We start from the raw sequence: 47291 nt of genomic DNA on the forward strand, positions 1-47291 counted from the left end.
AACGGGAGGTCAGGTAGTCGACCACGACCACGGTGCCGCCGTTGGCCAGCGCGCACCACAACTCCCACACCGAGAAGTCGAACGCGAAGGAGTGGAACAGCGTCCACACGTCGGTTTCGTCGAACTCGAACAGCGACTGGGTGTTGGCGAACAACTCCACCACGTTGCGGTGCGCCACTCCGACACCCTTGGGCACACCGGTGGAACCGGAGGTGTAGATGACATACGCCAGGTGGTCCGGACGTAGCGGCGTCAGGCGCTCGCGGTTGCGGACCCGTGCGTCGTCGTAGCCGGTGGTCTCCTCCAGCAGAAGCACCGGGACATTGCCCACGGGTAGGGACTCCCGCTCGGTGGCGGTGGTCAGGATGGCGACCGGGGCGGCGTCTTCGAGCATGAACTCCAGCCGCTGCACCGGATAAGTAGTGTCGATCGGCAGATACGCCGCACCCGCGGTCAACACACCCAACAACGCGACCGGTAGTTCCTCGGTGCGCGGCACCGCCACGGCCACCAGCGATTCCGGACCCGCGCCGTGGGCGATCAACGCCCGCGCCACTTGGTTGGCGCGCCGATGCAACTCACCGAAGCTCAGGCTGGTGTCGGCGTAGCGGATCGCGATCGCGTCCGGACGGGAACGAGCTTGGGCGGCGATGACCTCGACCAACGTCACTTCCGGCACGATCGCACCCGGAGTGGACCACTCGTGCAACACCAACTCGCGCTCACCCGCGGCCAGCACATCGATATCACCGACCACCACCGACGCATCCGCCGCCACCGTGGCCAGGATCCGCCCGAACCGATCCGCGAAATCCTGCACCGTCGCCGGATCGAACAAATCCGTGGCATAAGTGAACGCCGCCGACAACCCTTGCGGCTGTCCGTGCCGATCGATGTCCTCGGCCACCGCCACCTGCAGATCGAACTTCGCCAACGGCACCGCCAGATCCACCGCCGACACCGACAGTCCCGGCAACTCCAGTTCGGTACGCGCCAGGTTCTGGAAGGTCAACATCACCTGGAACAACGGATGCCGCGCCGGCGACCGCACCGGATCCAGCAACTCCACCAACCGCTCGAACGGCACATCGGCATGCCCGAACGCCTCCACATCCACCGACCGCACCCGGCCCAGCAACCGGTCGAACCCCACCCCGGGATCGATCTCGGTCCGCAACACCAGCGTGTTGACGAACATGCCGACCAGATCGTCCAGTTCTGCCTCACCCCGCCCGGCTACCGGCGTTCCCACCGCGATATCCCGGCTCCCGGACAACCGCGCCAGCAACACCGCCAACGCCGTGTGCACCACCATGAACAACGTCGCATTGTGCTCGTGCGCTACCCGCACCAACCCCGCGTGCACCCGCGCGTCCACCTCGAACGCCAACGTCGCACCCCGATGCGACGCCACCGCCGGACGCGCCCGATCCGCAGGCAACTCCAACTGCTCGGGCAACCCCGCCAATCCGCTACGCCAGAACGCGATCTGCTGCGCGAGCACGGACTCCGGGTCATCCTCGTCGCCCAGGACCTCACGCTGCCACAACGCGAAATCCGCGTACTGCACCTCCAACGGCGCCCACCCCGGCGCGCCACCGCGCGTGCGCTCCACATACGCACTCATCAAATCCCGCGTCAACGGACCCATCGAAAAACCATCCCCCGCGATGTGATGCACCACACACACCAGCACATGCTCCGACTCGCTCAACGCGATCAACCGCACCCGCACCGGCGGCGCCACCGTCACATCGAAACCCTCCCCCACCGCGGCGGCCACCAACGCCGGCACCTCCGACTCCCCCGCGCGGCGCACCATCACATCCGGCACCGCCCGCGCATCCCCCACCGGCAACACCACCTGGTAACCCACACCATCCACATCCGGATAAACCGTGCGCAGCACCTCGTGCCGCTCGGCCAGATCCCCCACCGCCGCCCGCAATGCCGCCACATCCAACCGCCCCGACAACCGGACCGCGACCGGAATATTGTTCACCGCGCTACCCGGATCGAACCGGTTCAAAAACCACATCCGCTGCTGCGCGTACGACAACGGCACCCGCTCCGGCCGCGGCTGCGCCACCAACACCCGGCCCGCCGCCGACCCCGCATGCGCCTCTACCCGCGCCGCCAGCCCCGCCACCGACGACACCTCGAACAACAACTGCACCGGCACCCGTACACCCAACGCCGCACCCACCCGCGCCGCCGCCTGCGCCGCCAACAACGAATTCCCGCCGAGCTCGAAGAAATCGTCGTCCGCACCCACGCGCCCGTCCTCCTCGGGCACCAGCAACGTCGCGAACACGTCCGCGACGATCTCCTCCACCGGCGTCGACGGCGCACGAAACGCCCGCGCGGCGAACACCGGCTCGGGCAACGCCGCACGATCCAGCTTGCCCACCGGCGTCAACGGGATCGACTCCAACGTCATGATCGACGCCGGGATCATGTACGCGGGCAACGATTCGCCGAGGTACTCGGCGAGCACGCCGGTGTCCACGTCGGCTCCCGGCCGCGGCAGCACGTAGGCCACCAGTGCGGTCGCACCCGATGGCAGCGTCTTGCCGAGGGTGGCCGCGAAGTCGACGTCCGGGTGGCTGGTGAGCGCGTTGTCGATCTCGCCCAGTTCGATGCGGAAACCGCGGATCTTCACCTGGAAGTCCGAGCGACCCAGATATTCGATGACACCGCCGTCCTGGCCCGCGGACTCGGTGCGGCGCACCAGGTCGCCGGTGCGGTACAGCCGGGCGCCCGGGTTGCCGGTGTCGGCGCCGAACGGGCTGGCGACGAACCGCTCGGCGGTCAGGCCCGGCCGGTTCAGATAGCCCTGCGCCAGCGCGGGACCGGATAGATAGAGTTCGCCGACCACCCCGGCAGGCACCGGTCGCAGCCGCGAGTCCAGCACGAACGCGCCGACTCCCGGGATGGCCGTGCCGATCGTGATGGGCTCGTCCGGCGTCATCGGCGGCGTGCTGGTGGCGAGGATCGTCGCTTCGGTGGGCCCGTAGCCGTTGTAGAACTCGTGCTCGTCTGCCCAGCGGCCGAGGAGTTCCGGACCGAATTTGTCACCGGCCACCACGACGGCCTGCAGGTCCTCCAGACCCGCCGGGTCCACCGATTCCAGCGCGCCCGGCGTGATGAGCATGTGCGTGACGCGCTCGCGCCGCAGCAGATCCGCCAGCTCGAAACCGCCGAATACGGTCGGCGGCGCGATCACCAGCGTCGCTCCGGAGGAGAAGGCCAGCAGCAGTTCGAGCACCGAGACATCGAAGTTCGGCGAGCAGACGTGCAGCACGCGCGACTCTTCGGTCACCCCGTAGTGCTCACGCTCCGCGGCCACCAGCCCGGCCAGGCCGCTGTGCGTGACGACGACGCCCTTGGGCTTGCCGGTCGAGCCGGAGGTGTAGATGACGTAGGCCGGGTGCCGCTCGTCCAACGGGCGGACCCGGTCGGTGTAGGAGATGGGATGCTCCGGGCGCGCGGCGATGCGAGCGGACTGCACCGGGTCGTCCAGCTCGATCCAGTACACGCCGGTGCCGAGCACCGCGCGGTGCGCCGAGGTGGTCAGGCCGACCGTGGCGCCGGAGTCGGCGACGATGTGATTGATGCGGTCGGTGGGATAGGTCGGGTCCACCGGCACGTAGGCCGCGCCCGTCTTGGCGATGGCCCAGACCGCGAGCACCGACTCCACGCTGCGCGAGATTCCGATGGCTACCACGTCGCCGGGGCCCACACCGCGTTCGATCAGTTCCCTGGCCAGCCGGGAGGACGCCGCGTCCAGCTCGGCGTAGGTGAGCTCCCGGTCGTCGGCCGGGTCTCCCGTCGGGTTGAACCGGATCGCGACCTCGGTGGCGGCGGACTCGACGGCGGCGGTGAGCAGCTGCGCGAAGAGCGGACTGCCCGACCTGCGGCGACGGCTACCGCGAGCGGAACGACGGGCGGTTTCCATTCGAGTGCATTCACCTCTCGCATCGAGCCAGGACCCGGGCCCTACCCTGCTCAGGGCTTGATATCCGGGGCCAGCGCGGACCGGGCAATCATATAAGGGACTGACCACTGAACCCGCGCGCTGTATTGGATTGCCGCGGCTGCCGCCACTGCGGTCCGCGCCCCCTACTTCCGTGCTGTCCTCTCGTCGGACACCGCCCACTCCCCCTGAAATCGGTGTCTTGCCTGATCGCCTGCCGTTATATCGGCGCGGGGCCGGTCATGTTGCAGGGTTACCCGGATCGGTGAACATGTTCACAACCATCCGCGCCGGGTGGCTTGCACCCCCGCCTGGAATCTCGTGCTCGCGCCGAGACGCTCCAGCAGCCGGGCGGTCCGGCGGACCACGGTGCGCCGCGACATCCCCAGCCGGCGCGCGATGGTGTCGTCGGTCGCGCCGAGTCCCATCAGGGTCAGGATCGCGCGGTCGCGTTCGTCCAGCGCCTCCGCGGCCGGATTCACCGAGATGGGCGCGGCCATCGCCCACAAGACGTCGAAGGTCTTGATCAACAGCTCGAGCGTGGGCGAGCCGGTGATGCGCAGACCCATCGGGTCGGGCCTGCGCTCGTCGGCGTGCAGCACCAGGCTGGCCCGCTCGTCGTCGCTGATGATCAATTTGAACGGCGGCTCCGGCAGCGTTCTGGCCTGCGCACCGCTGGCGTTGGTGGACAGGGCGTGGCGCAAGCGCTCGGGATCCTGGTAGACGGTGTCCTGGTACAGGGTCTGATAGCGGATGCCTTCGCCGAGCCTGGCCCGTTTGAGCTCGAACAACTGGCGCTCGCGTTCCGGATCGCTGAGATAGGGGCCGCGCTCGACCAGCTTGACGCAGCTGCGCGCGGCCGTCTGCATCTCCTCGAAATCCGCGAGCATCTCCAACCGCTCGTACACCGGCACCACGGCGCCGTTACCGCGTGGCGAGCGCCGCACCGAGCGGAACGTCTCGCTCAGCCGCGCGGCGGCAGCGTGCATCTGGTTGATCTCCTGTTGTCTGCGCCGCGCCTCGGCTTCGGACAACGATTCCGGTGCGTGCGCGTCCCACAGCGATTCGCCGTCGGGCGACTCGATGCGGACCGCGGCACGCAATTCACACAACACATCCAACGAGTCCGCCGCGAGGTCTTCCGAAACGCCCAGGTACTGCGCGATATCGGCGAGACTCGACCGGGGATGGTGCACCAGCACGGCGTAGACGCGGCCGTGCGGTGACCCAGGCTCGAAGATGTCGCCCAGCTCGATCACGGCCCGAGCCTAGCGACCGACCGGTGTCCGTGTGGCCGCTCTACGAGACGCGCGCACGATCCGCTTCCTCCGCGATCGGGACGCGGGAAGCTCCACTGTGCGCAACCGAGCGCTCGTCGGAATATCAAGCCGGACAGGAAAAGTCAGTGTGTGGACGGGCCCCAGCCCAAAGGCACGCCCTTGGCGGCCAGATACGGCATCGGGTCGATCTTGGTGCCTGCCTGATCCCAGATCTCCAGGTGCAGGTGCGGACCGGTGGACTGCCCGCGGTTGCCGACGGTGGCGATCACGTCGCCCGCGTTCACCCGCTGACCCGCGTGCACGAACATCTCGTTCACGTGTCCGTAGACCGCGGTGGTGCCGTCGTCCTGCAGCACGCGCACCCACAGGCCGAAACCGGAGGCGGGGCCCGCCTCGATCACCGTGCCGTTGCTGACCGAGTGGATCGGCGCACCGAGCGCGTCGGCGAAGTCGATGCCGTAGTGCATGGCACCCCAGCGGCTGCCGAAGCCGGAGCTGACCGCACCGGCCACCGGGCGGACCGCGGACGCCGGGGGCGCCGGCGCGACCTGCTGCTGCACACCCTTGAGGACCTCCTCGGCATGGGCCAAGGGTCCGGCGATCTCCGGAGGAAGATTGGGAATGCCGAACGGGGCGGCGACCGGGGCCGCGATCTGGCCCGCGACCGCGGCGGGCTCGGGCGCGACCTCGGCGACCGGCTCGGCGGCGGCCTTCGCCTCGGCGACCGGCAGGATGCTCGAGCCCTTCACGACGGTGGGCGCGGCCTGCTCGTCCTCGTCGCTGCCGTGCGAACCGGGCAGCAGCGGCGACGCGTAGGCGAGCGCCGGAGCGGCCTGGCTGGCGGCGCCGATGAGGGCGCCCGCGGCGACGGCGGCGGTGGCGGCGGCTTTCACCCGCTCGGTGGCGGACGGCTCGGCGCGGTGCCGCTTCGGACGGCCCGCTTCGCCGCCCTCGCCGAGGAGGCTCTGGACGGTAATGGAACTGGGGCCTACACGGTGCTGCGACAAAGCTGAGTCCTCGGTCGTAGAACAGGGTCCGGGATGCCTGCCCGTCCCACCGGTTCGATAACGATCCGATTAAGCCGGGCGATAACGGTTTGGCATCCGTCGTGACGGGAACTCTACCTCGTCGTGACCATTCCGCAACCTTCCAGCGGAAAAACGCTGGTGAGGCCCGGGTCACATGTCCAGATGGGCGAGACTTGTTCCGTGATCCTCGACCACTTGGACGTTCCGATCGTGCTGGCCCCGATGGCGGGCGGCCCATCCACTCCCGAACTGACCGCCGCGGTGGCCGAGGCGGGCGGTTTCGGACAGCTGGCCGCCGGTTATCTGAGCGCCGCCGACACCGCGGCGCGCATCGCCGCGACCCGCGCCGCCACCGGCAAACCGTTCGGCGTGAACCTTTTCGTACCCGGCCCCGCGACGCCCGCCGCCGACCTGGCGGACTATCTCGCCGAACTCGGCGCCGATCACGAACTCGGGGAGCCGCGATTCGACACCGACGACTGGGACGCCAAGCTCGATCTCCTCGTCGCCGACCCGGTCGCGGCCGTGTCGTTCACCTTCGGCTGCCCCAGCGCCACCGAAGTCGCGCGGCTGCGCGCCGCGGGCTCGGAAGTGTGGGTGACCGTCACGTCGGTCGCCGAGGCTCGCATCGCGGTCGACGCGGGCGCCGACGCGCTCATCGCCCAGGGCGCCGAGGCGGGCGGGCACCGCGCGACGTTCGTGGACCGCCCGGACGACGACGCGACCGACCCGCTCGGCCTGTTGGCGCTGCTGCAACTGCTCACCGCCGCCACCGACCTGCCCTTGGTGGCCACCGGCGGCCTGGCGACGGGCGCGGGCATCGCCGCGGCGCTCGCGGCGGGCGCCACCGCGGCGCAACTGGGCACCGTGTTCCTGCGCTGCCCCGAGGCGGGCACCAACCAGGTGCACCGCGCCGCCCTGGCCGCGGACACCCCCACCATGCTCACGCGCGCGTTCACCGGACGCCGGGCGCGCGGGCTGCGCAACCGATTCCTGGTGGAGCACACCGCGACCGCGCCGACGGGATACCCGGAGATCCACTACGCCACCGCCCCGCTGCGGGCCGCCGCACGAGCGGCGGGCAACTCCGATGAGGTCAACCTCTGGGCGGGTCAGACACACGCGCTGACACCGGAGCTACCCGCGGGCGAACTGGTCGCGACGCTGGCCGCGGCCGCGAAAACCGCTCTGGAGACAGCTCTTTCGCGCCGGATCCAGCATTGTTGACAACGAGTTTCGTTTAGACTCGAATGGCATCGCACGACGTCCAGCACTGGAGGAGAGCGCCATGTCCCTTGATGTCCCCACCGCACTACTCGAACGCGCCGAGCGCGGCGAGGTCGACGACGCCGACTTCGTCGAGGTCGTCCGCACCTCGCTGCCCTACGCGTGGGAAGTCGTGAGTCGGGTCGCCGGTGAACTGCGTTCCGGCACCGAGGAATACGCCGACAACACCATCGCACCGCCGGACGAGGTGGCCCGCGGACAACTGCTGCGCGCCATGGCCTCCGACGCCATTCGCGGTGGCCTGGAGCGGCACTTCGGCGTAAAGCTCGCCTTCCAGAACTGCCACCGGGTCGCCGCCTTCCCGCTCTCCGCGGTCGGCGGCGAGACCTACACCACCTTCATCGGCACCCGGGCCCAGCTGCTGAACCAGAACCCGGAACTGCGCAACTGCTGAGTAGCACGAGCTGAACACCCGGCGCGGCAAACCGTTTCGGCCCGCGCCGGGTTTTTCGTGTATGCGGCCGGGTGCGGCCGCGCGTCGCCACCGGCCACCGCGCTGCTGTTCGCGTAGGGTGAACCGCCATGAGCAGCAACGATCTTCGCGATGAGGTCGAAGTCCGGCTCGCACCGTGGCAGCAGCAGCTCGGGCCCGACCGCGCCGCCTACACCAATCACGTGCTGCGCGTCCTGACGCTGTGCGACCTGCTGGCCGCCGACCAGCAACCCCGGCCGAGCGCCCGCGAGGAGTTCCTGACCGCGGCCACCCTGCACGACATCGGCATCTGGTCGGCGGGCAGCTTCGACTATCTCGCCCCCTCCTGCGACCAGGCGCGCGCCTGGCTGGCGAGCATCGACCGCGACGACCTGAGCGAGCTGGTGGTGTCGATGATCGACCAGCACCACCGAGTCCGCCCGGCGGGCCCGCCGCACGATCCGGTCGAGATCTTCCGGCGCGCCGACGCGATCGACGTCGAGCTCGGCTTGCTCGGCCGGTTCGGCATCTCCCGCGGAACCTACCGCGAGCTGGCCAAGCGGTATCCGAACCGCGGCTTCCACCGCAGGCTCGTGCAGCTGGCCGCGCGGCGGTTGCGGACCCACCCCGCGTCACCACTGCCGATGCTGAAGTGGTGACGCGGGCGACCGGGTTCAGCCGAGTGTGGTGACCTCCAGGTCGCCGTCGGCGTACTGGCTGCGCAGCCGCTTCTTGTCGAACTTGCCCACGCTGGTCTTGGGGACCTCGGCGATGAATGTCCAGCGTTCGGGCAGCTGCCATTTCGCGAACTTGTCGGCCAGGAACTCGCGCAGTTCCTCGGGTTTCACCTCGGCGCCCTCGGCGAGCACGATCGCCACCAGCGGGCGCTCGTCCCACTTCTCGTCCGGCACGCCGATCACGGCGGCCTCGGCGACCGCGGGGTGCCCGATCACGGCGTTCTCCAGATCCACCGACGAGATCCACTCGCCGCCGGACTTGATCACGTCCTTGGAACGGTCCACCAGAGTGAGGTAGCCGTCCTGGCTGATCTTGCCCACGTCGCCGGTACGCAGCCAGCCGTCGTCGAACTTCTCCGGATCGACCGCCGTGCCGTCCGGCGAGTAATAGGAGCCGGTGATCCACGGACCGCGTACTTCCAGCTCACCCAGCGACACTCCGTCGTTGGCGACGACGCTGCCGTCGTCGGCGACCAGGCGCGCCTGGACACCGGCCGGGAAGCGGCCCTGGGTCACCCGGTAGGCCCACTTGTCCTCGTCGGTGAGCGCGGTGGCGGGCGGATGCGCGACGCTGCCCAGCGGCGAGGTCTCGGTCATGCCCCACGCGTGCAGTACCCGCACGCCGTGCTTGTCCTCGAAGGTGCGCATCATCGAGGGCGGCACGGCCGAGCCGCCCACCACGACCGCACGCAGGTGCGTGATGTCCTGCGGGTTGGCCGCCAGCCCGGCCAGCACGCCGCCCCAGATGGTGGGCACCGCGGCGGCGAAGCTGGGCTTCTGCGCGGCCATGCACTCCAGCAGCGGGCCCGGCTGCAAGAACCGGTCCGGCATCAGCAGATTCGACCCGGACATCAGCGCCGCGTACGGCAGGCCCCACGCGTTCGCGTGGAACAGCGGGACGATGGCCAGGATGGTGTCGGTGCCCAGTAGTCCCATCCCGTTGTTCGCGCCGACCTGCATGGCGTGCAGCCAGTTCGAGCGGTGCGAGTACACCACGCCCTTCGGATCGCCGGTGGTGCCGGAGGTGTAGCACATCGCGGCGGCGGAGCGCTCGTCGATCACCGGGAAGTCGTAGGTGTCCGGTTGCGCGCCGAGCAACTCGGTGTAGGAGTGCACCTGGATACCCTCGGGCGCGGTGAGCGTCGCCGCGTCGCCATTGACCACGATGACGTGGCGCACGGTCGTCAGGTGCGGCAGGATCTGCCCGAACAGCGGCACCAGTGTGCCGTCCACCAGCACCACCTGGTCCTCGGCATGATTCGCCACGTAGACGACCTGCTCGGGGAACAACCGGATGTTCAGCGCGTGCAGCACCGCGCCCATCGCGGGCACCGCGATGTAGGCGACCAGGTGCTCGTTGTTGTTCCACATGAACGTGCCGACCCGGTCGCCGACCCCGATGCCCAACGAGCGCAGCGCGTTCGCCAACCGCGCCGATTCGGCGCCGACCTCGCGGTAGGTCATGGTGCGCACGCCGGTCCCGGTCCAGGTGGACACGGTCGAATCGCCGGCGAACGTCGATGCGTAGCGCAGCAACGTCGCCAACGACAACGGCTCGTCCTGCATAGTGCTCAACATCGGAACTCCTTTTTCTTCGGTGACTTCCCGTCAGAAAGCCAAGTCGGTTTCGGCCACCTTCGGGGTCTCCGATGTGATCCCGTGCAGCAACCCGAGCCAGCGGGTCACTTGGGGGTACGGAATCGGTTTGCCACTGGTGAGCACGGCGCACGACAGCGCGCGTTCGGGATGGGCCCACGCCACGTTTTCGGTGAAGCCGAGATGGACGAAGGCGCGGCGGGTTTCGGGACTGGACAGGCTGAGCGCCCGGCCGCCGGGCATCGGACCGTACCCGGAGCGGAGGTTCGTGCCGCGTATCAGGTCGGATGCGTGGATGGTCCGATGCACAGCGCTGCGGTATAGCGGTCGCATTCGCTGCGGGATGCGCTCGGCATAACCGCGAGCGAGGCCTACCTCGGCCGGGTCCACTTCCGCGCCGATCGACGCGACGTCGCCCAGATTTTCCGGGATGTGACTACGTCGGGCCAGGTGGAGCAGCTTCGGAAGGGTCGGTACACGCACCAGCATGGTTCAGCACGCACCGACCATGAGCCACATCACACCGGCGATGCTACCCAACGGTAGGCCGCCCCGGGCAAGGCCGACCGGGGAATCCACACGCATCGATCCGAAGGCGGGCGCCCTCAGTTCCCGCTGGTCAGCTCGGTGCCGCCCCCTCGGTGGCGGACGCCGCGGGCTCTATCCGCCCCCGGCACCACGACTTTAGGTGGCGGACGCCCCGGAGTTCCCGCCATCCCCATCACCACGACTCTCGGTGGCGCACGCCCGAGGTTCCAACTGCCCCCGGCACCGCGACTCTCGATGGCAGACGCCCCGGGGTTCCCGCCAGCCCCGACTTTCGGCAGCGGACGCCCTAGGTTTCCCCTGTCCCTGGCACTGCGACTCTCGCAGGCAGATGCCCCGGGTCCAGCCAGTCCAGCATCGCGACTCGCGGCGGCGGGCGCGCTAGGTTCCAACCGCCCCGGCACCGCGACTCTCGGCGGCAGATGCCCCGGGCCCCAGCCATCCCAGAACCACGACTCCCGGCAGCGGAAGCCCTAGGTTCCCACTGCCCCCGGCACCGCTGCCTCGGTATGCGCCGGATAAGCGTGCACCACAGCCGTGTCCAGCTTGGGCATTACGTGGGTGAGGGTGTGCTGGGCCTCGTGCGCGACGCGATGCGCGTCCGCGAGCGTGATCGTCGGGGCGACATCCAGTTCGACGTCGGCGTGCAGGCGATGGCCGATCCATCGCATCCGCAGGCTGCGCACGCCCTGCACACCCGGCTCGGCGGCCAGCGCCCGCTCGGCCGCGGTGACCAGATCCGGCTCGACGGCGTCCATCAACCGGCGCAGCACGTCGCGGGCCGCGGTCCGCAGCACCGCGAGAATCGCGACGGTGATCAGCAGTCCGACGATCGGGTCGGCGAGCGGGAACCCCAGCGCCACCCCACCGGCACCGAGCAGGACGGCCAGCGAGGTGAACCCGTCGGTGCGCGCATGCAGGCCGTCGGCGACCAGTGCCGCCGAGCCGATCCGCCGTCCCACCCGGATCCGGTACAGCGCGACCGTCTCGTTGCCCAGGAACCCGACCAAGCCGGCCGCGGCAACCCAGCCCAGATGCTCGATCGGCACCGGATCGAGCAATCTGCGCACCGCCTCGTACCCGGCGATCAGCGCCGACAGGGCGATCATCGCGACGACGAAAAGGCCGGCCAGGTCCTCCGCCCGGCCGAATCCGTAGGTGTAGCGCCGGGTCGCGGCCTTGCGTCCGAGGGCGAACGCGATCCACAGCGGCACGGCGGTCAGCGCGTCGGAGAAGTTGTGCACGGTGTCCGCGGCCAGGGCGACCGAACCCGACGCGGCGACGATCACCAGTTGCAGCACCGCGGTGCACCCGAGCACGACCAGGCTGATCTTGACCGCCCGGATGCCGACCGCGCTCGCCTCCAGCGCGTCGTCCATGCTGTCGGCGGCGTCGTGGCTGTGCGGGACGAAGACCTCCCGCAGTGCACCGACCAACCCCGACCGATGCGGGTGATGGTGCCCGGCTTGGTGCTGATGATGGGGGTGATGGTGATGATGCCGGTGGGTCATGACGCACTCGCCCCGTCCCGGCTGGTGAGTTCACGCACCGCGCCCACGCCGCGGTGATGCGCCGGCACACCGGGCCCCGCGTGTTCGGCGTTGTGCACCGCGTCCACGACCAACTGCCGGATGTGCTCGTTCTCCAGGCGATAGAAGATCGTCGTCCCCGATCGGCGGGTGTTCACCAACCGTGCCATCCGCAGTTTGGCCAGATGCTGCGACACCGAAGGCGCGGGCTTGCCGACCTGCCCGGCCAGGTCGTTGACCGAAAGCTCGCGGTCGACGAGGGCCCAGAGCACTTGCACCCGGGTCGGGTCGGCGAGCATGCGGAACACCTCGACAACCAGTCCGACTTGATCCTCCGCGAGCGGCGGTCGCAATTCCTGGCTATCTGCATTCATACGCAGATATTAGAACAGGCGAAGGCCCCGCACCAGCGCTCCGGGCCGATGTGCCGGCGGCACCCCCTGCGTTGCCGCCGACACACCGGTCGACCCCGAATTCGAACATTCTTTGTCTTAGTCGAGTGTGGCGTCGGTGCGCCAGGCCGGCGGACCGATATCACCCGAATGAGACAAACCAATTCCGCAGGTACCGGCACGATTTCGGTTCATCTCCGAGAGAACTGCCGTGACCAGCATGAATGCTGGGGCACCGCAGGGAAGTTCACGCACAACTGTGCACACAGCTGCACGTGCACCACGCCGGATCCGGCGTCCTCGCGACTCCAGCACGCACTCGCGGCCGGGCGCCACGCCGCCACCGTCGGGACATTGTGCACCGAGCGGCCCGCATGCGCGGGAATCCTGTCCAGACCGTGACCTTCGACCGTCTCCACCGGTCGGTCATCGCGACGTCGCCGCGCGCCGGCCACCGCGTTCGCGTGACCGCCCACCGGCACGGACGAGCCGGTGGCGGCACCCGGTTAGGGTGAATCACGAGAACGTACGAGCGACCCGCGGAGTAGACGACATGCCAGTGGATCGAATGCTGCCCACCCCCGAGGCCCGGGATCTGCTGGAGCTGACCCGCGACATCGCCGACAAGCTACTCGAACCGCGCGTGGCCGAGTGCGAGAAGACCGGAATCTTTCCCGACGGCGTCTTCCCCGCTCTGGGCGCCGCAGGACTGCTCAGCCTGCCGTATCCGGAGGAATACGGCGGCGGCGCGCAGCCATACGAGGTGTACCTGCAGGTGCTCGAGGAGATCGCCGCCCGCTGGGCGGCCGTGGCCGTCGCCGTCAGCGTGCACAGCCTGTCCTGTCATCCGCTGTTCGCCTTCGGCACCGAGGAGCAGAAGCAGCGCTGGCTGTCCGGCATGCTCTCCGGCGAGACCATCGGCGCCTACAGCCTGTCCGAGCCGCACGCCGGTTCCGACGCGGCCGCACTGCGCTGCCGCGCCACCCCGGTGGAGGGCGGCTACCGGATCACCGGCGCCAAAGCCTGGATCACCAACGGTGGCCGCGCCGACTTCTACACCCTGTTCGCCCGCACCGGTGAAGGCTCCCGCGGCATCTCCTGCTTCCTGGTCCCCCGTGACACCGAGGGCCTCGGCTTCGGCAAACCCGAGGAGAAGATGGGCCTGCGCGCCGTGCCCACCACCACCGCCACCTACGACGACGCGTTCCTGCCCGCCGAACGCCGTGTCGGCGCCGAGGGACAGGGCCTCTCGATCGCCTTCAGCGCTTTGGACTCGGGCCGCCTCGGCATCGCCGCGGTCGCCACCGGCCTGGCGCAGCGCGCCCTCGACGAGGCGGTCGCCTACGCCAAGGAGCGCGAGGCGTTCGGCCGCCACATCATCGACCACCAGGGTCTCGGTTTCGTCCTCGCCGACATGGCCGCCGCCGTCGACTCCGCGCGCGCCACCTACCTCGACGCCGCCCGCCGCCGCGACGCGGGGCTGCCGTACTCGCGCCAGGCCAGCGTGGCCAAACTCGTCGCCACCGACGCCGCCATGAAGGTCACCACCGACGCGGTCCAGGTCTTCGGCGGCTACGGCTATACCCAGGATTTCCCAGTCGAGCGCTACATGCGCGAGGCCAAGGTGATGCAGATCTTCGAGGGCACCAACCAGATCCAGCGCTTGGTCATCGCGCGTCAGCTCGCGGACAGCTGACGCCTCCTGGCGTGGCCGAAAATACCGATTGAATGACCGCGGATGTCTTCGGACCTGCGGATACTCTTCCGTACCCTCAAAGCATGACAACGCCGTCCATCATCATCATCGGAGCCGGATTCGGCGGGCTCGGCATGGCGCTGGAGCTGCGGCGGGCCGGGTTGGACAACTTCACCATCCTGGAGCGGGCCACCGACCTCGGCGGCGTCTGGCGGGAGAACACCTACCCCGGCGCGGCCTGTGACGTACCCTCCCCGCTGTACTCCTGGTCCTACGAGCCGAAATCCGATTGGCCCCGGCGTTTCTCCGAACAGCGCGACATCCACGGGTACATGCAGGGCGTCGCCGACAAGCACGGCCTGCGGCGCTTCATCCGATTCGGCACCGAGGTGCTCGACGCCGAGTTCGACGAGCAAACCGGCCAGTGGATCGTGCGCACGGCCGACGGTGCGCAACTGACCGCGGACATCCTCATCCCGGCGGTCGGCCAGCTCTCGCGCCCCGCGTTGCCCAACATTCCCGGCATCGACACCTTCGCCGGTCCCGCGTTCCACTCCGCCGAGTGGAACCACGACGTCGACCTGGCCGGCAAGCGCATCGCCTGCATCGGCACCGGAGCCAGCGCGATCCAATACATCCCGCGTATACAGCCGGCCGCCGCCCATCTCACGCTGTTCCAGCGCTCCGCGGCCTGGGTGCTACCGAAGGCCGACGTCCAGTACAGCCCCCTGCACCACGCGCTGTTCAAGTACTTCCCGCCCAGCCGCCTCGCCGAGCGCTTCGCCATCTGGTCGTTCTTCGAGGTGCTCGCCCTGGCGCTGACCGACATCCCGGGAATCAAGGCGCCGGTGATCGCGCTGGCCGACCGGCACCGGGCCAAGCAGATCCCCGACGCCGAATTGCGCGCGAAACTGACACCCGACTACGCGGCCGGATGCAAGCGCGGCCTGTTCTCCAACGAGTACTTCCCGGCGCTGGCGCAGCCGAACGTCACCGTGGAGACCACCGCCATCGAGGCGATCACCCCGACCGGGATCCGCACCGCCGACGGCGTCGAGCACGAGGTGGACGTCATCATCTACGGCACCGGCTTCAAGGGCACCGAGTTCCTCGCGCCGATGAACATCTACGGCCTCGGCGGGCGCAAGCTGGCCGACGTGTGGGCCGACGAAGGCGCCCGCGCCTACCTCGGCCTCTCCGTGCCCCAGTTCCCGAACCTGTTCATGATGTACGGCCCGAACACCAACGTCGGCTCCGGCTCGATCATCTACATGCTCGAATCCCAGGCCCGCTACATCCGCCAGGTCGTGCGGTACCTGACCGACCGCCCCGGCCGCTACCTCGCCGCCCGCGCCACCACCGAACAGCGCTGGGACGACTGGCTGCAGAACCGGTTGAAGGACACCCCCTGGAACTTCTGCTCCAGCTGGTACCGCAACGCCTCCGGCCGGATCACCAACAACTGGCCCGGCGCCACCGTCCTCTACCGCTGGAAGACAAGGAATTTCGACCCCGCCGACTACGACGAGGCGCAAGCGCCCGCCGCACACTGACCTCGCGCTCAGCCAGACCTCAGCTAGCCGCCAGTAAACTGGCGTTGTCCGAGGTCGAGCGGAAGAGGTACCCATGTCATGGCTGCTGATCGCCTTATTACTTGTAGCGCTGATCGCCGTACTGGTCTGGCAGATACGACTTAGCAAACAGCGCGGAGCCATCGAGTTGGCCGACGCTCTCGCCGACGCCCGGCAAGTGAACGAACGGCTGGGCGGTCAGGTCTACAGCCTCTCCGGTAGCAACGACGCCGCCGTCCAAGCGCTCGCCGACGCTTCCGAACGGCATCTCGCGGCCGGCTCCCAACTCGATCAGGCCCGCACGCCCACCCAGGCGCGGCTGGCAAAACAGACCGCGCTGGAAGGGCTCTACTACATCAGGGCCGCGCGGACCGCCATGAACATGGACCCCGGCCCCGCGATCGCGGCCCTCGACGGCCAGGACACCGCGGGGCAGGTCACCGAGAAGCGCGTCGTCGAATACGAGGGCAGGCAGATCGCGGCCGCACCCGGCCCTTCCTCGTCGACACCCAACTACTACCCCGGCGGCCGAGTGGCCGGGCGCCCCGTCCCCGCGGGCTGGTACTCCGAGCCCTGGTGGAAGCCCGCGATGGTCGCCGGCGCCTGGGGCATCGGCTCGGCCCTGCTCTTCACCTCCCTGTTCGCCGGGATGTCCGGAGTCGGCTACGACGCGCAAGGCTTCGAGAGCGGCTACGGCGAGGGTTTCCAGGACGGATCCGCCGCGGACGGCGGCGGCTACGACCCCGGATCCAACGAGGGTGGCGACTACTCCGGCGGCTTCGACGGCGGAGGCGGCTTCGACGGCGGAGGCGGCTTCGACGGCGGAGGCTTCTGATCCCTTCGTAACACCCTCAGGACAGCGATGCGGTCTCCGGACCCGTTACCCGGTAGACTGCGAACGTCCCGGGCGGGCCCGAGCCCACCCAAGCACGCCTTCGTAGCTCAGGGGATAGAGCACCGCTCTCCTAAAGCGGGTGTCGCAGGTTCGAATCCTGCCGAGGGCACTTGAAACATGGGCAACTTTTTGCGTTGTTGTCCCGCTTGCCCTGTTGTGCTGCGCATTGGTCTGGTCTAGGGCCGTATCCGACCCATGAAATAAGCGACGCGCTCGCCGAACTGAGCCGATACGCTCCATCCACCAACGGCAACAGTCACCAGCCGCAGGTCGCAGCCACCATGGTCGCGGCCGCCCTCCGGGCGATGAGTGAGGCGAATTCTTTCAGCTCTGTCGGAACACCTCCCTACCCGAGCATCGAGCCCGAGCTGAAAAGTTGGCGATCCCGAGCCCGGTGGATGCTCGAGGTCGGGAGAGAGCTGTCCAAGCTCGGAGTCATGGCACAGAAAGGTGCTCTCCACTATGACTTCTCCGCACGATGTTCACATTTCAGTTCTGGACACGGTCCCCATCACACAGGAGATGAACGCCGGGATGGCGCTGCGTAACGCTGTCGACTTGGCACAGTTCGTCGACGACCTCGGCTACAACCGATATTGGGTTCCTGAGCATCACGGAATGCCAGGCGTGGCCAGTGCAGCGCCGGCCGTCGTCAGCGAACGCGTCGCCTCGGTAACACGGCGGATCCGGGTTGGCGCTGGTGGAGTCATGCTACCCAACCACGCTCCTATCGTCGTAGCAGAACAATTCGGCACGTTGGAGGCTTTCCATCCAGGCCGTATCGACCTCGGACTTGGGCGCGCTTTGGGCGGGCCTCGTGAGATCACCGACCGCGTGCGCAGCGAGTCGGATCGCACAGCCAAACCGTTCCAAGATCAGGTCCGAGAACTGCTCGCGCTGTTCGACGCAGCTGACGGCGACGGCCGAATAGCTGCAGTGCCTGCTGAAGGCAGCAGACCTGAAATCTGGATGCTCGGTAGCAGCGACTACACCGCTCGAATCGCAGGCGGCCTCGGCCTGCCCTTCGCAGCTGCCCACCATCTGAAGCCGAGCAACACCATCGAAGCAGTCCGGGCCTACTTACGAACTTTCCAGCCTTCATCTCTATGTCCGAATCCACAGATCATGATCAGTGTCGCGGTTATCGTTGCCGACAGTGATGAGCAAGCCCAGTGGCTGGCCGGATCGCTGCGGATGAAGATCGCCCAACGACGGCAGGGGCACCCGATACGCCTACCCAGCCCGCAAACCGCTGAAACACACGGGCATTCGACAAACCGGCATACCGATGACAACTTGACCGGCGTCTTCGTCGGAGAGACCGCAACTGTACTCAAGGAATTACAGGCACTTATTCACGCGACTGGCGCTACCGAACTCTTGGTCAAGACCGACCTGTACGAGCCGGACGATCGACACCGCTCCTACGAACTGCTGATAAACAACAAGCACCAGCCTTTAACGATCAAGCCATCGACTTCACCGGGACGTCCCTGATTTCCATCCCAAGCCCGAACCGACGAGTGCGCGGGCCAGGGAACAAGAAATCTCGCGAAATCGCACTCCTGTTCGGCACACCAATGAATTAGCCCGGGACCTGCCGCAGATCGTGAGCGCAGTCAACTCGAGCGCGTGACGGGATACTAAGACGGTCTTGTCACGCGACAACCACTTCCGATATCTCGTAGGCACGCTCGGAGCCGTTCCCCATGAGGCAGGAACATCCGACATACCAGTTCATCGTGGCCGGGCCCGGCGTGCCGATTCTGGCAGCGATCACCAACCGGACCGACAACACTCCGGCCCTGGCAATTACGATGCACCCCGGAGGAGATGAACGGGGATCGAATGGCTTTGGACATCGTCGTACAGGACATCAACCATGCCGAGATCCACCGCTTCGGTGACGATGCGGACGAAACGCTGTTCAGGCTGTGCGCCGCGCAGCCCGAAACCACTTTGGTACGGGGCATCTACCGGTACGGCGACACCATGTTCAACCGGTACCAGCTCGGCTTGATCCTGGATCAGATCGAGGAGATCGAGGCACGGACCGATGCCGAGCGGCAGGCGGTCGACCTGCTGAAGCGGGCATTGTCGATCGCGCTCCGCGCCAACGGATATCTCCTGTTCGTCGGCGACTGACGGGGAGGACTGGTCAGGTAGCAGGCGAGCACGCAGCGTGAGCGACGGATCGCTGCCCGCTGAGCCGAGGTCGGGGCCAGCGATGCGTGCCGGTACCGTGCCGTTACACGATCTGTGGGCTGCTGGGGGAAGCGAATGACGAAAGAGGTTGGCGGGAAGCGGTTCCGGACGCCCGAGGACGCGCAGAAGCCGAGCAGGCAGTTGATTGCCGAGGCGATGGCGGCGTTCGCCGAGTTCGATAAACGTGCGGGGCGTCACCGCGATCGCTACCACGAGGAGGAGTCGGTTCCGCCTGGTGCGGGTGCGCTGGCGGTAATGCCACGCCGGGTGTATGGCGACCGCTCGGTGGACCAGTGGCCGGATAGTGCGGAGGAGCAGGCTGCACTGCAGGTTCGCGCCGAATCCGAGCGCCGCCTCCAGCACCGGATTCGAATCGCTCTGCAGTGGGCCGATATACCAGCGGCGATGCGCGCCGGATACGGCGAGGCCGGTGTATTGGAACTCGCTCGGCGGAACGCGTCTTTCGCCGAGGATGTCGACGACCTCGCCGACCACCTCAATGCGGCCGGGCTTCCGGCACGGCCGGGCGCGGTCTGGGACCGGCGCGCAGTGAGCGAAGCCATCGGGCTGCTGTGGCCGCAGGAGCGGGCCGGCGCGTGGCCGCGCGGAGAATTGGGCATGTACCCGGGCTACCTAGGCCCGTTACGCGACAGCCGGGTTTCATCACCCAGTCTCGGTGACCGCACCACCGGGCGGCCAATTCCGGTGCATGCGTTGTGGCGCGCGGTGGCCTGCCGGGTGGCCGGATAGCGGGGACGGCCTCAGAGGGTTGCAGTGCCCGGATTGCCTGACCGCCGGCGGGAGTACCGGCACCCGCGACACCGAGCACAGCATTATCGACTTGCATTGGATGATGGACCGATTCGCGCCCCGCCCGGTGGGCCCGTGTTACACGTGCGGCGCTGCGCGTGAGCTGATACCGCGCGGCTCCAGCGGCCCGGATCGGGTGCTGTACTGGACTTGCACGCTTGGGGACGCTCTGCGCCGCGACGAGCATTTCATGACGTCACTCGAACGCGCGGAGTGGGAATCGACGGCCGCCCACTATGCGTACTGGCTGGCCGTCGACATGCTCCGCCTGGCGTACTACAGCGGTGAGGTCACAGACCTTCCGTTCGGCGCCACCTATGTCGCCCGCGACGGTAGCGATGAACGGTGGGTCTACCGTCCGGGCGGCTGGGAACGGCGGGACGGCGACACCGCTACCGCCGCGGGTCGATAACGTCGCGATCGCTCGATCAGCGGAATTACCGTGAGTTCGCTGATGATCGGTGTCGATCCGTCGCCCATGCGGGCAGAGACTCGCGCGCCGCCAGCCACCCCTCCGGTATTCCGCGTGTCGCGCCTCGGCAGGCGATCCCGGTATGCGCTGCCACGATTCCACCGACAATCGCGGCCGTGGTGTCCACATCCCCTCCCGCTTCGACACACGCGGTGACGGCAGCCGGATAGTCGCCGAGGAAGCTCGCAGCCGCCCACAGCGTGAACGGCACCGTATCCTGCGCGCTGACTTGGGCGCCGTTGCCGAGTTCGTAGGCAGCTTCGGCCGCGGATCGACGGAGTAATTTTCGAGCGCGGCGGACACCTTCCGCAGTCCGACCATCGACCAGATACGGCTCCACCGCGTCCAGTAATTCATCGGGCGCACAATCTTTTCCACGTGCCGCTGCGGCGTAGCTGGCAGCGACGGCAACCGCCATGGCGCCAACGATCGCTTCCGGATGCCGATGGGTGACCTCGGCGGAAAGCGCAGCCTGCGCCGCTGCTCGATCCAGATCTCCGGCGAAATACGCCCCCAGGGGAGCGACTCGCATCGCAGCACCGTTTCCCCACGATCCGCGGCCGTTGAAAACAGCACCTGCTGCGTCGACCCAGGGACGGCCGTCGCGAATCTCGTGCAGCACAACGACTGTGCCCGCACCGTAGCCACGGTAGGGCTCACATCGATCAGCGAACACGGCCGCGAGCACGTCGCGGTCGATATGGCCACGGTCGCGGACTTCCGCATACACCGAACAGGCCATCTCGGTGTCGTCGGTCCATCGCCACGGGGGCGCTGGCGGTCGCCCGGCGCGAAGGTCGGGTACGGAGCGACCGGGAACAAAGAACTGTGCACCCAGCGCATCACCAACGGACAAACCCTCGAGGCTGTCATACGCGGTATCAGTGTTCGGCATGCTCAGACGATCCTGCCAACAAAAAGGCATCTACCGCAACACTCACGGAGGGCACATCGAAGAGGGGAACGAACACCGGGTAGTAGGACCGCCCACGCCGAACAACCCGTCCAGCCCAGGCAATGCCGTCGCCCCCGAGTCCTTCGATCCATGACGCCAGACTTCACCGGCCTCGCTGCAACACTATCCTTACTCCACCTGGCCTGTGTCTTGCCGATGATGTGGGCTTCGGGACTACCGCGGGCTTGGTTGACATCCGATCAGGGATGCCTCCGGTCCGCAGTGGACATCCGATATCACACCGCAGTCTGATTCCATCTCATACCAGGGGATTACGGGTAACGAGAATCCGGCCGATAGCTTCGGGGTATCGAAATCGGCGCCCGCTCCGACATCGACCGGCCGGCATCGTCGACGGACGGAGATGGCGTCTGGCGACTCAACTCTCAGGAAGATCTATGACGACATCTGCCTTGGTCCCCGAGTCATCTCCACGGTCACCGCAGCGCGGCGCCGACGGTGACTACGCCCGTCTGTTACGCCGGATCTCCGACGCGGGGCTGATGAACCGGCGTCCCGTCTACTACGCCGTCCGGCTCAGCCTCGTCGGGGCCGCGTTCGTAGCCGGCTGGGCGGCGTTCGTCCTCGTCGGCGATTCGTGGTGGACGCTGCTGGTCGCGGGGTTCATGGCCGTGTCGTTCGCGCAAATCGCACTCGTCATGCACGATGTCGCACACCGCCAAGTCTTCCGGTTACGGCGGCGGACGGAGCTCGTGGGACGACTCGTCGGCAACGCCGGCATCGGCCTGGGCTACGGCTGGTGGCAGGACAAGCACACCCGGCATCACGCCAACCCGAACCACGAGGAACTCGATCCCGATGTCGCGCCCGACATTCTGGTCTGGTCACAACAGCAGGCACGGTCCAGCCGCGGTCTGGCTCGTCTCATCGGGAGGGCGCAGGCGTTCCTGTTCTTCCCCCTCCTGTTGCTGGAGGGCCTGAACCTCCATGTGGCCGGCGTACGGGCGCTCAGGAATCGATCGGTCAAACACCGCGGGTTGGAGGGCGCACTGCTGTTCGGCCACTTCGCCGCCTACCTGGCCGCACTGTTCGCGGTTCTGCCCGCCGACAAAGCCTTCGCGTTCCTTGCTGTCCACCAGGGCCTCTTCGGCCTGTACATGGGCTGCATCTTCGCCCCGAACCACAAGGGCATGCCGACCTTGACCGGCGACGACCGCCCCGACTACCTCCGCCGCCAGGTGCTGACCTCCCGGAACGTGCGGGGTGGCGCGTTGACCGACTTCGCGCTCGGCGGGCTGAACTATCAGATCGAGCACCATTTGTTCCCGAGCATGCCGACACCGAACCTGCGTCACGCCCAGGTGATCGTCCGCGACTACTGCACCGAAATCGGCGTGCCCTACCACGAAACCGGGTTGATCTCCTCTTACCGCGAGGCGCTGAGACACCTGCACCACGTCGGCGCTCCCCTGCGCACTCCCGATCGAGACCCGGGTGCCGGAGTGCCACAACGCAATCGCTGAACACAAGCTGAGCATCACGACGCCCCGGACACACCGGGGCCGCTCCGCTCTGCGGCCCCGGTCATGTTCGTATGCTCGAAGGCGTACTCGTATCCCTCAACACGACGGACCGCGCTGGTCAGGTCGCCCGGGTACAGCCGCGGTGAGGCCGAGATCCAGCCGCACGAGACGAAATCGACCCGCCCTAGAACCGGTACCGGCGTCAGCCGGACGCACCCACCACTTCTACCCCGTGGATCCGGGCGGCCTTCTGCATCCCGTCATCCAGGGTCATCAGTGGATAGGCGAGGCGCTGGGCAAGGGCGATATACCAGGCATCCGCGTACGTGGCGTTATCGATCAATCCCACAGCGGAAACCGAATCGACCGGTTCGCGGATTCGCTCCACGGGGTGCTTGCTGAACGCATCGATCAATGCGCGCGCCTGCTCGAGTTCCAGTTCGCCGCGACGCGCCAACCGGATCAGCGCGGAGCCGACTTCGAAGTCGACATGTGGCGGGGAAACACACCCGGCTATGCGGATCCGGTCCGCATAGCCGGACGGCAGAGCCCCGCGCAGCAGATCGACCCAGACCGAGGCATCGACGACGATCACTCTTCGCCCCGGTCGTAACCGTCCCGAATTTCACGCACCGCTTCGGCTCCGGACACCGTCGCCCGGCCAGTGATACCCAACCGCTGCTGCGTCTGCTTCAACTCTTCGTCCCATGTGGCGATAGCCCGCCGCTGCAGTTCCCGCCGGACATCTGCTGCCATCAGGTCCCGCAGATACGCCGACACCGACTTGTGCTCGGCACTGGCTTTCTCCGCGATCACCGCGGCCACTTCGTCGGGGACGTCTCGCACCTGAACCGTCGCCATCGGACACCCTCCTTCGCATGACCTACATACATGCAGTACTTCATGCACAGAATAGCATGCATTGAGGGTGGAGGGCGGCTGACCGGCGGGGAAGCCGGCAACAGCATCTCCACGTCGGCAACATCCATGATCCGGTTCAGCTCCAGCGGGCCGAGGTGATCCCGGCCGGGCACGATCACCGCATCGGCACCGGCGTCGCGTGCCTGGTCTGCCGCGGGCAACACCGAGTGCTCATCCGGGCCACACGATGCGATGGCCGAGACGCCGCGCGAACCGGCGCACCTCAGCCCGACCCCACTCGGGCACGGTGCATACCTCGGAGTCGATCCATCCGAATGCGGTCGACCGCATCGTGTTCCCCCGCCCTCGCTGGTGCTGGCTTGCGCCCGCCGCCGGGAACCGGTGCGCCTGGCTGGTTTCGGTACCCGACGACGAGGCGATCAGACCGGATGCGCGCGCTTTTTCGGCCTGCACCCGTCTTGCAGTTCACAACCGTATACACCGAACGACAACGCACGGTTACCGTGGGGCTCATGGACTCCGGCGCGGAGAACGTCACAGGTGAGCGGCTGCGCGATGCGCGGGAGGCGGCGGGGCTCAGCATTTCCGCGATGGCCGCGCGCACGCACTACAGCAAGGCGCTACTCGGGATGCTGGAGACCGGGCAGCGCACCGTCAGGCCGGAGCACGTCCAGGCATACATCGATGCCCTGGGGATCGGATCGGCGCTGTTCATCGAACCGGCGGACGGCGAACGAGCTGCGGGCGAATGGATTCAGCGGGCGGCGGCGTCGGATATAGGCGGGGACACCCTGGAGCGTCTGGAGTTGGCCGTGGACGACTTGGCGGCGGGCTACCCGACCACTCCGCCCGGCGAATTGCTCGTGCGCATCCGTCGGCATCTCGGCTACGCCGGACGCCTCATGGACTCCCGCAAGACACTGGCGCAACACCGCCGCCTACTGGTTACGGTCGGCTGGCTATCGCTGCTGGCCAGCACATGCCATATCGACCTGCGCGAGACCTCCGCCGCAGCGGCACGCGGGCACCTGGCGTGGAAGCTGGCAGACGAAGCGGGGCACCGCGAGATAGCGGCGTGGTGCCTGGAGACACGGGCGTGGCAGCAACTCACGGACGGCGCGTTCATCGAAGCGGCCGAACTGTCCCGCGCCGCACAGTCCCTCGCTCCCAAGGACAGTTCGGCGTTCATCCAGGCCACCGCTCAAGAGGGCCGCGCGCTGGCACGGCTCGGGGACAGCAAGGGCACATACGGGGCGCTGCGCAGAGTCGCGCGCCTGGTGTCCGGGCTGAGCACGCCCGACCGGCCGGAACACCATTTCCGATACGACCCGGCCAAGTCGGCCGCCTACGTGGCTACTACGTTGTCCTGGCTCGGTGATCCGGCGGCCGAGTCCTACGCCCGGCACGTCCTGGCGGATCTGGCGGGGGCTGCGTCCGTCCGGCCGCGCCGTATCGCCTCGGCGAATCTGGACCTGGGCCTGGCCCTGGTGGCGGCCGACAAGCCGGACGAAGCGGCCCGCGTTGCGCTGGCGGCGGTGGAGTCCGGGCGTCTGGTCCCGTCGAACTACTGGCGTGTGTCCGAAGTGGTCTCGGGGATAGAGGGCCGGGGCGCACCGGACGCGGCCATGGTGCGCGAAGCGTTCCGCGACACCTACCGGGCGTAGCGGCCGAATGTCGGGCCGTGGGCATGAATCCACGGTCCAGTTTTGCCGCGAACCTTCCGCAGGTGGAATGCAACCAGTTCTGTTGGCACGCAACGACTACTGTCCTCGGTATGCGGTTGGCGGTCTTGGTAGGGGTGGTGCTGATGGTCAGCGCGTGCTCGCAGAGCATGCCGGGTAATGCACGGCCTGCGGCGGGTCCGGCGCCGGCGACCAGTTCAACGGCGCAGGCACCAGAAAATGGGTTGCAAGATCGGATCACGTGGGTCCGGCAAGGGACGCCGGTCGATCTCGCGCCCTATCACTCCGTCGCGACTGAAGGTGGTCCGGTGACCGATCTGGCGACCGATATCGCGTTCGTCAGCCCGACCCACAAGATCAGCTGCATCACCGGCGTCCAGTTCGACTTCGACGGGTTCGACTGCATGGTCGAGCTGAAGGAACCGGCGCCAGCGCCGGGTGAGGGCTACGGGCAGTGGTTCGGCGGGTACGTGACCTACTCCGGGCAGCGGTTGACGGTGGGCCAATTCCGGGGTGACCCAGGACTTTTCATCAACGGCGAGGGCCCCACATTGCCGTACGACAGCACCGTCACCTTCGGCGAATACCTCTGCCGCCTCGCGACAACCGGCCTCACCTGCGTGAATCCCGCCCAGCGCACCGGCGTGCAGCTGAGCAGCGAAGGCGTCGTTCCGCTCGGCTGCCTGCGCGAACTACCGGAAGCCGAGCGCGAACCGGCCGTCGGCCGCGCTTACGCCTGCTGAGCCGGAGCACCCGGAAACGATGTGCCTCATGTTTGCGCATCTGCGTAGCACTCGCGCCACGCCCCCGGAAAACGCGAACGGCGCCGCTCCCGAAGGAGCGGCGCCGTTACCAGCGATTCAGCGAATCACTTGATGATCTTCGTGACGCGACCGGCGCCGACGGTGCGGCCACCCTCGCGGATCGCGAAGCGCAGACCCTCGTCCATGGCGACCGGCTGGATCAGCTTGACGAGCATCTCGGTGTTGTCACCGGGCATGACCATCTCGGTGCCCTCGGGCAGGGTCACAACGCCCGTCACGTCAGTCGTACGGAAGTAGAACTGCGGACGGTAGTTGTTGAAGAACGGGGTGTGGCGGCCGCCCTCGTCCTTCGACAGGATGTACGCCTGGCCCTCGAACTCGGTGTGCGGGGTGGTGGTGCCCGGCTTCACGACGACCTGGCCGCGCTCCACGTCCTCACGCTTGATACCACGAACCAGCAGACCGACGTTGTCGCCCGCCTGGCCCTGGTCGAGCAGCTTGCGGAACATCTCGATACCGGTGACCGTGGTCTTGGTCTTGTCCGGACGGATGCCGACGATCTCGACTTCCTCGTTCACGTTGATCACGCCACGCTCGACGCGACCGGTGACGACGGTGCCACGACCGGTGATGGTGAACACGTCCTCGACCGGCATCAGGAACGGCTTGTCGGTCTCACGCACCGGGTCCGGGATGGACTCGTCGACCGCGGCCATCAGCTCCAGCACCGACTCCGACCACTTCGGGTCGCCCTCGAGCGCCTTCAGACCGGAGACCCGCACGACCGGCGCGTCCTCGTCGAACTCCTGCGAGGCCAGCAGCTCGCGGACCTCCATCTCGACGAGCTCGAGGATTTCCTCGTCGTCGACCATGTCGGCCTTGTTCAGCGCGACCAGGATGTAGGGCACGCCGACCTGACGGGCGAGCAGCACGTGCTCACGGGTCTGCGGCATCGGGCCGTCGGTGGCCGCGACCACGAGGATGGCGCCGTCCATCTGCGCCGCACCGGTGATCATGTTCTTGATGTAGTCGGCGTGACCCGGCGCGTCGACGTGCGCGTAGTGGCGCTTCTCGGTCTGGTACTCGACGTGGGAGATGTTGATCGTGATACCACGAGCCTTCTCCTCCGGCGCCTTGTCGATCTGATCGAACGCGAAGCTCTCGTTCAGATCCGGGTACTTGTCAGCCAGCACCTTGGTGATCGCCGCGGTCAGCGTGGTCTTGCCGTGGTCGACGTGACCGATGGTGCCGATGTTGACGTGCGGCTTCGTCCGCTCGAACTTCGCCTTCGCCACTTTTTTGTCCTCCTGGACTTGTTGGTGCGTGCAGTTGCAGCAGTGCGGTTACTTGAAAGGGGTCGTACTGACGCCCGGCTGTCGGGGCAAGTGTGGCCACTCGCCCCGACGGTGTCACTCGCCGGTCGCCTTGGCGATGATCTCCTTCGACACGTTGGCCGGAACCTCCGCGTACGAGTCGAACACCATGGAGTAGTTCGCCCGGCCCTGGGTCTTCGACCGCAGGTCGCCGATGTAACCGAACATCTCCGAGAGCGGAACCAGCGCCTTGACGACACGGGCACCACTGCGTTCCTCCATGGCCTGGATCTGACCACGGCGGGAGTTCAGGTCGCCGATCACATCGCCCATGTAGTCCTCGGGCGTGGTGACCTCGACCGCCATCAGCGGCTCGAGGATCACCGGACCGGCCTTGCGAGCCGCTTCCTTGAGCGCCTGCGCGCCCGCGATCTTGAACGCCATTTCCGACGAGTCGACGTCGTGGTAGGCGCCGTCGAGCAGCGTGACCTTCATGTTGACCAGCGGGTAGCCGGCGAGCACACCGTACTGCATGGCGTCCTGGGCACCGGCGTCCACCGAAGGGATGTATTCCTTCGGCACGCGGCCACCGGTGACCTTGTTCTCGAACTCGTAGTGCGCGCCGTCCTCGCCGACGAACGGCTCGAGGGCGATGATCACCTTCGCGAACTGGCCGGAACCACCGGTCTGCTTCTTGTGCGTGAACTCGAGCTTCTCGACCCGCTTGGTGATCGTCTCGCGGTAGGCCACCTGCGGCTTACCGACGTTCGCCTCGACCTTGAACTCGCGCCGCATGCGGTCGACGAGGATGTCGAGGTGCAGCTCGCCCATGCCGCCGATGACGGTCTGGCCGGTCTCCTGGTCGAGCTTGACCGAGAAGGTCGGGTCCTCTTCCGACAGGCGCTGGATCGCGGTGCCCAGCTTCTCCTGGTCGGACTTGGTCTTCGGCTCGATGGAGACCTCGATGACCGGGTCCGGGAAGGTCATGGACTCGAGCACGATCTGGTTCTGCGGGTCGCACAGGGTGTCACCGGTGGTGGTGTCCTTGAGGCCGATAACCGCGTAGATGTGGCCCGCCGAGGCCGCGCCGACCGGGTTCTCCTTGTTGGAGTGCATCTGGAACAGCTTGCCCAGACGCTCCTTCTTGCCCTTGGTCGAGTTGATGACCTGGGCGCCGGAGTCGACCTTGCCGGAGTACACGCGGACGTAGGTCAGCTTGCCGAAGAACGGGTGCACCGCGATCTTGAACGCCAGGGCCGCGAAGGGCTCGTCGGCGCTCGGCTTGCGGGTGAGCAGCTCCTCTTCCTTGCCGGGCACGTGGCCGGTGGTGGCCTCCACGTCCAGCGGCGAGGGCAGGTAGTCGATGACCGCGTCCAGCATGGGCTGCACGCCCTTGTTCTTGAACGCCGAGCCACACAGCACGGGGTAGAGCTCGGAGGTCACCGTCAGCTTGCGGATGGCGCCCTTGATCTCATCGATGGTCAGCTCTTCGCCGCCGAAGAACTTCTCCAGCAGCGCCTCGTCCGACTCGGCGACGGTCTCCAGCAGTTCCTGGCGGTACTGCTCGGCCTTGTCCTTCAGGTCGTCCGGGATCTCCACGACCTCGTACTGCTCACCGAGCTTGGTCTCGCCACGCCACACCTTGGCGTTGTACTCGACCAGGTCGATGATGCCCTCGAAGGTGTCCTCCGCGCCGATCGGCAGCTGGATGACCAGCGGCTTGGCGCCGAGGCGGTCCTTGATGGTCTGCACGGTGAAGTAGAAGTCCGCACCGAGCTTGTCCATCTTGTTGACGAAGCAGATCCGCGGCACGTCGTACTTGTCCGCCTGACGCCACACCTGCTCGGACTGCGGCTCGACGCCTTCCTTGCCGTCGAACACCGCGACGGCGCCATCGAGCACGCGCAGCGACCGCTCCACCTCCACGGTGAAGTCGACGTGCCCGGGGGTGTCGATGATGTTGATCTGGTTGTCTTTCCAGAAGCACGTGGTAGCCGCGGAGGTGATGGTGATACCACGCTCCTGCTCCTGCTCCATCCAGTCCATCGTGGCAGCGCCGTCGTGGACCTCACCGATCTTGTACGTGATGCCGGTGTAGAAGAGGATGCGTTCGGTTGTGGTCGTCTTGCCCGCATCGATGTGGGCCATGATGCCGATGTTGCGGACCTTGTTCAGGTCGGTGAGCACGTCCTGTGCCACGGAAATCTTCCCCGCTCGTAGCTAGTTGGGATTATCGGGGACGACCCTGTGGTCGCCTCTATGTCAACGCCGGAAGCGGCCGGTGAGTGCCGCGTTCCGGCTGTGCCTCCCGACCCAGACGACGGGCCGGGCAGACGTCACCAGCGGTAGTGCGCGAAGGCCCGGTTGGACTCGGCCATCTTGTGGGTGTCCTCGCGGCGCTTGACCGAGGCGCCGAGGCCGTTGCTGGCGTCGAGCAGTTCGTTGGCCAGGCGCTCGATCATGGTCTTCTCCCGGCGCGCACGCGAGTAGTTGACCAGCCAGCGCAGCGCCAGGGTGTTCGAGCGGCCCGGACGGACCTCGACCGGCACCTGGTAGGTGGCGCCACCGACGCGACGCGGCTTGACCTCGAGTGCGGGCTTGACGTTGTCCAGCGCGCGCTTGAGGGTGACGACCGGGTCGGTGCCGGTCTTCTCGCGCGCCTGCTCCAGCGCACCGTAGACGATGCGCTCGGCGGTGGACTTCTTGCCGTCCAGCAGGATCTTGTTGACCAGCTGAGTAACCAGCGGCGAACCGTAGACCGGGTCGTTGATCAGCGGACGCTTGGGTGCGGGGCCCTTGCGTGGCATATCAGCTCTTCTCCTTCTTGGCGCCGTAACGGCTGCGGGCCTGCTTGCGGTTCTTCACACCCTGGGTGTCGAGGGAGCCACGGATGATCTTGTAGCGCACACCCGGAAGGTCCTTCACACGACCGCCGCGCACGAGCACCATCGAGTGCTCCTGCAGGTTGTGACCCTCGCCGGGGATGTAGGCCGTGACCTCGACCGAGCTGGTCAGGCGAACACGCGCGACCTTGCGCAGCGCGGAGTTCGGCTTCTTCGGGGTCGTGGTGTACACGCGGGTGCACACGCCACGACGCTGCGGGCTCCCCTTGAGGGCCGCGGTCTTCGTCTTGGAGACCTTGTCGCGGCGACCCTTGCGGACCAGCTGGTTGATGGTTGGCATAGACCGGCTTTCCTTATTAGTTAACGCGGTGTGTGGACTTCATGTCTGTTTTAAGTTCGCGGCGCTCCCGGGGCCGTTCGTGGTCGCGCTGGCTTCCACTTCCCGGCCCGTCGTTCACACCGCTGTCATCGAGCTTTCACTCGCACGTCCGGCCACGTTTCTCGCGTCCCGAGGTCGGGCGTGTCGCGCGCGGCGCGGAGCCCGAATTCCGGGCACGCTGGAGTCGTCGGCCGCTCTCGCTGGCCTACGGTCGCGCACGAACTTGCCCGTATGCTTCCGGGCACAGCGATCCACGATACCCGTGGCCGGGACACACGGTCAAAGCGGGTCGGTTCCGCGATCGCCTACCTGGCCAGGTTCAAGGTCATTTCCATCAACTTCTTCGCCGCGTCGCACGGGTCGGGGTGCGCCGAGCCGGGCCGGTAGTTGATCCACCAGCCGATCACCCCGTTGTCCGGGGCGCTCGCCGTCACACCGCAGGAATCCGGATCGTTCGGCCTGCGGATCTGCAGCGCGAGCGAACTCTGAATGGTGATATTGGTGGTTTCGTAGCCGAGTTTGTTGTTCGTCTGCTTCTCGTTGCTCAGCGTTCCGTTCTCGTACCAGTTCAGCGTGGCCATGCCGTTGCCGCCGGGCGCGCCGATCAGGTCCCACATGCAGACCGCGCCGAAGAACGCGTCCGAGACCGACACATTCTCACCGATCGCCTTGCCGATCTGCTCGTCGGAGAGGATCTCGCATTCGCGCAGCAGCTTGTCGAGCCTGGTGTTGACCGGCTGACTTCCGCCGACCGGCTGCGCGGTTCCGGAGACCACCTCACTGCAGCCGCCCACGGACAAGGCGAGGGCCGCGGCGACGGCGACGGCCGCGCCGCGCCTGTACAGGTCTCGACCGGCGTTCACACTCCACCCCTCACTGAATTCGCTGCAGAGTCAGCTCGGCGAGCGCGCGGCTCCGGTCACACGGGTTACCGGTCCCCGCGCCGAACGATCCGATATTCGTGGACCACTCGAAGAAATCGTCCCCGAGTTGCACCGCCAGATCGCAGATCGTTCCACTCGGATCCAAGGCGGCGAATCCGTCGCGCCCGGCCACCGTTATCGGATCGGGCGCACGGCCTTCAACACTCACCCACGCCCGTTCGCGTTCGATGGGACTACCTCGATAGGAAGCGAAAGTGATACTGGAAGAACCCATTCCGGCCGACTGCCAATTGCAGCCGACAGCATTGCGGAACACCCCGGAGATCCGGCCGAGGCCACCGAGAGTGCGCACCTCTTCGTCGGTGACATGACCGCACTCCCCGACGAACGGGCCGAGCGCCACCACCTTCGGCGCGGGCCGCGAAGGACCCGAGTCCTCGGTCTCCTCGCCCGAACCGCAGGCCGCCAGCGCGAGCACCAAAGCGGTCGCGATGACGACCGACGACTTGATCCGCATGGAAAGAACTCTACCGACGCGGCAGCCGGACCGGCTCGACAAGATCGCCCGGATCATCGGCCGGCCTAACGCCGATCCGGGCGGTGCGCCGTTCCCAAATTGGTCCGGGCCTGCTGTTCGCGTTCGCTCGCCTGGAACAGGCGAGTACCCGGCGCTGATGAGCAAGGCCGTCACCATCGGGAACCACCGGGTGAAGTCCCGCTCAATGGGGCCGCCCAGGCAAGAAGCGCTCACAGTCGGATCAGCGAGCACAGCGGCGCTGTTTAGCTTCCGAGAGCGCAACCTGGAAGATGGCCATGGCGCTCGCGCGAGGCGATTCAGCCGGCCCACGCTTCGTGAACACACAATTGGTGAGAAACCCTACCGAGGGGCCGCCGCGAAGGCATGGCGCCGAAGGACCGGCGGCGCATCGTAGCCGCCGACTACCGCGCCCGAGTACACTCGGGAACGGCGAAATACGTCCAACCAGAACGTCTTTCGTCACTACTGATTCTATCGGGGGCATCCGACGAAGATTGGCCGGTCGCTGGGCCGTCCACGATCCCGTCGAAAGACGGCTCTTCTCGAAGGAAATCCGCCTGGCAGGCTCGGAGAAAGCAGGTCAGGCACGGCAAGACCTGTCGCGACATTTATCAACGGGGGTCATCACGTGAAGTTCATTGCTTACTCGGTGCTCGTAGTGCTGACGACAGGGACTGTCGTCGCCGGATCGACCGGAACAGCGGCGGCGATCGGTGGAATTCGTGGCATCTACGACGACCAGCCCACCTGTGTGGCAGAGGGACGGAAGAAGGGGTACACCGATTCCAGCGGCGATCGCTTCTTTTGCCACCCGCTTCCGGACGGCAGGTGGGCCCTCCACTACCCCGGGGTGCCCTGATCACATGGCTCACCGGGGCTGCCCGGGATACCCGGGCTTTTGGAGAGTACTCGCCGCCTGCACGCGGCGTGACACGACGGCTGCGCTCGGCGCGGCACCTGCCGAACGCAGCCGCCATGTGCACACGAACCATCGGACATGCGTCGTTCGATCACACTGTTCGTCTCGCTCGCTGGTCCTAGAGATTCCCCCGCGCCTGCTGCTCGCGTTCGATGGCCTCGAACAGCGCTTTGAAGTTCCCCTTGCCGAAACCGAGGGAGCCGTGGCGTTCGATGAGTTCGAAGAACACCGTGGGGCGGTCGGTGAGCGGCCTGGTGAAGATCTGCAAGAGATAGCCGTCCTCGTCCCGGTCGACCAGGATGCCGCGGCGCTGGAGTTCTTCGACCGGGACGCGGACCCGGCCGATGCGAGCGCGCAGTTCGGGGTCCTCGTAGTAGGCGGTGGGTGTCTCCAGGAACTCGACGCCCTCGCGGCGCAAGGCGTCCACGCAGGTGAGGATGTCGCCGGTGGCGAGCGCGATGTGCTGGACGCCGGGCCCGCGGTAGAACTCCAGGTACTCATCGATCTGTGAGCGCTTCTTGGCCGCGGCGGGCTCGTTGAGCGGGAACTTCACTCGATGGTTCCCGTTGGCGACGACCTTGCTCATCAGCGCCGAGTACTCGGTGGCGATGTCGTCGCCGACGAATTCGGCCATGTTCGTGAAACCCATGACCCGCCGGTAGAACTCGACCCACTCGTCCATCTGCCCGAGTTCGACGTTGCCCACGACGTGGTCGATCGCCTGGAACAACCGGGTGGGCGCGCCGTCGCGCCGCTGATAGCCGGAGCGGCGGGCGACATAGCCCGGCAGGTAGGGCCCGTAATAGCCGGAGCGGTCGACCAGGGTGTGCCTGGTTTCGCCATAGGTGGCCAGCGCGGCCGAGCGCACCGTGCCGAAGTCGTCGGTGTCGTCGTGTGGTTCGACCAGAATGGTCGCGCCGTGCGCGCGGGCCCACGCCACACAGCGGTCGACGTCGGGCACTTGGAGGGCGATGTCGACCACGCCGTCGCCGTGCCGATCGTGATGCGCGACCAGCGGACTGTCCGGGTCCACCGCGCCGGTGACCACGAAACGCGCCGCGCCGCTGCGCAAGACGAACGCCTTGTGGTCGCGATTTCCGGTCTCCGGACCGGAGTATGCCTCCAACCGCATCCCGAAGGCGGATTGCAGGAAATGTGCGGTCTGGGTGGCGTTGCCGACGACCCAGACCAGGGCGTCCCACCCGATGACCGGGAACGGGTCACCGCTGTCGTCGTGGTCGACCAACCCGACCAGCGTGCGCAGTTCGCCGTCGCTGGGAACGGCGCCGGACCGTGCGTTCGGCAGGTGCTCGATGGTCATGTTCCAAGGAAATCGCCGAGTCGGCGGACTAGGCAACAGCGTGGACTCTCGATAGACAGTGTGGCGAATTCGGCTAGGAACCGGCGGGTGATGCTGGACAATTTGAATAGCATCGACGCGGCGGGCAGCAAGCCCGTCCGAGTGCTGGAACGGAGGCGGTCATGGCGCGCACACCGGCGAAGCTGGACGAACTCGATCTCGCCATCCTCACCGCGATGCACGAGTACCAGAAAGCGGGCATTCTCGAGCTGTCCCGCCGGACCAAGGTCGCCAGGGCGACGGTGCAATCACGGATCGCGCGCATGGAGGAGTCCGGCGTGATCGCCTCCTACGACCCGCAGATCGATGTCACCGCGGCGGGGTTCGACGTGCAGGCGTTCGTCACGCTGGAGATCGCCCAGGGTGCGCTGGACACCGTGGCGGCCGAGCTCCACGCCATCCCCGGCGTGCTGGAGGCCTACGCCACCACCGGCACCGGCGATGTCTTGTGCCGGATCGGGGCCGACTCGCACGCTGGGTTGCAGGCCGTGCTGCTGAGCATCGACCGGACCTCCTCGGTGGCGCGCTCGCACAGCGTCATCGTGCTGTCCACCGTGGTGTCACGCCGGGCGCTGCCGCTGCTGCGCACGCTGAGCCCGACCGGGACCACCAAGGCGCCCGCGTATCGCCCGACCCGCGAGCCGTAGCCCATCCGGCTCAGGGGCGCAGGTCGGCACCGACGTCGAGAATCTCCACACTTCCCTGCTTGCCCGCTTCGAGGAAGGCGAGCAGAGCGTGCGCCTCCGCCTCGACCTCGGCGCGCTCGGCCTTCGTCCAGTTCCGGGTGGGACTGATGCGCAGCCGGGCGGTCCCGGTGTTCGCGAAGACCTTGTACAGACCCGCGAGAAAACCGTCGACCAGCACCGGGGAGACCTGGGCGGCGAAGGAGCGCAGCGGTGGAGGCGCCCCATCGGGCACGATCCTGGTCCGGTCCTGGTGCGAGAGCAGGGCGTTGTCGTACCAGCCGAGCAGGCGCACCGGGGCGGGGGTGTCCGGATCGGCCAACTCACCGTGGGCGACGTCGTAGAGCGTGCGGCCGCGCTCGTCGGTGTAGGTGCGCACCCGATCGCCGAGTTCCGCGACGGCCCGCTTCATGCCGAGCAGCCTGGACCAGGTCTGCATGTCCATCGTGCTCGCCGGGCCGAAGGCGCACAGATATCGGAAGAGCAACTCCGCCAAGGGATATGCGGGGTCCAGCGGTGCCCCCACCCAGGGCTCGACCCGCGACCAGATCGGCCTGCTGTTGTCCTTCCACTTCCCGCGCGGCGGGGTCTGCAGGACCGGCAGTTGATACAGCCAGGTCTGCACCACCGCCCCCGGGTCGCGGTCGGGGTACAGCTCGGTGGCGTGGGCGCGCAGCTCCGCGGCGGACATCGGCTCGTCGCCGAGCACGGCCTCGCCGTGCCCGCGCACCTCCTCCGGATCCAGTCCGACCATGGCGCCGTAGTTGAAGCCCTTGCGGAAGGGCGCTTTCTCCAGTTCCGGCTGCACATGCGGCGCGATCCGCAACGCGTCGGGCGGCGTGACCATGTGAATGGTCCCCCGCATCAGGGTGATCCGGACCAAGGAACGGTCCTCCAGCGCGTCCGACACCGCCGCCGGATCGAACGCCGCGACGCGGCTCCACAATCCGACGAACGGCGGTGGCGAATCCTGCGCCTGCAACCCGACGAGGTGGTCGCACATCTGCTGCGGGGTCAGCCGCGAGCGCTCGAGCAGGTGCTGGCGAGCCAGCAGGGTCCGATTCAGGACCCGATCGGACAGCTTCATGGCGTGGACAGGCCGGCGTGCGTCAGCGCAGCGTCACCACGACCTTGCCGGTGGCCGTCCGGTTGTCCAGCGACGCGACGGCCTCGGCGGCCTTGTCCAACGGGTACAGCACCGGCGCCGGCGGCGCGATCTTGCCGGAGGCCAGCAGGGGCTCCACCTCGGCCCACTGCTCCTGCAGGTAGCCCGGGTGCGACATCACCCATTCGCCCCATGCCGCGCCGGTCACCTCGACGTTCTTCAGCAGCAGCCGGTTGACCTTCACCGTGGGGATCTCCCCCGCGGTGAAGCCGACGACCAGCAACCGGCCCGCCGAGGCGAGCGAACGGACGCTGTCGGTGAAACGGTCGCCACCGACCGGGTCGAGCACGATGTCGACGCCGCGACCGCCGGTCAGCTCCTTCACCGCCGCGAGCCAGCCGTCGGTGAGCACCACGTCGGTCGCGCCGTTGGCGCGCGCCACCTCGGCCTTCGCCTCGGTGCTCACCACGGCGATCACCCGGCCCGCACCGAGCGCGGCCGCCATGCGCAGGGTCGAGGTGCCGATGCCGCCCGCGGCGCCGTGCACCAGGACCGTTTCGCCCTCCGCCAGCCTGCCGCGGGTGCGCAGGCAGAAGTGCACGGTCAGATCGTTGAACAGGATGCCGGCGCCCGCCTCCAGCGAGACGTTGTCGGGCAGACGGAACACCATCTGCGTGGGCGTGACAGCGGTCTCGGCCATCGCGTTGCCGAGCATGGTCAACGCGACCACCCGGTCACCGGGCCGCACGTGCGCGCCCTCGGGGGCTTCCCGCACGATGCCGGCGACCTCTCCGCCGACGACGAACGGCAGGTCGGGCTTCATCTGGTACAGACCGCGCGTCATCAGCACGTCCGGGAAGGCCACGCCCGCCGCGTGCACGTCGATCACGACGCCGCCCGGGAAAGCCGCGGGCTCCGGGATATCGACGATGTGAACCGCTTCCGGTCCTTCCAGCTTGCTGACCTGGGCTGCGCGCATGTGCTGACCTCTCTGTCCTCGCGTCGGCATGATCCGTGCCGACGCCACACCGACAACATAACGGTCGCGGCTCGACGACGCCCATCGGCACCACCCGATTTTGCTATGCTGACCGCGACCTCACGGTCGGGAGGGAAGGGGGATTCATGGTCGAGCAAAACCAGTCCGGACCTGCGACGACGATGCAGGTCGACCCGGCGGCGCTGCGCTCCTTCGCGCAGACGCTGCGCACGGAGGCCACGTCGGTCACCGACCTCGGCGGCGATGGTTTCGGCGCCGTCGCCGGTGCGCTGCCGGGCACCGACTTCGGCCCGGTGGCCCAGCGCGCGAACGACGCCGCGCACCGCTGCCTGGAGCGGATCGGGTCGCGGCTCACCACGATCGCGGACAACCTGCACAACGCGGCGGGCAAGTACGAGCTGGCCGAGGACGACTTCGCGGCGAAGCTGCGCGCCATCGGGCTCCAGTTGCCATGACGCTCACCATCCCCGACGTCGCGAACTGGCAGCCGGAGCAGCTTTCGGCGGCGGGTGGGCTCGCCGAACAGATGTCGCAGGGCCTCGACACCGCCGTCGGCAAGGGCGCGGACGACACCCGAGCGCTCGCCGACGCGAACAAGTGGTCCGGCTCCGCGGGCGACGCCGCGAACGCCCGGATGCAGATTGAGAAGACCCGCGCCTCCGCGGTGAGCGCCGCCCTGCTCGAGCTGAAGACCGCGTTCACCGCCCAGGTGCAGAATCTGATCGAGGCCCGAGCCAAGGTATTGAGCTTGCGCGACGACGCGCTGAACCAGACGCCACCCTTCGATGTCGCGCCCAACGGCACCGTGGACGCCAAGACGCGGATCGACTACCTGCGCGCGCACGCCGACAAGGCCGACGTGGAGGGGCTCGTCTTCCAGGAAGCGCTGCAGGCGGCCACACGGACGTGGGAGCTCACCAACGCGCTGAAGACCGCCGAGGACGTGGCGAACCAGGCCAAGATCCAGGTGGAGGGCGCGGTCGGGAAATTGGAGGCGGCGTTCGCCGGGCTCGGCGAGCCGAGCGCGGCGAACGTGCCCGCGGCCCCCACCGTGCCCGCGGCCACCGCACCGGTGAGTACGTCGGCCACCCCGGTCGCGAGTCCATCCTCGGACCGGCCGAGCCAGCTGATGTCGGGCCAGAACAACTCCGGCTCGTCGTCGGGCACGCCGTATTACGGTGGGCCGAGCTCGTCGGCGCCGACCGGCCCGCTGCCGAGCGGTGACGTCGCGCGATGGATCTCCGAGGCGAAGCAGAAGCTCATCGCGATGGGGTACGCCCCCGAGGACATCGATGAGCGGGCGATCGCGTTGATCATCCAGCACGAGTCCGCGGGCAACCCGTACGCGGAGAACCGCTGGGACAGCAACTGGGTGGCCGGGCATCCGTCGAAGGGCCTGATGCAGACCATCGACAGCACCTTCAGCGCATACAAGGCGCCCGGTCACGACGACATCTGGAATCCGGTCGACAACATCATCGCCGGAGTGCGGTACTCGATCGATCGCTACGGGTCGCTCGGCAACGTTCCCGGTGTCGCGGCCGTGAACTCGGGCGGCGCCTACCAGGGTTACTGAGCCCCGCACCGCGGTGACCTGCGCCTGCGCTCCGCGGCAATCGGTCGCTGCCGCCCCATGGAACGGGTCCGCGCTCCCGAACGTCGGACCGAAGACCCCATTTCCGCTGGCTGAGGTCCCGGCAGGCGGACTATTAAGGAGGTACGGACGGCTCGACGCGAGGGTGTGACGTACGCCCCGTAAAGTCGTCACAACAGCACCGCATGAAGAAACGCGGCACACCGTGCAGCGCGAGGAGCACAAGTGTCACTCGATCAGCCACTCGCCCCGCTTCCCCAGGAGGGCATGGGCTTTGCTTCGGCGTGGCCCGTCCGGGCTGGTGATGTGGATCCCTATGACCGGTTGCGGTTCGATGCCGTCGCCCGCTACCTGCAAGATATCGCCTGGGAAAACCTGCATAAGACGTTCTTCCACCGGACCGACCCGAACTGGATCATCCGCCGGACGGTCATCGATGTCATCCGCCCGATCCTGTGGCCCGACGAGGTGCAGCTGCTGCGGTGGTGCTCGGCGATGTCCACCCGGTGGACGAACATGCGCGTGCGGATCACCAGCGGAAACGGCGGACTGATCGAGACCGAGGGCTTCTGGATCAATATCAGCGAGTCCACCGGGATGCCCGCGCGAATCAGCGACGAGGGCCTCGCCTACCTCGCTCGCACGTCCACCGAGCACCGCCTGCGGTGGCGGCCGTACCTGACCGACGCCACGCCGCCGGAGTCGGACACCGACCTGCCGTTCCCCGTGCGCGCCACCGACATCGACCAGTACAACCACGTCAACAACGCTTGTTACTGGCAGGCGGTGGAACAGTTCCTGGTCGAATACCCGAAGCTGCTCGCGGGACCACATCGAGCGGTGATCGAATATGTGGCGCCGGTGCTGGCACGTCAGCATGTGAGCGTGCGCAGCCGGTACGAGCCGGGTGACCGGACAGGGCAGCCGGTGCTGCGGCTGTGGTTCGTGGTCGGCGGAACCACCACGACAGTAGTCCGCATCATGCCGCTGCCCGCCTCTCCGGGTATCCAGGCCGTACCAGTCGAGTGACGCGGGATTCGCGTTCAGGTCCTGCGTGGGGTCGCCGGTCGGATCCAAGGATCCGACCGGCGTCCTGATCGTCAGCCGCGGGCGGCTTTGAGGAGGTCTTCCCGGGTGGTGAACTTGACTCGGGGGCGGCCTGCGGACTTGCCGGCGGACTTCTCCGCTTGGTCGATCGCTCGCCAGCCCGCGCGGTCGACCAGGTCGGCCTGACGCTCGGCCAGCAGTGCCTTCAGAGCGGCGCGGTCGGCTTGCGGCGCGGCGAGTTTGCCCGCGGTGAAGTCGGCGAGCAGCAGTTCCACCGTCTCCTCGGAGTCGGTCCGGTTCGAACCGATGACGCCGCGTGGGCCACGCTTGATCCATCCGCTGACGTACACGCCGCTCAGCATCGTCCCGTCCTCGCCGATGACCCGGCCGTGCTCGTTCGGCACGACACCGCGCCGCTCGTCGAACGGCAGCTCGCCGACCCGCTCGCCGCGGTAGCCGATCGACCGCAGCACCAGCGAGGTGTCGATGCTCTCGGTGCGGTCGGTCGGCCGCGCCACGAGCTGACCGTCTTCCTCGAACAGCTCGTTGTGCACGATCTCGATGGACTCGACCCGCTCGGTGCCGGTGAGCGCGGTGGGCGAAGTCAGGTAGCGGAACACGATCCGCTTGTTGCCTTCCGCCCTGCGGCCGCCGGCGTACTCCTGGGCCAGGGTGTACTTCAACGCCAGCGACGGCTCCACCTGTGGATCGTCGACGATCGCCTGGCTGGCGTGATCCAGTTCCAGGTCGGTCTCGTCCACGATCACGTCTACGCCCTTCAGATGCGCGAGCGCCAGGAATTCCGGCGAGGTGTAGGCCGCCTGCAGCGGGCCCCGCCTGCCGAGCACGACGACTTCGCGAATATTGCTCTGCCGCAGGGCGTCCAGGGCGTGGTCGGCGATATCGGTCTTGGCGAGTTCGTCCGGGCCGACGGTCAGCACGCGCGCCACGTCCAATGCGACATTGCCGTTGCCGACGATCACGGCCCGCTCACCGGACAGGTCGAAGGTCCGGTCGGCGAAATCGGGGTGGCCGTTGTACCAGGCGACGAACTCGGTGGCGGAGTGGCTGCCCGGCAGGTCCTCCCCCGGGACGCCCATCCTGCGGTCGCTCGAGGCTCCCACCGCGTAGATCACCGCGTGGTGGTGACGCAGCAGTTCCTCGTGCGAGATGTGCGTGCCCACCTCGACGTTGAGGTAGTACTGCAACGTCTCACGGCGGAACGCGGACTCGAACATGCCCGAGACCGTCTTGGTGCCGGGGTGATCGGGCGCGACGCCCGCCCGGACCAGGCCCCAGGGGGTGGGCAGCCGGTCGAACATCTCGATTTCCACGTCGGCCCTGCGCAGCAGTTCGTCGGCCGCGTAGCAGGCCGCGGGGCCCGCGCCGACGATCGCGACCCGCAGGGTGCCCAGCTCCTTCGGCGGACGCGCGGGGGTGACGATCGGATCGAAGTTCGATTCCAGCGGATGCCGTTGGAAGTAAGCGGCATTGATGTCGCGGAACCGTGCCAGCGAAGCCGTCAGGTCGTCCTCGGAGAAGATGGCCTCCACCGGGCACGCGTCGACACAGGCGCCGCAGTCGATACAGGTGTCGGGGTCGATGTAGAGCATCTCGGTCGTCGCGAACTCCGGCTGATCCGGGGTAGGACGGATGCAGTCGACCGGGCACTCGGAGACGCAGCTGGCGTCGTTGCAACAACGCTGCGTGATTACGTAGGCCATATTGTGCTGATCCTCGAAGAAGTACGTGGGCTGTGGCCACCCATGGGGTTGTGGTGGACAGATGAGCGGCGTCCGTCACGATCGCCACGGGGGTCGCCCGCGGCAGCGCGTGATGTGATGCCGCTTTCAGTTTGCCTCGAGTGTGGTCGAGACCTCGCGCCCGGAGGCCTTACCGTATCTGCATGGCGCGGACTCTGATCCTCATGCGGCACGGCAAATCGGCGTATCCGGAGGGCGTCGACGATCACGAGCGACCGCTGGCTCCGCGTGGTCGGCGCGAGGCCGGACTCGCGGGCGGGTGGTTGCGCGACACCCAGCCGCCGATCGACGCCGTGCGCTGTTCCACCGCCACGCGGACCCGCGAGACGCTGACGGCCACCGGCATCACCGCGCCGGTCGTCTTCGAATCGGGAATCTACGAGGCCGCGCCGGAGACGCTCATCGAACTGGTCCGGCTCAGCGACGACGACGTCGCGACCCTGCTGGTGATCGGGCACGCGCCCGGCATGCCGTGGACGGCGTGGGAACTGGCAGGCAATCGCGACGGCACGGCCGCCGTCGAACTCAGCCGGAAGTTCCCGACCTCGGCGCTCGCGGTGCTGCGCTTCGACCGCGCCTGGGCGGACGTCGACACAGGTACCGGAGAACTGACACACTTCCACATTCCGCGCTGACCGCACGCGGTGAAACGCGCGGTCAGCGCAGTAACTTGCCGCCGACCACGACGACCCCACCGAGGACGAGCAGCAGCGCGAACGCGGCAAGGCCGCCGAACAACCACCACACCACGCCGAGCGCGAGCGCGAACGGCGCGATCGCGACAGCGGTGATCACGGGGCTTTCCTTGACCGTCGCCCAGGCCGAACGAGCCCTGATGCGGTCGATGTCCTTTCCAGGCATGTCCCCAGCGTAAGCCGGAATCCGGGACTTTGTCGGCGCACGATGGAATGCTCGCCGGATGGACTGGAAAATCGAGCTCGTCGCCATTCCCGTGACCGATGTCGACCGCGCCAAGGATTTCTACACCAAGATCGGCTTCCAGGCCGATCACGACCACCGCGTCAACGAGAACCTGCGCTTCGTACAGCTGACCCCGCCCGGTTCTGGTTGCTCCATCTGTTTGGGCGAGGGCATCACCGAGGCGGCGCCGGGCAGCGTCGAGGGCATGCAGATGGTGGTCGCCAGCGCCGAGGACGCCTACCAGCAGTTGATCGCCGCCGGTGTGGACGCCACTCCGGTCCAGGATCTCGGCTGGGGCCTGTTCACCTTCTTCGCCGATCCGGACGGCAACAAGTGGGCCGTCCAGCAACTGCCCGTCTACAGCTGAACGCACGATCCCTTCCCACGGGATCCGCCGAGCGGCGGGCGCTGGACAATCGAAAACAACCCTTGCTTGGAGTGCACTCCAGGTGACTAGCGTCATCGTTGTTCAACGGGAAAGGCGAGTGCAGTGAGCGTTCGAGAACACAGCGCAGCCGGGAACGAAACCGCGTCTCCGGCGAGCGCGAGCGACGACCGGGAGCTGCCGCGGTATTCGATCGGCGAGGTGTCCGAGCGGTCGGGGCTGAGCCGGGACACGCTGCGCTGGTACGAGCGGATCGGGTTGATGGACTACATCGGCCGGGATCACTCCGGCAAGCGCCGGTTCAGCGACCGGGATCTGGAATGGCTGGCGCTGATCGGCCGCCTGCGCACGACCGGTATGTCCGTGGCGGACATGGTCCGCTACGCCGAGCTGGTGCGGGCCGGAGACGCCACGCTCCGGCAACGGCTGGAGATGTTCCGGGACACCCGCTCCGAGGTACTCGCCAAGATCGATGAACTTCGTCAGACCCTGGCCGTGCTGGACCACAAGATCGCCCTGTACGAGGGCAAAGTCGAGGCGGACCCGCCGGCCATGGTCACCGCGCACGACAGCGAAGGGATCAAGGTATGACAACGGTCGGCACGCTTCCCATCACCACACTGGGCACCGGCGGCATCCAGGTGGGGACGCAGGGCCTCGGCTGCATGGGCATGAGCGAGTTCTACGGGCCCAGCGACCTCACCGAATCCCGGGCGACCCTGGATCGGGCGCTGGAGCTGGGCGTCACGCTGTTCGACACCGCCGACGTCTACGGCTCCGGGCACAACGAGGAATTCCTCAGCGATTTCGTCGGGGTCGAGCGCGATCGGGTCGTACTCGCCACCAAGTTCGGCATCGTCCGCAAGGTCGACGACCCGGCCTACCGGGGCTTCGACAATTCTCCCGCCTACATCCGCAGCTCGGTGGAGGGCAGCCTGCGCAGGCTCCGGATCGACACCATCGATCTGTACTACATGCACCGCAAGGACCCCGCCGTGCCGATCGAGGACACGGTCGGCGCGATGGCGGAATTGGTGCGGGAGGGCAAGGTGCGTGCCCTCGGCCTGTCCGAAGTGACCGGCGCCGAATTGCGTGCGGCGCACGCGGTGCATCCGATCGCGGCCGTGCAGTCGGAATGGTCGCTGTTCTCCCGGGACGTCGAACGCACGGTGGTGCCCGCAGCGGCGGAGCTGGGCGTGACGTTCGTGCCGTACTCACCGCTGGGACGCGGCTTCCTCACCGGCTCGTTCACCGGCTCCACGGACGCGAAGGACTTCCGTTCCTCGATGCCGCGCTTCTCCGGCGAGAACGCGGCCCGCAATGCCGAGCTGCTCGGGCCGCTGCGGGCCATCGCCGAAGCACGCGGCATCACTTTGGCGCAGGTAGCGCTGGCCTGGGTGCACGCACAGGCCGGTGTGCACGGCCTCCCGGTGGTCCCGATTCCCGGCACCCGCAGCCGGACCCGGCTCACGGACAACGTGGCCGCCGCGACGATCGCGCTCACCGCCGGGGAATTGGCGACGCTGGAACCGATCGCGGGCCAGGTCGCCGGAACCCGGTACGCGGACATGACCTTCACGTCGGCGGGCCGGGAATAACCCACACCAGAACAGGAGACGCTCATGTCGACGTTGACGCTCAACGTCCGGTTCCTCGCCAGGACGGGTCGCGAGGCGGAGTTGCGGAAGCTGCTGCAGGGCATGATCGAACCGACGCTCGCGGAGGACGGCTGCCTCGGGTACGAGCTCTACCTGCATCCCACCGACCCGAGCCGGATGGTGCTGCTGGAGGAGTGGACCGACGAGGACGCCTTGGCCGCACACTTCCGGACGCCCCACCTGAAGACCTTGGCGACGGCGTTGGAGGACGTTCTGGTCGAGCCGTTTCAGCTTCGGCGGTTCACCGAGATCGGGTGAGCGCGCGGGGGTGGTCCGGGGTCGCGTGTGCCGGACCACCCCGCGTCGCCGCAGGCCTCGCCAACCGACCCGCATCTCCGGACCGAAGTCCGCTTATCCGGCGGCCTCGTCTGCGCCGTTCACCGGCGGGGGCTAACATCCCACGAATATGAGGCCCGAAACACCGCCTGATCGCGTCTGGATCGACAAGCAGACGCCGACCGCGTTCCGCGCGCTGAACAGTGTCGCGAACGAGGTCAGGGCCGCCGCAGCGGCGGTGGGGCTGGATCGCCGGATCGTCGAACTGATCAATCTGCGCGTCTCCCAGCTCAACGGCTGTGCGTACTGCCTCGACGTGCACTATCGCGCCGCCTCGGCGGCCGGGGCCACCGAGCAGGAGATCGCGGTGCTGCCGGGGTGGCGGCGCGGTGGCACGTACACCCCGTTCGAACAGGCCGTGCTGGCGATCGCGGAAGTCACCGCGACGCTTCCGGGCGAAGACGTCATCGAGCGTGAGTACGCTTCCGCCCGCCGGTATCTGACGGATGATCAGCTGTCTGTCGTCGTCTGGGTGGCCACCACGATCGGCGCGTTCAACCGAGTCTCGATTCTCAGCAAACACCCGGTCCGCGCACGGAAGGAGAAGGGAAACATGACCGAAGCAGCTTCGGAATCCAAGGTCGTCCGCAACGACGAGCGGCATCGCTACGAGGTGTTCCACGGCGGGGAACTGGCCGGTTTCGCCGACTACGAGGAACGCGACGACGAGACGGTGTTCACGCACACCGAGATCGACGGCGCGTTCTCCGGCAAGGGTCTCGGCTCCGTCCTCGCCGGGAAAGCCATCGAGGACGTCGTCGCGCGTGAGCGCGTGATCCGGCCGGTGTGCCCGTTCATCAAGGCGTACCTGGACAAGCACCCGAAGTACGACGCGCACGTGATCGGCAAGGGCGTCACTCGGTGAGTGATCTGGACGCACGTCCGGCCGAGACGCTGTGCGAACCCGCGCCGGGGCCCGGCCCGGTCGCGGAGCAGTATCCGGCACGTGAAGTGCCGCTCGGCGGAGTGCGCGGCGTCTTCGTCGAACGCGTGCTGCCGCAGCGCGATCTGCCGACCGTCGGCGCGTGGTGCTTCCTCGACCGCTTCGGCTCGCCGACGGTCACCCGGACGGGCGAGCCGCCGGACATCGATCCACACCCGCACATCGGCCTGCAGACGGTGACCTGGCCGTTCGAGGGCCGTATCCGGCATCGTGATTCGGTCGGCTCGGACGTGGAGATCGAACCCGGCCAGCTGAACCTGATGACCTCCGGGCGCGGCATCGCCCATTCCGAGTACGCGGTCGAGGGTGCGCCCGCCGGGCACGGCTTGCAGCTGTGGATCGCGCTGCCCGGTGACCGCACCGGCATCGCCCCGCACTTCGAGCAGCATCGCGAACTGCCGGTCGTCGACGCACCCGGCCTTCGGGCGATCGTGCTGATCGGCTCGCTGGCCGGGGTGACGTCGCCGGCGATCGCCTACACACCGATCGTCGGCGCCGACGTGCGGGTGGAGCCGGGAGCCGACGTCACCCTTCCGCTCGACCCGCGTTTCGAGCACGCGGTGCTGGTGCTCGAGGGGCAGGTCACGGTCGCGGGCACTGAACTCGCCCCTGGTCCGCTGCTGTACCTGGGCACCGATCGGGACGAACTCCGGCTCGGCAGCGCCGGTGGCGCGCACTTCGCGCTGATCGGCGGCGAGCCGTTCGGCGAGGAACTGGTGATGTGGTGGAACTTCGTCGGCCGCAGCCATGAGGACATCGTCACCGCGCGAGCCGATTGGGAGAACCACGACGTGACCCGCTTCGCCGACATCACGGGCCACACCCCGCAGCAGCGCATTCCCGCGCCGCCGCTGCCCGGGCTGCATCTGAAGCCCCGCAAGCGCCGCATCGGCCCGGCCCGGGACTGATCGCGGCCCCACTCGATTCGGTTTCGCTCGCCAGGCACCGGCACTGCCGCCGTCCGGTGCGACTCCCACCTCTCGACTCCGCCGGTGTCCGCTGGGCGCGGTAAAGTCCGATCACCACAAGGTTTTCGGTGGGAGGGGGGTTGGATGGACGACTCGACGCGGCGGGTGATGGCTGCGCGCGAGGCCGTGATGGAACTGGTTCCGTCGCCCTGGAACAGAGAAGAATTCCTGGCCGCCCTAGGGGAATGGCGCGGGCGGCCCATCGAGCTGATACCGGTCGCTTCGACCCTGCTACCGGGGGCCCTGGAGCCGGGCCGCGGGACACCGTGCGGGCTGTGGCTGGAATGCGCGGATGTCGACGTGATCGCCTACGCCGCCGGCACGACCGATTTCCATATCGACCAGATCATCGCGCACGAGACCGGCCATATGGTGCTCGATCACAACGCCGGGTCCGCGGGCCTGACCGGGGTTCAACGGCTCCTGCCGAGCATCGATCCGACCCTGATCCGG

The 47291-nt window shown here is 67.6% G+C and carries 45 protein-coding genes, 1 tRNA gene and 1 pseudogene; 26 read left to right on the forward strand and 21 right to left on the reverse strand.

The window, feature by feature from the left end; all coding sequences use genetic code 11:
- The 3 genes from ON19_RS26905 to ON19_RS43150 all read right to left on the reverse strand — a co-directional run.
- A partial coding sequence (locus ON19_RS26905) for a non-ribosomal peptide synthetase (protein ID WP_043698796.1) occupies positions 1 to 3958 on the reverse strand: 3958 nt, incomplete at its 3' end.
- A gap of 293 nt (positions 3959 to 4251) precedes the next feature.
- A complete protein-coding gene (locus tag ON19_RS26910) occupies positions 4252 to 5235 on the reverse strand; it encodes a helix-turn-helix domain-containing protein (RefSeq protein WP_043698798.1) in 984 nt (327 codons plus the stop codon).
- A gap of 143 nt (positions 5236 to 5378) precedes the next feature.
- Positions 5379 to 6263 (reverse strand): M23 family metallopeptidase, encoded by an 885-nt coding sequence (locus ON19_RS43150; protein WP_043698800.1) that lies wholly within the window; start codon positions 6261 to 6263, stop codon positions 5379 to 5381.
- A gap of 183 nt (positions 6264 to 6446) precedes the next feature.
- Here ON19_RS43150 and ON19_RS26920 point away from each other — a divergent pair, with 183 nt between their 5' ends.
- From ON19_RS26920 to ON19_RS26930, 3 genes are all read left to right on the forward strand, one after another.
- Positions 6447 to 7511, forward strand: coding sequence for a nitronate monooxygenase (locus tag ON19_RS26920; protein WP_174377733.1), 1065 nt, complete (start codon positions 6447 to 6449; stop codon positions 7509 to 7511).
- A 61-nt stretch (positions 7512 to 7572) separates the two neighbouring features.
- Positions 7573 to 7965 carry an SCO5389 family protein gene (locus ON19_RS26925; protein ID WP_043698802.1) on the forward strand — a complete coding sequence of 131 codons (393 nt, stop codon included), beginning with the start codon at positions 7573 to 7575 and terminating at the stop codon, positions 7963 to 7965.
- A gap of 128 nt (positions 7966 to 8093) precedes the next feature.
- Positions 8094 to 8642: an HD domain-containing protein gene (locus ON19_RS26930; protein WP_043698804.1), complete on the forward strand. Its 549-nt coding sequence runs from the start codon at positions 8094 to 8096 to the stop codon at positions 8640 to 8642.
- Between the two features lie 15 nt (positions 8643 to 8657).
- Here the strand turns inward: ON19_RS26930 and ON19_RS26935 are convergent, their stop codons facing one another.
- The 4 genes from ON19_RS26935 to ON19_RS26950 all read right to left on the reverse strand — a co-directional run bounded on the left by ON19_RS26935 (position 8658) and on the right by ON19_RS26950 (position 12765).
- Positions 8658 to 10298 carry a long-chain fatty acid--CoA ligase gene (locus ON19_RS26935; RefSeq protein ID WP_043698806.1) on the reverse strand — a complete coding sequence of 547 codons (1641 nt, stop codon included), beginning with the start codon at positions 10296 to 10298 and terminating at the stop codon, positions 8658 to 8660.
- A gap of 30 nt (positions 10299 to 10328) precedes the next feature.
- Complete coding sequence (locus ON19_RS40745; protein ID WP_218006485.1) at positions 10329 to 10559, reverse strand: hypothetical protein; 231 nt, start codon at positions 10557 to 10559, stop codon at positions 10329 to 10331.
- Positions 10560 to 11335: 776 nt separating this feature from the next.
- Complete coding sequence (locus ON19_RS26945) at positions 11336 to 12373, reverse strand: cation diffusion facilitator family transporter (protein ID WP_043698810.1); 1038 nt, start codon at positions 12371 to 12373, stop codon at positions 11336 to 11338.
- Positions 12370 to 12765 carry an ArsR/SmtB family transcription factor gene (locus ON19_RS26950; RefSeq protein WP_043698812.1) on the reverse strand — a complete coding sequence of 132 codons (396 nt, stop codon included), beginning with the start codon at positions 12763 to 12765 and terminating at the stop codon, positions 12370 to 12372. Before ON19_RS26950 ends, ON19_RS26945 begins: the two co-directional genes overlap by 4 nt.
- A gap of 571 nt (positions 12766 to 13336) precedes the next feature.
- Between ON19_RS26950 and ON19_RS26955 the strand changes: the two genes are divergently transcribed.
- The 8 genes from ON19_RS26955 to ON19_RS44020 all read left to right on the forward strand — a co-directional run bounded on the left by ON19_RS26955 (position 13337) and on the right by ON19_RS44020 (position 20372).
- Positions 13337 to 14479 carry an acyl-CoA dehydrogenase family protein gene (locus ON19_RS26955; protein WP_043698813.1) on the forward strand — a complete coding sequence of 381 codons (1143 nt, stop codon included), beginning with the start codon at positions 13337 to 13339 and terminating at the stop codon, positions 14477 to 14479.
- Between the two features lie 83 nt (positions 14480 to 14562).
- A complete protein-coding gene (locus ON19_RS26960) occupies positions 14563 to 16032 on the forward strand; it encodes a flavin-containing monooxygenase (protein ID WP_043698814.1) in 1470 nt (489 codons plus the stop codon).
- Between the two features lie 73 nt (positions 16033 to 16105).
- Positions 16106 to 16885: a hypothetical protein gene (locus ON19_RS26965; protein ID WP_043698815.1), complete on the forward strand. Its 780-nt coding sequence runs from the start codon at positions 16106 to 16108 to the stop codon at positions 16883 to 16885.
- Positions 16886 to 16981: 96 nt separating this feature from the next.
- Positions 16982 to 17054 (forward strand) — tRNA-Arg (locus tag ON19_RS26970).
- 353 nt (positions 17055 to 17407) lie between these two features.
- A complete protein-coding gene (locus ON19_RS40750) occupies positions 17408 to 18442 on the forward strand; it encodes an LLM class flavin-dependent oxidoreductase (protein WP_083899662.1) in 1035 nt (344 codons plus the stop codon).
- 336 nt (positions 18443 to 18778) lie between these two features.
- The gene (locus tag ON19_RS26980) at positions 18779 to 19090 is read left to right on the forward strand and encodes a hypothetical protein (RefSeq protein WP_157229861.1); all 312 of its coding nucleotides are present in this window, start codon (positions 18779 to 18781) and stop codon (positions 19088 to 19090) included.
- A gap of 135 nt (positions 19091 to 19225) precedes the next feature.
- Positions 19226 to 19900 (forward strand): hypothetical protein, encoded by a 675-nt coding sequence (locus ON19_RS44015; protein ID WP_043698820.1) that lies wholly within the window; start codon positions 19226 to 19228, stop codon positions 19898 to 19900.
- Between the two features lie 250 nt (positions 19901 to 20150).
- On the forward strand, positions 20151 to 20372 hold the full coding sequence (locus tag ON19_RS44020; protein ID WP_227954479.1) for a hypothetical protein: 222 nt from the start codon (positions 20151 to 20153) through the stop codon (positions 20370 to 20372).
- Positions 20373 to 20397: 25 nt separating this feature from the next.
- Here ON19_RS44020 and ON19_RS26995 read toward each other — a convergent pair whose 3' ends face one another.
- Positions 20398 to 21327, reverse strand: a complete 930-nt coding sequence (locus ON19_RS26995) for an ADP-ribosylglycohydrolase family protein (protein WP_086006728.1) — start codon at positions 21325 to 21327, stop codon at positions 20398 to 20400.
- Positions 21328 to 21785: 458 nt separating this feature from the next.
- Between ON19_RS26995 and ON19_RS27000 the strand changes: the two genes are divergently transcribed.
- The gene (locus ON19_RS27000; protein WP_051169351.1) at positions 21786 to 22871 is read left to right on the forward strand and encodes a fatty acid desaturase family protein; all 1086 of its coding nucleotides are present in this window, start codon (positions 21786 to 21788) and stop codon (positions 22869 to 22871) included.
- Between the two features lie 202 nt (positions 22872 to 23073).
- Here the strand turns inward: ON19_RS27000 and ON19_RS27005 are convergent, their stop codons facing one another.
- Positions 23074 to 23466: a type II toxin-antitoxin system VapC family toxin gene (locus ON19_RS27005; RefSeq protein WP_051169352.1), complete on the reverse strand. Its 393-nt coding sequence runs from the start codon at positions 23464 to 23466 to the stop codon at positions 23074 to 23076.
- Complete coding sequence (locus ON19_RS27010) at positions 23463 to 23732, reverse strand: hypothetical protein (protein WP_063709500.1); 270 nt, start codon at positions 23730 to 23732, stop codon at positions 23463 to 23465. The genes ON19_RS27005 and ON19_RS27010 overlap by 4 nt, the downstream gene beginning before the upstream one ends.
- 533 nt (positions 23733 to 24265) lie before the next feature.
- On the opposite strand from ON19_RS27010, the gene ON19_RS27020 reads away from it, so the two are divergent.
- Positions 24266 to 25417, forward strand: a complete 1152-nt coding sequence (locus tag ON19_RS27020; RefSeq protein ID WP_043698826.1) for a helix-turn-helix domain-containing protein — start codon at positions 24266 to 24268, stop codon at positions 25415 to 25417.
- Positions 25418 to 25743: 326 nt separating this feature from the next.
- Entirely contained in the window at positions 25744 to 26178 is a 435-nt protein-coding gene (locus ON19_RS27025) for a hypothetical protein (protein WP_157229862.1), read from the forward strand.
- 125 nt (positions 26179 to 26303) lie between these two features.
- Here the strand turns inward: ON19_RS27025 and tuf are convergent, their stop codons facing one another.
- From tuf to hppD, 7 genes are all read right to left on the reverse strand, one after another.
- The gene (tuf, locus tag ON19_RS27030; protein WP_043698828.1) at positions 26304 to 27494 is read right to left on the reverse strand and encodes an elongation factor Tu; all 1191 of its coding nucleotides are present in this window, start codon (positions 27492 to 27494) and stop codon (positions 26304 to 26306) included.
- Positions 27495 to 27608: 114 nt separating this feature from the next.
- Positions 27609 to 29711 carry an elongation factor G gene (fusA, locus tag ON19_RS27035; protein WP_043698829.1) on the reverse strand — a complete coding sequence of 701 codons (2103 nt, stop codon included), beginning with the start codon at positions 29709 to 29711 and terminating at the stop codon, positions 27609 to 27611.
- Between the two features lie 137 nt (positions 29712 to 29848).
- On the reverse strand, positions 29849 to 30319 hold the full coding sequence (gene rpsG, locus ON19_RS27040; protein WP_030525248.1) for a 30S ribosomal protein S7: 471 nt from the start codon (positions 30317 to 30319) through the stop codon (positions 29849 to 29851).
- Between the two features lies 1 nt (position 30320).
- Positions 30321 to 30695, reverse strand: a complete 375-nt coding sequence (rpsL, locus tag ON19_RS27045) for a 30S ribosomal protein S12 (protein ID WP_040870256.1) — start codon at positions 30693 to 30695, stop codon at positions 30321 to 30323.
- Positions 30696 to 31039: 344 nt separating this feature from the next.
- Entirely contained in the window at positions 31040 to 31597 is a 558-nt protein-coding gene (locus tag ON19_RS27050) for a DUF3558 domain-containing protein (RefSeq protein WP_227954481.1), read from the reverse strand.
- A 10-nt stretch (positions 31598 to 31607) separates the two neighbouring features.
- Positions 31608 to 32135, reverse strand: coding sequence for a DUF3558 domain-containing protein (locus ON19_RS27055; protein WP_043698834.1), 528 nt, complete (start codon positions 32133 to 32135; stop codon positions 31608 to 31610).
- Between the two features lie 1058 nt (positions 32136 to 33193).
- Positions 33194 to 34396, reverse strand: coding sequence for a 4-hydroxyphenylpyruvate dioxygenase (hppD, locus tag ON19_RS27060; protein WP_043698836.1), 1203 nt, complete (start codon positions 34394 to 34396; stop codon positions 33194 to 33196).
- A gap of 161 nt (positions 34397 to 34557) precedes the next feature.
- On the opposite strand from hppD, the gene ON19_RS27065 reads away from it, so the two are divergent.
- The gene (locus tag ON19_RS27065) at positions 34558 to 35082 is read left to right on the forward strand and encodes an Lrp/AsnC family transcriptional regulator (protein WP_043698838.1); all 525 of its coding nucleotides are present in this window, start codon (positions 34558 to 34560) and stop codon (positions 35080 to 35082) included.
- Between the two features lie 10 nt (positions 35083 to 35092).
- Here the strand turns inward: ON19_RS27065 and ON19_RS27070 are convergent, their stop codons facing one another.
- Both ON19_RS27070 and ON19_RS27075 read right to left on the reverse strand, forming a co-directional pair.
- On the reverse strand, positions 35093 to 36205 hold the full coding sequence (locus ON19_RS27070; RefSeq protein WP_043698840.1) for a winged helix DNA-binding domain-containing protein: 1113 nt from the start codon (positions 36203 to 36205) through the stop codon (positions 35093 to 35095).
- 22 nt (positions 36206 to 36227) lie between these two features.
- A complete protein-coding gene (locus ON19_RS27075) occupies positions 36228 to 37202 on the reverse strand; it encodes an NADPH:quinone oxidoreductase family protein (RefSeq protein ID WP_043698842.1) in 975 nt (324 codons plus the stop codon).
- Positions 37203 to 37348: 146 nt separating this feature from the next.
- Between ON19_RS27075 and ON19_RS27080 the strand changes: the two genes are divergently transcribed.
- The 3 genes from ON19_RS27080 to ON19_RS27090 all read left to right on the forward strand — a co-directional run bounded on the left by ON19_RS27080 (position 37349) and on the right by ON19_RS27090 (position 39846).
- Positions 37349 to 37678, forward strand: coding sequence for a type VII secretion target (locus tag ON19_RS27080; RefSeq protein ID WP_043698844.1), 330 nt, complete (start codon positions 37349 to 37351; stop codon positions 37676 to 37678).
- A complete protein-coding gene (locus tag ON19_RS27085; RefSeq protein ID WP_043698846.1) occupies positions 37675 to 38799 on the forward strand; it encodes a transglycosylase SLT domain-containing protein in 1125 nt (374 codons plus the stop codon). Before ON19_RS27080 ends, ON19_RS27085 begins: the two co-directional genes overlap by 4 nt.
- A gap of 243 nt (positions 38800 to 39042) precedes the next feature.
- A complete protein-coding gene (locus ON19_RS27090; RefSeq protein ID WP_043698848.1) occupies positions 39043 to 39846 on the forward strand; it encodes an acyl-[acyl-carrier-protein] thioesterase in 804 nt (267 codons plus the stop codon).
- Between the two features lie 71 nt (positions 39847 to 39917).
- Here ON19_RS27090 and ON19_RS27095 read toward each other — a convergent pair whose 3' ends face one another.
- Positions 39918 to 41588 (reverse strand): FAD-dependent oxidoreductase, encoded by a 1671-nt coding sequence (locus tag ON19_RS27095; protein WP_043698850.1) that lies wholly within the window; start codon positions 41586 to 41588, stop codon positions 39918 to 39920.
- Positions 41589 to 41770: 182 nt separating this feature from the next.
- Here ON19_RS27095 and ON19_RS27100 point away from each other — a divergent pair, with 182 nt between their 5' ends.
- The gene (locus ON19_RS27100) at positions 41771 to 42262 is read left to right on the forward strand and encodes a SixA phosphatase family protein (RefSeq protein ID WP_043698852.1); all 492 of its coding nucleotides are present in this window, start codon (positions 41771 to 41773) and stop codon (positions 42260 to 42262) included.
- Between the two features lie 22 nt (positions 42263 to 42284).
- Here the strand turns inward: ON19_RS27100 and ON19_RS27105 are convergent, their stop codons facing one another.
- Positions 42285 to 42488 (reverse strand): hypothetical protein, encoded by a 204-nt coding sequence (locus ON19_RS27105; RefSeq protein WP_043698854.1) that lies wholly within the window; start codon positions 42486 to 42488, stop codon positions 42285 to 42287.
- A gap of 58 nt (positions 42489 to 42546) precedes the next feature.
- On the opposite strand from ON19_RS27105, the gene ON19_RS27110 reads away from it, so the two are divergent.
- The 7 genes and pseudogenes from ON19_RS27110 to ON19_RS27140 all read left to right on the forward strand — a co-directional run.
- Positions 42547 to 42915, forward strand: a complete 369-nt coding sequence (locus ON19_RS27110) for a glyoxalase superfamily protein (RefSeq protein WP_043698856.1) — start codon at positions 42547 to 42549, stop codon at positions 42913 to 42915.
- Positions 42916 to 43038: 123 nt separating this feature from the next.
- Positions 43039 to 43524, forward strand: coding sequence for a MerR family transcriptional regulator (locus tag ON19_RS27115; RefSeq protein ID WP_083899661.1), 486 nt, complete (start codon positions 43039 to 43041; stop codon positions 43522 to 43524).
- Positions 43521 to 44531: an aldo/keto reductase gene (locus ON19_RS27120; RefSeq protein WP_043698858.1), complete on the forward strand. Its 1011-nt coding sequence runs from the start codon at positions 43521 to 43523 to the stop codon at positions 44529 to 44531. The genes ON19_RS27115 and ON19_RS27120 overlap by 4 nt, the downstream gene beginning before the upstream one ends.
- Before the next feature lie 24 nt (positions 44532 to 44555).
- Positions 44556 to 44849: a putative quinol monooxygenase gene (locus ON19_RS27125; protein ID WP_043698860.1), complete on the forward strand. Its 294-nt coding sequence runs from the start codon at positions 44556 to 44558 to the stop codon at positions 44847 to 44849.
- A gap of 148 nt (positions 44850 to 44997) precedes the next feature.
- Complete coding sequence (locus ON19_RS27130) at positions 44998 to 45792, forward strand: N-acetyltransferase (RefSeq protein WP_043698861.1); 795 nt, start codon at positions 44998 to 45000, stop codon at positions 45790 to 45792.
- On the forward strand, positions 45789 to 46778 hold the full coding sequence (locus ON19_RS27135) for a pirin family protein (RefSeq protein WP_043698863.1): 990 nt from the start codon (positions 45789 to 45791) through the stop codon (positions 46776 to 46778). Before ON19_RS27130 ends, ON19_RS27135 begins: the two co-directional genes overlap by 4 nt.
- A 144-nt stretch (positions 46779 to 46922) precedes the next feature.
- Positions 46923 to 47291 (forward strand): annotated as a pseudogene (locus ON19_RS27140) (hypothetical protein); the annotation flags it as partial.

The sequence above is a fragment of the Nocardia abscessus NBRC 100374 genome, from assembly GCF_000308455.1.
Classification (GTDB): Bacteria; Actinomycetota; Actinomycetes; order Mycobacteriales; family Mycobacteriaceae; genus Nocardia; species Nocardia abscessus.

Coding starts and splice junctions, on each gene's coding strand:
- ON19_RS26920 (WP_174377733.1), top strand. CDS start 6,447: ATGGGCGAGACTTGTTCCGTGATCCTCGACCACTTGGACGTTCCGATC.
- ON19_RS26925 (WP_043698802.1), top strand. CDS start 7,573: ATGTCCCTTGATGTCCCCACCGCACTACTCGAACGCGCCGAGCGCGGC.
- ON19_RS26930 (WP_043698804.1), top strand. CDS start 8,094: ATGAGCAGCAACGATCTTCGCGATGAGGTCGAAGTCCGGCTCGCACCG.
- ON19_RS26935 (WP_043698806.1), bottom strand. CDS start 10,298: ATGTTGAGCACTATGCAGGACGAGCCGTTGTCGTTGGCGACGTTGCTG.
- ON19_RS40745 (WP_218006485.1), bottom strand. CDS start 10,559: ATGCCCGGCGGCCGGGCGCTCAGCCTGTCCAGTCCCGAAACCCGCCGC.
- ON19_RS26945 (WP_043698810.1), bottom strand. CDS start 12,373: ATGACCCACCGGCATCATCACCATCACCCCCATCATCAGCACCAAGCC.
- ON19_RS26950 (WP_043698812.1), bottom strand. CDS start 12,765: ATGAATGCAGATAGCCAGGAATTGCGACCGCCGCTCGCGGAGGATCAA.
- ON19_RS26955 (WP_043698813.1), top strand. CDS start 13,337: ATGCCAGTGGATCGAATGCTGCCCACCCCCGAGGCCCGGGATCTGCTG.
- ON19_RS26960 (WP_043698814.1), top strand. CDS start 14,563: ATGACAACGCCGTCCATCATCATCATCGGAGCCGGATTCGGCGGGCTC.
- ON19_RS26965 (WP_043698815.1), top strand. CDS start 16,106: ATGTCATGGCTGCTGATCGCCTTATTACTTGTAGCGCTGATCGCCGTA.
- ON19_RS40750 (WP_083899662.1), top strand. CDS start 17,408: ATGACTTCTCCGCACGATGTTCACATTTCAGTTCTGGACACGGTCCCC.
- ON19_RS26980 (WP_157229861.1), top strand. CDS start 18,779: ATGAACGGGGATCGAATGGCTTTGGACATCGTCGTACAGGACATCAAC.
- ON19_RS44015 (WP_043698820.1), top strand. CDS start 19,226: ATGACGAAAGAGGTTGGCGGGAAGCGGTTCCGGACGCCCGAGGACGCG.
- ON19_RS44020 (WP_227954479.1), top strand. CDS start 20,151: ATGACGTCACTCGAACGCGCGGAGTGGGAATCGACGGCCGCCCACTAT.
- ON19_RS26995 (WP_086006728.1), bottom strand. CDS start 21,327: ATGCCGAACACTGATACCGCGTATGACAGCCTCGAGGGTTTGTCCGTT.
- ON19_RS27000 (WP_051169351.1), top strand. CDS start 21,786: ATGACGACATCTGCCTTGGTCCCCGAGTCATCTCCACGGTCACCGCAG.
- ON19_RS27010 (WP_063709500.1), bottom strand. CDS start 23,732: ATGGCGACGGTTCAGGTGCGAGACGTCCCCGACGAAGTGGCCGCGGTG.
- ON19_RS27020 (WP_043698826.1), top strand. CDS start 24,266: ATGGACTCCGGCGCGGAGAACGTCACAGGTGAGCGGCTGCGCGATGCG.
- rpsG (WP_030525248.1), bottom strand. CDS start 30,319: ATGCCACGCAAGGGCCCCGCACCCAAGCGTCCGCTGATCAACGACCCG.
- rpsL (WP_040870256.1), bottom strand. CDS start 30,695: ATGCCAACCATCAACCAGCTGGTCCGCAAGGGTCGCCGCGACAAGGTC.
- ON19_RS27055 (WP_043698834.1), bottom strand. CDS start 32,135: ATGCGGATCAAGTCGTCGGTCGTCATCGCGACCGCTTTGGTGCTCGCG.
- hppD (WP_043698836.1), bottom strand. CDS start 34,396: ATGACCATCGAGCACCTGCCGAACGCACGGTCCGGCGCCGTTCCCAGC.
- ON19_RS27065 (WP_043698838.1), top strand. CDS start 34,558: ATGGCGCGCACACCGGCGAAGCTGGACGAACTCGATCTCGCCATCCTC.
- ON19_RS27070 (WP_043698840.1), bottom strand. CDS start 36,205: ATGAAGCTGTCCGATCGGGTCCTGAATCGGACCCTGCTGGCTCGCCAG.
- ON19_RS27075 (WP_043698842.1), bottom strand. CDS start 37,202: ATGCGCGCAGCCCAGGTCAGCAAGCTGGAAGGACCGGAAGCGGTTCAC.
- ON19_RS27080 (WP_043698844.1), top strand. CDS start 37,349: ATGGTCGAGCAAAACCAGTCCGGACCTGCGACGACGATGCAGGTCGAC.
- ON19_RS27085 (WP_043698846.1), top strand. CDS start 37,675: ATGACGCTCACCATCCCCGACGTCGCGAACTGGCAGCCGGAGCAGCTT.
- ON19_RS27095 (WP_043698850.1), bottom strand. CDS start 41,588: ATGGCCTACGTAATCACGCAGCGTTGTTGCAACGACGCCAGCTGCGTC.
- ON19_RS27100 (WP_043698852.1), top strand. CDS start 41,771: ATGGCGCGGACTCTGATCCTCATGCGGCACGGCAAATCGGCGTATCCG.
- ON19_RS27105 (WP_043698854.1), bottom strand. CDS start 42,488: ATGCCTGGAAAGGACATCGACCGCATCAGGGCTCGTTCGGCCTGGGCG.
- ON19_RS27110 (WP_043698856.1), top strand. CDS start 42,547: ATGGACTGGAAAATCGAGCTCGTCGCCATTCCCGTGACCGATGTCGAC.
- ON19_RS27120 (WP_043698858.1), top strand. CDS start 43,521: ATGACAACGGTCGGCACGCTTCCCATCACCACACTGGGCACCGGCGGC.
- ON19_RS27125 (WP_043698860.1), top strand. CDS start 44,556: ATGTCGACGTTGACGCTCAACGTCCGGTTCCTCGCCAGGACGGGTCGC.
- ON19_RS27130 (WP_043698861.1), top strand. CDS start 44,998: ATGAGGCCCGAAACACCGCCTGATCGCGTCTGGATCGACAAGCAGACG.